A 44383-nucleotide genomic window follows, 5' to 3' on the forward strand; every position below is an offset into this window, starting at 1 on the left:
CCCAGATGGGTTTTGCTAAGCGAACTTAGACAGAATATAAACACTTAATGAAGTGTGGACTCAAAAAGCAAATCAGCTTTTCAAATTATTATTAACGTGGTCCAGAGATGGACACGGTAATAAACAGAATTTGCTTGGTGACAATAGCCTTGTGGAACCACCTGATCCCATCCCGAACTCAGAAGTGAAACGCAAACGCGCCGATGGTAGTGTGGGGTCTCCCCATGTGAGAGTAGGTCATCGCCAAGCGCCTAATTATCTCATTGAGATGTAACGAAGCCAGCTGAATAAGCTGGCTTTTTTGCATCTGCAATTTGTAGAAATTAGTCCATTTTTCTTTCAACTTGCATGTTTCTCCGCTATTTTTACTCACCAACTCACTTGTCGCTCTTAGGCTTCCTCATTTCGTTCTTGCCCTAGTCCTATTGCTTAATCCTGCGCATAACTAAGAGGCTAAGGTTTTCTGAGGTAATACTGTTACGTATCTCTCAAGGTAACTGTTCGAGACACAGATCGTATTGTCGGGCACTTCTCGGCGTTGATACCAAGGCGGATACTTAAGTTGTCAAAATGGATGATTTAATTTGTCTAGATTGAACCCATTCCTCTTCTTCAATCAATGCCTTCAGAACGACATTCCTTTTTATCTTCTCTCAGAATCAAATAGCAGTGACTTGGATTGTTAAATTTGCATATTTTTTCACTTGGTTTATTCCTATGCTCGTTGTTTTCAATTTAGGAATCATTTTTAGCCTAAGACATCACTTCAGCTTAAATCCAACATTATGTTTTTTTCATTATGGAATATTGAATTAATCGCTCGATTTATGAGGATTAATAACTTGTCGCCTGTAGATTTACTTAATATTGGTAAGACCAATTTACACTGATATGGTTTTTTTGTTATCAATTGGTTATGTTCGTAGCAGGTTGAGTTCAGCTGGTTTTCTTGTTGTGTGATTAGTTAGCTTTAAAATGTGATTTTTTATTCGATTTTTTCTGATTGGTGATTGCTATGTGTCTGTTTACGGAAGAACCATAGTTTGTGAGCAGTTCATTTGATGAATTTTGAACTTGTAATGCGATAGCGATGATTTTGGGGCAATCGCGCTGTTGATAGGGATCTAGAGCGTAAGGGGGAGGGGAGCTATGGAGGATGTAACGCAATCTTTATTGGATGCCGTTGGCATTATGTTTTTGGGGATGGGCTTAGTTTATTTATTTTTAAGTGTACTAATCCTTGGGATTCATTTGGTTGCGCGTTGGTGTGCAGTCGATGCTGCATCTGCACGTTTTGCTAAAAATCATGCTAAGAGTCAGCAGAGGGTAGCGCAATCTGATGCTAAACCTTTAGAGCCAAGTTTGGTCGCTGCGATTTCACTAGCGGTAAAGCAGTATCGTTCACAGATTAAGTAATGGGGAGCAGTATGACTTTTGTATCTAATTCTACGACAGCAGTGGCTAAGCCATTATTTTTAACTGATGTCGTATTGCGGGACGCACATCAATCCATTTTAGCGACGCGCTTACGCATTGATGACATGTTACCTATAGCGCCGTTACTCGATAAGATTGGTTTCTGGTCGTTGGAATCTTGGGGTGGGGCGACTTTTGATGCCTGTATTCGTTATCTTGGTGAAGATCCCTGGGACAGAATTCGTGAGTTGAAAAAGGCGATGCCGAATACGCCGCAGCAAATGTTGCTGCGTGGCCAAAACTTATTAGGCTATCGCCATTATGCCGATGATTTAGTCACGCGTTTTGTTGAGCGTGCTCATACTAATGGCGTCGATGTATTTCGTATTTTTGATGCAATGAATGATGCTCGTAATCTCGAAACTGCGGTGAAAGCGGTGCGCCAAGTTGGCGGCCATGCGCAGGGTACTATCTCATACACGACTAGCCCTGTGCATACCATAGAGACTTGGGTTGATATGGCAAAACGTCTCGAAGATATGGGATGTGATTCTTTGTGTATCAAAGATATGGCGGGCTTACTTAAGCCTATGGAAGCGTTTGAGCTTATCAGTCGACTAAAATCCCAAACGCAACTCGTGTTATCTATGCATTGTCATGCGACGACAGGATTAAGTACCGCCACTTATCAGAAAGCCATTGAAGCGGGTATCGATGTGCTCGATACGGCAATTTCGTCGATGAGTCAAACCTATGGACATACTGCAACTGAAACCGTTATCGCTATGGTGGAAGATACTGAGCGTGCAACGGGTTACGATATGGTGTTGCTTGAGGAGATTGCCGCTTATTTCCGTGAGGTGCGCAAGAAGTACGCTAAGTTTGAAGGCGCGCTGAAAGGCATCGATTCGCGGATCTTACGTGCACAAGTGCCTGGTGGCATGCTGACCAATATGGAGAGCCAACTAAAGGAACAAGGCGCGGCCGATAAGATGGACTTGGTCTTGGAAGAAATTCCCCGCGTGCGTGCTGACTTAGGTTTTTTGCCCTTAGTGACACCTACATCGCAGATTGTCGGCTCGCAGGCGGTCATTAATGTGTTGATGGGTGAGCGTTATAAGTCACTGACTAAAGAGACTGAAGGCGTGCTTAAGGGCGAATATGGCACGACACCTGCGCCAGTTAATGCCGCATTGCAAGCGAGAGTCTTACAAGGAGCCGAAGCCATTACATGTCGCCCTGCTGATTTATTAACGCCAGAGCTGGCTAAATTACGGCTTGAGTTAGCTGATAAAGCACAGGAACAAGGCATTCGCCTATCTTCAGAGCATGACGATGATGTGCTGACATATGCACTCTTCCCACAGATAGGATTGCAGTTCTTAAAGAATCGTGACGATCCGAGCGCCTTTGAGCCTAAACCTGAATTGACTTCGTTGGCGGAGGCAGCTAAGCCCGTAGCTGATCGTGGCCCTGAAACCTACACGGTAACTGTCGAAGGGCAAGAGTACGTAGTTGAAGTCGCCGCAGGCGGTGAGATCTCGCAAATCCAGCCACAGGGACAAAGTGTTCATGCTGTGCAAGCTGTGACTGAGAGTACAACGCCATCAACAAGCCATGGTGAAATCAGGCTTGAAATGAGCGCGCCTTTGTCGGGCAACATCTTCAAAGTGCATGTTTCTCCTGGCGATAGAGTGTGTGAAGGCGATGTCGTGATCATCCTTGAGGCGATGAAGATGGAAACCGAAATTCGTGCTCAGGGCGATGGTATTATCGCTAAGATCTGGGTGAAAGAAGGTGACTCAGTGTCTGTGGGTTCTCAATTACTGGCTTTGGCGTAGGAGTCATTATGGAAGGTTTAATGGCTTTTGGGGCCGAGACAGGTATCGCTCACTTTACTGGCGGGCAAGTGTTGATGATGGCAGTGGGCGCTTTGCTCTTGTATCTCGCCATCGTGCGTGGATTTGAGCCTTTGCTATTGTTGCCCATTGGTTTTGGTGCAGTGCTGGCGAACATTCCCCATGCGGGATTTACCGAAGAAGGTGGCATGCTGTATTACGCCTATCATGTGGGGATTGAGACTGGGGTGTTTCCGCTATTGATCTTTATGGGTGTTGGTGCGCTGACCGACTTTAGCGCCTTGATTGCGAATCCTAAAACTCTGTTATTAGGGGCTGCTGCGCAGTTTGGGATTTTTGCGACACTGATTGGTGCAATCGCGCTGAACTTAGTGCCGGGATTTGAGTTCACCATGAAGGATGCGGCGGCCATTGCGATTATTGGCGGTGCCGATGGACCAACGGCGATTTTCCTTGCCTCAAAACTGGCGCCTGAGTTATTGGGGGCCATTGCGGTAGCGGCCTATTCCTACATGGCGTTAGTTCCGATTATTCAACCGCCGATCATGCGGTTACTGACAACTCAAGCCGAGCGCGAAATTAAAATGGAGCAGTTGCGCGAAGTCAGTAAGAAGGAAAAGATCATTTTCCCTTTGATGGTACTGGGATTAACGATTCTCTTCCTACCTGCAGCCACGCCGTTAGTGGGCATGTTTTGTCTTGGTAACTTGATGCGCGAATCGGGCGTAGTGGATAGATTATCGAAAACGGCGCAGAACGAGCTTATCAATATCGTTACAATTTTCTTAGGTCTAGCTGTCGGTTCTAAGTTATCCGCCGATCAATTCCTGCGGCTTGAAACCTTAGGAATTTTGGTATTGGGAGCTTTAGCATTTGGCATTGGTACTGCTGCAGGTGTATTGATGGCAAAACTGATGTGTAAGTTGTCGGGTGGTAAGATTAATCCGTTGATTGGTGCCGCAGGGGTGTCGGCTGTACCTATGGCGGCACGAGTCGTGAACAAAGTTGGATTAGAGGCCAACCAACACAACTTCTTGTTAATGCACGCCATGGGTCCCAATGTGGCGGGAGTGCTAGGTTCTGCTGTGGCTGCGGGGATTTTACTTGCCGTGCTGGGTTGATGACAGAGTGGGTTAACTGATTGGGCTTGACTGAGTGGGTAAATTTAGCGGGTTTATCTTCGAATTTATTCTAGTCGTTAACGCTGTTTTATCACTAAGGCCAACTCAGTATTGAGTTGGCTTTTTGTTAAGTCACTAATTTAGAAAATGAATCCTTGGTATTAACCTAAGCCGTTAACCAGAGTAATGCCATAAGGATTAAAATCAGCCCGCCACCTATACCGATAATGTAGATAAAACCTCGCCGGCCTTGTTTTAGCGTGAGTTTGTTGGCTTTTAAAAATAACGCCCAAAACAAACATAGGATCAGCGGGATAAGGAAGAGTCTCGTCATTGTCTGTTCTGCTAAAGTGTGAGTTAGAGTGGTTTTAGAGTCTAACAGCTTGATCTTATTTGAGTAACCTATTTTGCAGTTAATAGAGACTGTCGAAGTCGATTGTGGTCTCTAAAGCCAATAGATTAAAGACTGTTTGCAGGATAATAAAAGAGACCGCCGAAGCGGTCTCTTACTGTGGTCAATGGTACTGATGATTTAGCTTAATACTTTTTATACAGTATTGTTATTGCTACGAACTTACTGGTGTAACGTCTTGATTGTCGTTCGAATAGAACTGTACTTCATCGAGTTCATTTTCGGATTTACCAATCACAACAGCAGTCATCATATCGCCCGTCACGTTAGTTGCTGTGCGGATCATATCGATAATACGGTCAATCGCGGCGATAAAGGCAATGCCTTCTAGTGGCAGACCAATCACACCTAAGGTGACAGTTAACATCACCATCGCACTTCCTGGTACGCCAGCGGTACCAACAGAAGCCACTGTCGCAGTCACGGCGATCATCACATAGTCCAGTGTGTCGAGCGGAATATTGTAAATTTGAGCGATGAAGATAGCGGCTATCGCAGGGTAAATACCCCCACAGCCGTCCATGTTCATGGTCGCACCTAATGGCATCACAAAGGCACTATAACGCTTTGATACGCCCATGGTTTCGACTGCGCGAGTACTCGCAGGTAAAGTACCAAAACTTGAGGAAGTACTAAATGCGACTAACTGTGCTGGCATAGCTTTACGGAAAAATTGCAGTGGGCTTAAACCACCGACAAATTTCACTAAGCCACCGTAAACAAAGATGATGTGGATAAAGGCGGCAATGTAGATAGCCCCGATAAACTTACCTAAAGGCAGTAGAGTCGATAAACCGTATTCACCGACAACCCAAGCCATTAAACCAAACACACCGATAGGGGTTAGTTTTAAGACCATGCGAGTCAGTTGGAACATGACTTCTGCGCCCGCTTCTATGGTGCGTTTTAGCGGATCAGCCTTCTCGCCAACTTTATTGATAGCGATACCCACTAACGCGGCAAACACGATAATTTGCAGTACATTGCCTTCAGCGAGTGAAGCAAAAGGATTGACAGGGATCATGTCGAGCAACACTTGTGCGAAACCGGGAATATTACGCTCGCGCACTTCAGTCGTTGTGAGTTGCATTGTGCCACCCATATCGATCATTGAGCCCACAGCTAAGCCGATCAGAGAGGCGATTGTGCCTGTCAGCATGAACATACCCAAAGTTTTCAAGCTCAGGCGTTTCAGACTGGTTTGCGAGTTGAGCGATGTGATACTCACGACAATGGCACAAAATACCAAAGGCGCGACCAACATCTTAATGGCCCCAATGAACAGATCACCTAATGGTTTTAGCACTGTGGCGCTTTCACCTAAAATAACGCCAACGAGCGCACCTAAGATAAAGCCTGCTAAGACTTTTTGCCAAAACGGAATGCGGCTAATGGTTTGAAGGATCATGCATATTCCAGAAAAATAAATTAAGAGTGAGCCAATAGGCCTGCGATGATAGGATTCGTATTTAACGAGTTGAGCGTGATGTTAACGCGCTCTCAGTCATGCGCACGGTTATTGCCTGCCATAGTTAACCATTGTATCGACAGAGCTAGGGTTATAACAAACCGTTTTTCTTATAACTTATTGTGATAAGTGAGTTTGTTGTAAAAAGATTAAGTGAAACATTCAATTAACCCATGGCAAACCTTATCGCATTGAATACAAAAAGAGAGATTTATCATTGAGTAAGCCATTATGACTGAGTTAGGCATTATGTTCTCCGGCGCTTTTTTAGCGGCGACTTTGTTACCGGGGGGATCTGAAGTCTTACTCGTGGCGTTATTAAACAAAACTCCAGAGGCTTGGGTTGCGCTGGTCGTGGTGGCTAGCATTGGCAACACGTTGGGCGCGATGACCAGTTTCTATTTAGGCCGCTTAGGCCGTCTAGCAAAATCACCAGAAGCGTTAGCGAAAGGTAAACACGCAAAGGGGCTCGCCTTGATTGAACGCTACGGCGTATGGGCGTTGTTACTCTCATGGGCACCAGTTGTCGGCGATATTCTCTGTTTATTGGCGGGTTGGTTGAGGCTACCGCTAATACCCTCTTTGGTGATGATTTTAATTGGTAAAACAATTCGTTACTTAATTATTGCCGCTGCCGTGCTGCAATGGATGGCATGATGGCGCTAGGATGCATTTAATGGTCAAGGGCGGGGAGTGTTTTTCCGTTTAGACTGAATTTACTGTATAGACTGTATAGACTGTATAGATAGGAACTTAGTGTTAATTTTGCGAGTCATAAATCCCAATGCTTAATCATTTAAGCGCACTATGACTAAACGCAGCACTATGATTATGAAGCTGTATTTTTGGCCCATTGATGTATGAGGGGAATGTTTTGAAGAAATGGATATTAGCGGTCGCAATTTCTGCCGCACTTGCGGGTTGTGCATCTGAAACGACTACGGCGAACTTGCCCGCAGGCGTTAAACTTATCGAAAATGTGCAATTGGCCGATTCGCAAGTAGGGATCCCCTACAAAAAGTACCAATTAGCCAATGGGTTAACGGTTATTTTACATCAAGATGATTCCGATCCCTTAGTGCATGTTGACGTCACTTATCATGTGGGCTCTGCTCGCGAATTAGCTGGGCGTTCGGGATTTGCGCATTTATTTGAACACATGATGTTCCAAGGCTCGCAGCATGTTGCCGATGAACAGCATTTTGAAGTGGTTACCGAAGCCGGTGGTACCCTAAATGGCACGACCAATACCGACAGAACCAATTACTTTGAGACAGTACCCAACAATCAATTAGAAAAAATGTTGTGGCTTGAGTCGGACCGTATGGGCTTTTTGTTGCCCGCACTCACTAGTGAAAAATTCGAAGTGCAGCGCGAAACCGTCAAAAACGAGCGTGCACAACGTATCGATAATCAGCCCTATGGCCGCATGAGTGAGCGTTTTAGCCAAGCTATGTACCCTGTCGGTCATCCTTATTCTTGGCCTGTAATTGGCTGGCCGGACGATCTTAATCGCGCCACGGTTGACGATGTTAAACACTTTTTCCAACGTTGGTATGGCCCTAACAATGCGACCTTGACCATAGGTGGCGATTTCGATGAAATGCAAACCTTAGCCTGGGTAAATAAATATTTTGGTGAAATCCCCCGCGGCCCTGAAGTCTCGTTAGAGCAAAAGGTGCTGGTTAACTTAGATAAGACGCGTTACCTCTCCATGGAAGATCAAGTGCACTTGCCTTTGATCCGTATTGGTTTTCCAACTGTATACGCTAGACATTCAGATGAGGCCGCGCTCGATCTGTTAGCCAATATTTTAGGTGGTGGTAAAACATCCTTATTATATAAAAACTTGGTGAAGGACGGTTATGCGGTGCAGGCTAATGTGAGTCATCCTTGTCAAGAGCTTGCGTGTCAGATGTCGATTTATGCTTTAGCCAATCCTGAAAAGGGCGGCAAACTGGCGGATCTGGAGCAACGTATCCTCGACTCGATTAAGGAGTTTGAGCAACGTGGCGTTACTGATGACGATCTGCAAAAAGTCAAAGTGCAGTTTGAGGCTGATACCATTTATAGCCTGCAGAGTGTTTCTGGCAAAGTGTCGACCTTAGCGATGAACCAAACGCTGTCGGGCAATCCGAACATGATTGCCTCAGATCTGAATCGTTATGCCAATGTGACCAAAGACGATGTGATGCGCGTGTTTAAGCAATACATTAAAGATAAGCCTATGGTGGTTATGAGTGTGGTGCCGCAGGGAATGACGTCACTTATTGCCCATGTGGATAACTTCACACCTGCAACGTTGCCGATTGCACAAACTGCGGTAGAGGGGGATTTGCCCAAGCCTGAACTTGTTTCAAGTTTTGATCGGACTAAGATGCCTGCATCTGGCGTTGCACCTATGCTTAAAGTACCTAAAATTTGGACAAAAACCTTAGCCAATGGCATCGAAGTCATGGGCACTCAAAGTACTGAAACACCAACAGTTGAGTTAATTGTTTATCTCAATGGTGGCCACAGACTCATACCCGTCGAAAAAGCAGGCTTAGCAACGCTGACTGCTGAAATGCTTAATGAATCGAGTCAGAAACGCAGCAGTGAAGCACTATCACAAGCCTTAGAAATGCTAGGTAGTAGTGTCGATTTTAGTGCGTCTGAATATCAAAGTTCGATCAAAGTATCGGCTCTGACAGCACATTTAGATGAGACGCTGGCGATTATGGAAGAAAAGCTGTTTCAGCCAGCGTTTAGCGAAGCTGACTTTGCGCGAGTGAAACAGCAGCAATTACAACAGATCCAGCATATGCAGTCCGATCCTAGCTATCTGGCTGATACGGCGTTGTCGTCTTTGTTATACGGTAAAGACAATGCGTTAGGTGTGAATGATCTCGGCACGCTCGATTCTGTCGCGGCGCTTACGTTAGCCGATGTAAAAGCGTTTTATGCCCAGCAGTATCAAGGCGGCAACGCTAAAATTGTCACTGTTGCTAATTTATCTGAATCTGCATTGCTGCCTAAATTAGCGGGATTAAACCAGTGGAAAGGAGAAGCAGCTGTGGTACCGCCACTTAAGCCACTCCCTGCATTAAAAGGCGGCACAATTTATGTGATTGATAAACCTGGTGCGGCGCAATCGGTAATCAATATTGCCAAGCGCGCATTACCCTACGATGCCACAGGCGATTATTTTAAATCTTATCTGATGAATTATCCGTTAGGCGGCGCATTCAATAGCCGTATCAACCTAAATTTACGTGAGGATAAAGGTTATACCTATGGTGCTCGCACCCGTTTTACTGGCGGTGCTGAAGTGGGCGATTTTGTCGCATCAAGTAACGTTCGCAGTGACGTGACGGCGAAAGCACTCATTGAGTTTGTAAAAGAAATCAGTGCTTATCAGCAGCAGGGCATGACGGATACTGAACTTGCCTTTATGCGTAATTCAGTCTCTCAAGGGCAAGCTCTTGATTATGAAACACCGTATCAAAAAGCGGGCTTTATGCGGATGATCCAACGTTACCAATTGAGTCAAGATTTTACGACTCAACAGGACAAGATCATTAATACTGTAACAAAAGATGAACTCAATGCCCTCGCGGCTTCCGAGCTAGATATCAATAAAATGGTGATTCTGGTGGTGGGAGATAAAGCGACAATTGAAGCGGATTTAGCGGTATTGGGCTATCCAATTGAAACTTTAGTATTGTAAATTAGTATTTCGCCCTTATATAGGTAGATAGATGGGTGCATTAGTTAACGACTATTTGCCCTATATTTACCGGATTTACATCGAAAGACGGTGACAGCATTAGCTGTCACCGTCTGCTTTTAATCATACAAGGTGTGAATTTGGCTTGCCCCACAGACAGGTTTAGATTTATTTTGAGGCATATTTTGCAAGATAAGCCTCAAAATAAAGGTCTGACTGTTAACCTTGTCGCGATAGCGAATCACCAATTAGAGAAGCGCAAATTGAAGTCATTCAATGAATTAGTACAACATCTCTCGGACGCCAATGGGCGCACCGCACTCTTGGGTATGTTACGTGGCATAGAACGTGAGGCGTTGCGGATTGATGAGTTTGGTTATCTCGCTACAGACTCGCATCCCGAAGCCTTAGGCTCGGCGTTAATGCATTCGCGTATTACGACGGATTACAGTGAAGCCTTGCTCGAGTTTATTACGCCAGTAAATCACAATGTTGAGCAACTTCTCACTGGGTTAACGGAGACTCATGCTTTCAGCGTGCGCCACTTAAATGGTCAGCGTTTGTGGCCCGTGAGCATGCCTTGCTATGTGAAAGATGAGCAACAGATCCCCGTTGCCCGCTATGGCTCATCGAATACTGGCATGATGAAAACCTTGTATCGTAAGGGGTTAACCTATCGTTATGGCGCCCTGATGCAGATCATCTCTGGGGTGCACTTTAACTTTTCGGTATCGCAAGAATTATGGCAAAGCCTGTATGAGTTAAGTGATAAAGAGTTAACTTACGATGATTTTATTTCAGAATCCTATTTCGGCTTGATCCGTAACTATCGCCGTTTAGTGTGGGTACTACCTTATTTATTTGGTGCCTCGCCAGCGTTATGTAGCTCCTTTATTAAAGATCAAAAAACCGACCTCAAGTTTGAAAAAACGGGCCACGGAACTCTGTATCTGCCCTATGCCACTTCGTTGCGTATGAGTGATTTAGGCTACACCAACAAAGAGCAAGAAGATCTAAATATCAGCTATAACTCTTTGCCTGAGTATCTGGCTGGCGTGAATGCTGCCACTAAAATGCCTTCAGCAAACTTTGCTAATATCGGCGTTAAAGTCGATGGTGAGTATCGTCAACTTAATGCCAATGTATTGCAGATTGAAAACGAGTTCTACTCGCCAATCCGTGCGAAACGGGTCACACGTAGTGGCGAGAAACCGTCTGAAGCTCTGGCCCGTGCTGGGGTGGAATACATTGAAGTGAGAGCGCTGGATGTTAATCCATTTAGCCCAGTTGGCATTGAGGCGACACAAGTGCGTTTCCTTGATTTATTCCTACTCTATTGTTTATTAACGCAGTCGCCTAAGTCTGAGGCGAGCGAAGAGGCGAGATTAAGCGCAAATCTTAAAGCTGTGGTGCTTGAAGGCCGTAAACCTGGGCTTGAGTTATTAACCGCAGACGGTTCACGTTCGCTTAAATCTTGGTTAGAAGAGTTGTTTGATGCCTTGCAACCTTTGGCAGTATTGCTTGATGGTGAGGGGACGGATTATCAAATGGCTTTGGCCCATTGGCGCAAAGCGGCTGAAGATCCGAATTTAACCCTGTCGGGACAAGTACTTCAAAACGTGATCAACAAGGGCCAAGATCATGGTCAGTGGGTAATGACGTTAGCGCAGCAATACTACCAATACTTTATCGATTATCCCTTGTCGAGCGAGACCATAGCGCAGTATCAAGCTGAAGCATCCAGTTCGCTTAACAAGCAAGCTGAACTAGAGGCGGCACAGAGTGCAGTTTCATTCGATGATTATCTGGAAGATTACTTTGGAGTGAAGCCGTGAAAGAGGGGTTATTCTCTTTCACTGGCCTACGTGCCCGCGCAGCCTTGATTGTGTTCAGTGCCTTGTTATCTGGCTGCGCCGCGTCACCTGAAGACCCACTGGGCTGTGGTACTGTGTCGGGTTATTTGCAGCCCGATGCCAGTACTCACTGGTATCGAGTTGTGGTGACCCATTTAAACGGGCAGGCAGTCGTTTCTAAGCCTAATTATCAGTTAGCGCCTGGCGAATATGAATTTACCGTTGCGGAGCTGATCGATGATCCAAGTTTGTCAGTCACGCTTGCCGCGCGGACACCCAAAGTATTCAAGCTCAATGTTGAAAGTCATCAGCGTTATCATATCGGTGCGTTATTTCACACCGATAAGCGCTATATGGGTAAAGACACTGCGTATTGGGAACCCGGCGTGTGGCAGCAAGAAGATCATGAGTGTCAGTTTGAGCTGAGTCCCGAAACGAAATAGCCAAAGTGTTAAGCCAGCTACATTCGATTTAAGTCATATTGATTTAGCCTCTAGCGCTGAGATCTTCTAAGCGCAAAAAAGGCTTTTTATGCTTGCCTCAGCCTGAGTCTATGACATCATGGCGCGAGCTAACTCTCCAAAGAACATGATATTAATGAATAAGTCCTCCGCTATCTTACTCTGCGCAAGTCTCGGCATCTTGTCAGGTTGCGCGACATCTCCGCCTAAGTCTCCCGAAAATTTGTGTGAGATATTTCAAGAACACCGAGATTGGTACGATGCCGCTAAAGATGTCCGTGATAAATGGGGTGTGCCAGTGCATGTGCCGTTAGCTATGATGTATCAAGAGAGCTCATTCAAGCACAATGCCGCGCCACCGATGGAATACTTTTTAGGTTTTATCCCTATTGGCCGTGCCAGTGATGCCTATGGGTATGCGCAGGCTAAGACCATGACGTGGGATGATTATGTGCGTGAGACGGGAAACAGTTGGTCGAGCCGCAGTGATTTCGATGATGCCTTGGATTTTATGGGCTGGTTTATCAGCAAAACCCATAAGATAAATGGCGTATCTAAATGGGATGCGCGGGCGCAGTATCTTAATTATCACGAAGGCTGGGGCGGTTATCGCCGTGGCAGTTATAAATCTAAGGCGTGGTTAGTGAAAGTGGCGAATAAGGTGGATGAAAGGTCGAAACGCTACGCGGCTCAATATAAAACCTGCCAAGAAGATTTAGATTCATCTTGGCTGTGGCGTTTATTTTTTGGTTAGGATTACGTTTTTATATCATTGTTAGCCACTTAAGTGAGAATGGCTGACTGTCGGTGTTCAATTTAGATATTTAATCGAGATAGCTAATTGAGATAGCTAATCGAGATAGCTAATCGAGATAGTAAACTCAAATCTTAAACTCAGATATTCAACTCCGACGCTTACTGATTGTTGATATTAGCCTTTTGACATCGGCTGCAGCACCATACTTCAATTGATTTATTGCGCTTTCACTGCGAAGGTTTCTAATGCCTGAATGGCTTTTTTCTTCGCACGCTTTTGCTCATACATAGCATGATCTGCAGTCTTAAAGGATTGATACCAATCGGTTTCAAACGGCGCAATACCAAAACTAAAACCTAGGCTAAGCTCTGAACCTTGATTCAAGGTTTTGCGCATATCATCTAAGTCCTGTTCAATTTGAGCTAACGGCCCATGGCATAAAGCGACAAACTCATCTCCACCAAAACGGGAAATAATGCCTTTATTTTGCCAATAGGTGAGCATGGCGGTGGCTGTTCGCTTGATGGCAACATCACCCATCTGGTGCCCATAGGCATCATTAATGGACTTGAGATTGTCCATATCGATAATAATTAAAAAACTGCCTAAGTGAGGTTTGTGCTGCCAGTGGTGCAGTTCATCTTCAAAATTCTTTCGATTATAAAGCCCTGTTAATGGATCAAAATTGGCAAGTTTAGTGATCTGCAGTGACTTCTGATAGAGCGCAATGGCATTGCTAGCTTCGTGAGTTAGGATAGAGACAAGATTGCGGTCGTAATCGCTAAAGGCGCCAATGCTACTGCTATCGAGATTGAGCATGGCATACAGTTTGCCATCAATACGAATAGGGCTAGACAGGGTTGAGCGTATCGGCTGCTTCGACACTGAGAGTAACACTTTTTGATCATCTTCCGTTAAAGTGCTAGCCGCATTGATATTCTTCATATCATTGATGACCACCACTTGATCGCATCTCCCTTCAGTGAGTCGATATTCAAAAGTTTGCTCTAAGGTAAAATCCAGTTGTCTGAGCTTTGCTAAATCGAGCCCCACGACAGATTCAAAATACAGTTTATTATTCACCTCGTTGATTTTAATGATGCTGCCCATTTCGGCACCATTAATCACGTACACGGCTTTATTGAGTAAGGCGTCCAGAAAGGCATGCTCATTTTTATAATGACTCGAGAGATGGGCGAGTTCATAGATGGCATCGTTGATGGTGACGACTTGCTCTAAATGCTGCCATAGTCGAGTTAAACGACCCTGATGCAAATAGTAAATTAGGCTGTAGGCAAAAATATAAATGATGCAAACAAACAGTAAGGGCAGGATAGTCCAATTTTCTGTGGATGCATTAAAGATAAACAGCAGGATGAATAGACATATCGGCACTATAAGCAGTAGCAGATGATAGCGATAATCTAAGCGATCTATGGTCTTACGTTTGAAATTATCCCTTAATTTCACTCGACTATTCCTTTATCTGTGTCATTGCTAGTAATCATTGAATGCTATACATCACTAACGTATTCACACTGAGTTCAGTTAAGTATATAACGAAAATTGAAATATAAACTGATATGAAACTGTGAACAATTTCATATCAGTGATTTTGGTACTAAATACTGAATTAACGCGAATTTTCTGCGTATTCGGCCAATATCCAAGCTAATGGTGCTTGGTATTGGATTGGCATCCAAGTTTGCAGTGCGGCTATGCTCTGGTTGAGCACAGTTTGATTTGGCACTGATAGGTTTAAATGTCCGACTTTACGACCCGGGCGAACTTCTTTGTTGTACCAGTACAACTCAGCATTGGGCAAACTTAACCAGCGAGGGTCATTATCGATACCGATAAGGTTGACCATAACACACTGAAAATTCACTTGTGGCTGTGGGATCGCAATTCCGCAAAGTGCTCTAAGATGCAGCTGGAATTGATCCATATGGGTTCCGGCTTGAGTCCAATGGCCAGAGTTGTGCACTCGCGGCGCCAGCTCATTCACCAGTAACTCATCGCCAACACGGAAGCATTCCATTGCCATTACGCCAACGTATTCAAGCTCGTGCATAATAACGCTGAGCATAGTTTCGGCTTGGGCTTGCAAGGGGGTTAAGCGTGCTAGTGGCGAAATCGACGCCATTAAAATGCCGTCCTGATGTAAGTTCAGCGTCAGCGGATAAAACACACATTCGCCTTTGCGAGTACGCACGCCAACCAATGATACTTCTTCATCAAAATTAATCGCTTGCTCAGCAATCGCAAGGTTACGCCAATCGTTTGGAATATCACCCGCTTCGGCTTCTTTTAGCCAATGTTGACCTTTACCGTCATAACCCCCAGTACGGCGTTTCATCAAGACTCTAGGACCATAGTGCTGATACAGGGTATCGACTTGGGTGTTATCGTCAACTAAGGTCCAAGGCGCTGTGGGAACACTGAGCTGGTCGAGTAGACTTTTTTGGCTAAAACGGTCGGCTAAACGGCTAAATACCGGACCATTAACAAAATGGGGGTGTGAGCTGAGTTGTAAACTCAGGGCGGACTCTGGCCACTGTTCGCGCTCGGCGGTAATAATGTCGTGGGGCGCGAGTGGTAGAATGTCATCCGTAGGCGTCATGATATCGACGGCGTTAACTTCAATCGCTAATGGCTCACCAGCGTGGGTCAACATGGCGCCCAGCTGACCATTACCTAATACCCAAACCTTAGGTTTAGTGTTTGTCTGGGTCATTAGACTTCCCTCGGGTCTGGATTGTCCAGTACCGCACGGGTCTGTTCTTCTCTGAAAGCGTCAACACGAGCCGCTAATTCTGTATCGTTATTCGCAAGGATTTGGCAGGCCAATAATCCCGCATTGAATGCGCCCGCTGTACCTATGGCTAAGGTGCCGACGGCGATGCCTTTTGGCATTTGAACGATAGACAATAAGCTATCCATACCTGACAGGGCTTTACTTTGGACTGGTACACCTAATACGGGTAAGCGAGTTTTAGAGGCAATCATACCGGGTAAGTGCGCTGCACCACCGGCGCCACCAATGATGATTTTAAAACCACGTTCGGCGGCAGAGGCTGCAAACTCCATGAGTTTATCTGGCGTTCTATGGGCGGAAACCACTTCAACATGATAAGGCACTTGCAGTTTATCCATTATCTCAGCGGCGGCTTCCATCGTGGGCCAATCACTTTTAGAACCCATAACAACAGCAACAAGGGCTTGCATGATAACTCCTTAACTCACTAATTTTAATTATATTTTGACCTTGTTTCAGGTCTAGGTACAGTTGATGCTTGTCTAGCCGTCATCGGTAGCTAGCATCATGGCGCTGAATAATACCATGATCCTAGCGATTTCTGCCCGTTTTTGCGTGTGAAAAAACGTCTTTCGCGGCGATGAATAGGTGAGGTGATGGAGCTATAAAAAAGACCAACACTGAGGTTGGCCTTTGAGATAAGTCAGCAACATTAAGCCCTGAGATCGTGCTACTGGTTTACTGTGTCTGCTTATCCGCAGTGATTTCAGTTTGCTGAGTGATAACTGGCGCTTCTGTCATGGCTTCACGTAGGGTCGAGTAAAACTTCAACACACCTTCAATTGGCTGGATCTTCGCTCTCGCCAGCGTTCGGATGGGCTGGAACTGCAGATCGGCGATAATGAGCTTAGTCTTATTCGCTTTGCATTTTTCAATCAGCTTCGTCAGTGCGGCTAATCCTCCCGCATCCAGAATAGATACTCCATCGAGATAAAGCACTATCACTTGTTTATCTTCAGTGAGACTCGCGATTTCGGAGAAAATGCGGTCAGCAGCAGCGAAGAATAGCGGCCCGTTAATTTTAAGGACAGCCCAATCGGCAGGTAGCTCTTGATCCACATAACGCTTGTTGGTGCTGATATCGTAAAGCTTTGTCATCTCGGCAATTTCTTTCATAAACAGCAAGGCAGCAAGGATAATTCCAACACTGATGGCGATCACCATGTCGAAAATAACCGTTAATGAAAAACAACTGACAAAAACCATGATATCGCTGGTGGGCGCAGTTTTAATTAAATGTAGTGCCTTGTGGGCTTCACTCATGTTCCAAGCCACAACAAGTAGCAGGGCTGCCATGGCTGACATGGGCAAATAAGCTAATACGCCCGCTAAGGCGACTAAACCAATTAAGACTACTATGGCGTGGATCATGGCCGCTATCGGGCTCTGAGCTCCCGCTTTGACGTTTGCCGCGCTACGGGCAATTGCTGCAGTGGCCGGTATACCGCCAAAAAACGGTGTGATGATATTACCTATACCTTGCCCTAGTAATTCACTGTTGGCACTGTGACGTTTACCTGTCATGCCATCGAGCACCACTGCACACAGTAGCGATTCAATTGCGCCTAACATGGCAATGGCAAAGGCGGCTGGTAATAAAGCTTGAAAGGTCGCGAGATTAAACTGAAAGGCTTGGCCATTCGCGCCAGCTTGCAGCCAAGGCCATTCGAAACTGGGTAATACGGCAGGAATTCCCATGCCTGTGGTGCCATCACTCAGTTGATAGTGAAAACGGGTTCCTATGGTTTCTATATCTGCACCCATGGCATTGAGAACCAAGGCGAACATAGTGCCGAGTATAATAGCTGGAAGGTGCGCTGGCACGGGTGTTTTGAGTTTTGGCCAAAGTAGCATAGTCGCTAAGGTCGCGGATGCTACCAGTAGGCTAGGTAAATGCACCGAGGGTAGGGCTTGAGCTAATGTCATCAACTTAGCCAGATATTGCTCTGGCATCTGGGCTATATCGAGTCCGAAAAAATCTTTGAGCTGCAAGGTAGCGATGACGACACCTATCCCCGCGGTAAAGCCTAAGGTGACGGATTCAGGGATATACAAAATTAATCGGCCAAGTCGCAGCATTGCCATGCCGACGAGTATCATTCCGGACATCACAGTCGCGATTAATAATCCTGCTAAACCAAATTGTTGGGCTATTGGATAGAGCAATACTACGAATGCCGCTGTCGGGCCTGACACGCTATAACGTGAGCCGCCAGATATGGCGATAATAAAACCGCCGACAATCGCAGTGTATAAACCGTATTGAGGTGCAACTCCACTGGCAATGGCTAATGCCATTGCTAACGGAATGGCAATAATGCCGACAGTGAGACCTGCAAGAAGATCTTGCCCAAAACGTTTAAACGAATACTTATCCTTCACGCAAGCTTCTGTGAGTGCGTGGGCGATTCTTAGGGAAAACAAATGAGCTGAGTGTGACACGAGTGGGTCCCATAGCGAGGCGAGTAACAAGCTTCTATTTTAGTGACCTGATACAAGACGCAGTGTGAGCTTGATTGCAAAAACGATTGAAAATACTTTGTTTTGTATAAAAAGTGTGCTTGGAGGCTGTTTGATTCTCATTTAAGAGTGGTTTGTAAAATATTTTGATACTTTAACCCTTTTAGTCATTTGCGCCGTTTACAGCCTTAGGTCAACATCAAAGGCATTCAACATGAAAACAATATACTCCCAGAAAACCATTACACATTCCTTATTATCTTGGGGAAGCGTCAGCATATCGGCGAGCAATAGCGCAGCTTTATTCTTAGTCATGCTGAGTTTAACGGCCTGTGGCGGTAAAGGCTCTGAGGCTCAACAACGACAAGCGGAGCTGCAAGCCGAGCAGAGTCATAAAGAAGTGTCACTGCGCCGTGCTGAAATGCTTGATGCTACTAAGATGGCCAGAGTCGCGGTGCCGATGCAAATGTCTACCCATGGTGCAGTGATGGGAATGAACATAGCCCCAATGCCGTCAGACTATGCCGCGATTCCGTTAGCACAAAATAAATTCGAGCCGCTGGTGCAAAATGGCATCATGGTGGCAGGAGAAATCCCAGTATCGACTTTTTCCATCGATGTTGATACTGGCAGTTATGCCACCTTAAGGCGGATGCTGAGGGAAGGGCGCTTGCCCGAGAAAGGTACAGTCAGAGTCGAAGAAATGCTTAATTATTTTGCCTACGATTATCCCTTACCTGCTAAAAATACCGCGCCGTTTAGCGTTACGACAGAGCTTGCGCCATCCCCTTATAACGATGACATGATGCTGTTACGGATTGGTCTTAAAGGGTATGACTTACCTAAATCTCAGTTAGGCGCCAGTAACTTAGTCTTTTTGCTCGATGTGTCAGGTTCTATGGCATCTGCAGATAAATTGCCTTTACTGCAAACAGCACTCAAGTTGCTGACGGCGCAATTAAGCGCGCAGGATAAAGTCTCTATTGTGGTTTATGCAGGGGCTGCTGGTGTAGTGCTCGATGGCGCGTCGGGTAATGACACTCAAACTTTAACCTATGCGTTAGAGCAATTGAGCGCAGGTGGTTCAACCAATGGTGGGCAAGGAATCACACAAGCTTATCAATTGGCGAAAAAGCATTTCATCCCCCATGGTATTAATCGAGTCATCCTCGCGACGGATGGTGATTTCAACGTTGGTATGACAGATTTTGATGATTTGATTGCCTTGATTGAGAAGGAAAAAGATCATGGTATTGGCCTGACAACCTTAGGGTTTGGTTTGGGGAATTACAACGATCAACTCATGGAGCAATTAGCGGATAAGGGCAATGGCAACTATGCCTATATCGATACCCTGAATGAAGCGCGAAAAGTGCTGGTGGACGAGTTAAGTTCAAGCTTGTTCACTATTGCTAAAGACGTCAAAGTGCAAGTGGAGTTTAATCCGGCCTTAGTGTCCGAGTATCGTCTAATCGGTTATGAGAATCGTGCTTTAGCACGGGAGGATTTCAACAACGATAAGGTGGATGCGGGTGAAATTGGCGCGGGTCATACAGTGACTGCCTTATATGAATTAAGATATGTTGAAGCAGGGCAGATGGCGAATGATAAACTCAGATATGGCGTTGATGCTCAAACGGGGCAAGAAAAATACAGCCGTGAAGAAATCGCTTTCCTTAAACTGAGATACAAGCTGCCAGAGCAAACACAGAGTCAGTTACTGAGCTATCCCATCAGGTTAGACCAAAATGTTAAGCTGTTAGAACAAGCGAGTGATGATTTTAGATTTGCAGCAGCGGTTGCAGGATTAGGGCAATTACTGAATGGCAGCCATTATCTACATCAATTTGATTATACTAAGTTAAGCCAGTTAGCACGTTCGGCATTAGGGGACGATCCTTTTGGATATCGCCATGAGTTTGTGCAATTAATGGAAACCGCCGCGGCCATAGAGCAATCTAGTCATGTGCCGATTAAGAAGGTATTCGATGGTACGGATAAACCTTTTCCTCCCCAAGATAAGCTTCATGGCGAGCCAGTGAGAGACAAGAGCAATACGCGCAATGAGAGATTACAATAGTAAAAGTAAATTCGTGGGGCTAACCCCAATGATGAGGAATTTCCCGTGGCATTAGCAATAGCGCAATTATCAAACCATGAGCACTCAGATGAGCAATTGATGTTGTGCTATGCCAAGGGCGATTCAAAAGCATTTGAACAGTTATACCTGAAGCACAAAGGTGCACTCTATCGCTATTTTGTACGCCAGTTAGGTGATAAGCAGTTAGCTGAAGATTTGTATCAAGAAACCTGGGGGCGGGTGATCCGCGCTGCGGCTAACTATGAAGCCAGTGCTAAGTTTACTACCTGGTTGTATCGTATCGCTCATAACTTATTGATTGATCATGTTCGGGCGGTTAAGCCCGTGGATTTAGTCGCTACTGATGAAGATGATGCAGGACTCGATACTTTTGTGGCGGGTGAGCAAGATAAGCCCGATGTGCAGTGGCAAGAAGCGCAAAAGAGCTTATTGCTAAAGACCTGTATCGCACTGTTACCCCAAGTTCAGAAAGAGGCATTTATCCTGAATATTGAAATGGGTTTTACGGCTGCCATCATTAGCGACATTGCGGGCGTGACCTTAGAAGCGACTAAAAGCCGTATTCGTTATGCTTACCAAAGCCTAAAAGATTGTGTCAGCGCGAAATGGCAGGAGGCGGGTCATGAGTAATTCTTCAAGTGCTGATGAGCGCGCATTACAACAGGAAGTGCTGGCTTGGTATCGCCAGCAGGCCTTAGAGGTTCCACCGCAGCAACTCGATCAAGATATCTTACAGCTGGCGCAAACTCACTTAGCTGAAATGCATCAAAGCAAAATAACCGCCGTTGAAGCGCCAAGTTCTGTCTGGCGACGCCATCCTTGGGTGTTATCGAGCGCGGCATCGTTAGTGCTTGTTGTTGGTCTGCTGGTGCTGAATCGACCTCAAGTCGAAGATACACTTGTTCCAAGTCCTATGGTGATGAGTGCCCCCGCGCCACAAATGATGGCAAGAATGGCTGATACTGAAGCGATGCAATCTTTAAAAATGCAAACAGAAGCCGTGGCTGAACATAAAAGACAGACGGAAATGCAGCAAGCTAAAGCCGCATTGGGAGCAACTGAGCAGCAGGATGCAATTAGCCCCGCTATCGCTGCAAGGTCTATGAATGCACCAAAATTATCTGAGTCTGCTGAAATCAATCAAGTGTCATTGACTGAGTATTTACATCGGTTACAAGTCCTTATCGAAGCGAAGGAGACTGAGCAAGCATTCGTGCTGGAACAAAAACTGCTCAAGGATTACCCGTATCTTGCAGTTAAGGATGTCGATGAAGCGCAGCTAATCGAATCGCAGCAAGTATTAAGACTTGAGTTTAAAAAGCTACAACAGCAATTACATCAGCTTGCCAAATGACTATGTGGTTGTGGTATTTACGAATAAAAAAGTGATTAGAAATCGCAAAGTGGTGAGATAAACAGCTAAATTTCCCTGAAATATGCCGAGACGTGCTAATGTTTGTGGTCTGTTTACTGTTTGGTATGTGATTTACTTGATCAACATCATAAAGTGAACAGGTTTTAGCCTGTTATATTGGTGTTAGTTCACGACTTGGCTAGTATCAATAGTCAGACCCATATTCAGGAGGCATTATGCTTAAAAGACTCATGCATGATCATAAACATATAGCTGTATTGCTAAATGTTTTAAAAAACAAGCAGATGAAACTATCCGAAGGTGAGTCAATCAACTTCAGCGTCGTGCGCGATATTGTTGAATATATGCAAGGATATGCTGAACGTTGCCATCATCCCATTGAAGACATTATTTATGCCTACTACCTAGCCCATAAAACGAACGATACTATCGATAAATTGAGTGCCGAACATGAGTCGGTGATCCAATCCTCGGCCACCTTGATGGCGACTTTAAACTTGATCCTCAGTGATATTGTGGTTGCACGCGAGAAACTGATTGTTGATTTTGCAGAGTATGTCGCATTGCAAGAGCGACATATGCAGATGGAGGAACGGGAAATATTTCCTTTGTTAGCCAAAAGTTTAACTGAGCAAGATTGGCAAGTTATTGAGTTAGAGTGTCAGAAATCGCTGATCGATGATCCTTTGTTTCTTGATCGAGAGCAGAAAGAATTTGAAGATTTACGGGTTTATCTCACAGCGTCTGACTAATACTCTTTAGTTTATTGGGCCCATGTTGTGGGCTTAAGCTGGTGTTTTTATACAGCTAAGGAGCACATCTTTTATTCAGACAGCTATGTCTCGTGAGCCAAAGTTGGTTGGGATTTGTAAAGTATTATCGGTGTCGATGACGTTCGGTGCCATCGTAAGCTACTGTTGTTGATTTATTTTTTAAAATTCCTGCTCGTAAGACCATACCCCGCTTATATTCTGTTTGCTCCAATAGTTGTAAATAAAAAAAGCGCCGAAGGGCGCTTTTCTATTCATGTTTGAAATGATAACTAGCTCATATAAACATGTAATTACAACTGGATAGCATCAATGTCGTAGTTAAAGTTATTATCGATTTCTTGGAGTTCTTTGAGCAAACGATGCTTATCTTTTAACGCTTCGATCTCACGCCATTTACGTTTTTTATTGGAGCCTCGCGAACGATCGGGTCTTTCAACGACTTCATCTAGCGCACAACCATAATCTAAACGATCCATGGCAACCTCCTGTTGTTGTATGTTTTGTCAGCGATTAAATAACATATTTTTAAAACAGGGTGCAAGAATTATGTTTCATTTGTGTTAAGTTGAAATGAACTTTGAGTTATATGTCATTGATGTTATATGCAGAAGTAGAGCGGAGTTAAGCAGGAAAATTTAATAAAAAGAACGGGGTAGAATTAAAAAGCCAGCAATTGCTGGCTTTTTGTTCGATTAGATTTTGCCTTGTCGATAAAGGTTAATCAATGCGTTGCTTGAGGCATCTAAAGCATCGGAATCTTGCTCTGCGCCAATGCGTGCTAACACATCGTTACCGAGATTCTTACCGAGTTCTACACCCCATTGATCGAAGGAATTGATATCCCAAATAGCACCTTGAACGAAGGTTCTATGTTCATATAAGGCAATTAAAGCGCCTAGGGTACATGGAGTGAGCTTATCCATAAGCAAGGTGTTGCTCGGCTTGTTACCAGGCATGACTTTATGTTGAGCGATCAGCTGCTTCTCTGTGGTGGATAATGCGCTATTAGCAAGTTCGGCTAAAGCTTCATCAAAAGTACGACCTTGCATTAAGGCCTGGGTTTGACCGAAGCAGTTTGACGCTAATTGGTCATGGTGCTCACCGATAGGATTATGGCTTTGCAGCGGCATAATGAAATCGGCAGGGATCAGTGCGGTACCTTGATGTAATAACTGGTGGTAGGCATGTTGGCCATTAGTGCCTTCGCCCCCCCAAATGACGGGACCTGTGCTGTAGTCAACATCAGTACCATTTAAGGTGACTGACTTACCGTTACTTTCCATATCGAGCTGCTGGAAGTAAGCGGGTAGGCCTCGCAGATAATGATCGTAGGTTAATACGACATGGGACTGAGCATTAAAGAAGTTTCCGTACCATAGGGAGAGTAATCCCATGATAACCGGCATATTCTCAGTCAGTGGCGCTGTGGCGAAGTGCTCATCCATCTGATGCGCACCCGTGAGTAGAGCCCTGAAGTTATCCATACCGATCAAAAGTGCAATCGGCAAGCCAATCGCTGACCAGAGAGAGTAACGGCCACCAACCCAATCCCACATAGGAAAAATATTGTTTGCATCGATACCAAAATCTGTCGCTTTTGCTACGTTTGAAGTGACTGCGACAAAGTGTTTTGCCACATCAGACTGCAAACCGCCTTTCGCCAGGAACCAGTCTCTTGCGGTGAGGGTATTAGTTAAGGTTTCCTGTGTCCCGAAAGATTTGGATGACATGATGAACAAGGTCGTTTCAGGATCCAGTAACTTCAGCTTTTCACTAATAGAAGTCCCGTCGACGTTTGCCACAAAGTGACAATTTAATTCGGGGTTCCAATAAGGGCGCAACGCTTGAGAGACGATTTTGGGGCCTAGGAAAGAGCCGCCAATACCAATACTCACAATATCGGTTATCGCTTTACCTGTGTAACCTTTCCATTGACCTGACGTCACTGAGTTCACAAACCCTTGCATCTTATCTAGAGTTTGTTGAACTTCAGGAACTATGTCTTGACCCTCGGCAATAATCGATTGTTCTGCAGTACTGCGAAGCGCTGTGTGCAGTACGGCGCGCTTCTCTGTGGTGTTAATGATTTCACCTGCAAACATCGCTTTGATTTTTGCTTCAAGTTGGCTATTGCTTGCCAACGCAAATAACAGATCCAGCGTTTCCGCTGTTGCTCTGTTTTTAGAGTAATCCAGTAATAAACCACAGGCTGATAGCGACATTTTATTGAAACGTGCCGCGTCAGTTGCAAACAATTCCCGCATATGCGGAACATTTTTACTGTGTGCTGATAAAGCTTGCCATGTTGAGCTTTGGGTCAAGAGTGTCATTTCACCGTCTCCAGAGTGCTTAGTTCGCGAGCTTAGCCGTGAGCATGACTTCGAGCTTACCTTGGTCTATCGCAAAGTTTCGAATGCCTTCGGCAAGCTTATCAACCGCCATTGGATCTTGGTTAAAGTCCCAACGGAATTGTGCTTCAGTCAATGGGGGTTCTGCAGCGACAGTGGTCGTTGCTGCAACCAGTTTAGGTGTGATGTCAACTTGCGAATTAGCCAGTTCTTCTAATAGAGAAGGGCCAATGGTCAGACGATCGCAACCTGCTAGCTCAATAATTTCACCGATATTACGGAAACTTGCACCCATAACAACAGTGTCAAAACCGTGTTGTTTGTAGTAGTTATAAATTTCAGTCACTGAAATGACACCAGGGTCATTTACGGCATTGTAATCTTTACCTGTATCTTTTTTGTACCAATCAAGTATGCGGCCTACAAAAGGAGAAATGAGATAAGCACCCGCTTCGGCACACGCACGCGCTTGAGCAAAGCTAAATAGTAGGGTTAAGTTGCAGTTGATGCCTTCTTGCTCTAGCTCTTTAGCGGCACAAATGCCTTCCCAAGTTGAAGCAAGTTTGATCAGAATGCGTGATTTATCTACACCCGCTTCTTTATATAGGCGAACCAATTTATGGGCTTTAGCGATTGATTTTTCTTTATCGAATGATAAACGGGCATCAACTTCAGTTGAAATACGGCCAGGAACGAGTTTCAGTATTTCTACGCCGATATTGACCGCTAGTTTGTCGCTGGCATCATCAAGTTGCTGCACGAGATCGGTACTTTGTGATTTTGCCCAGTCGATAGCGTTATCTATAAGGGATTCATATTCAGGAATTTGAGCCGCTTTCAAGATGAGTGATGGATTAGTGGTCGCATCTTCAGGTTGGTAGCGTTTAATCGCTTCGATGTCGCCTGTGTCAGCGACGATAGTGGTATATAACTTGAGTTGCTCTAATGTATTGGCCATGAAAAACATCCTTCTCAGGTAGCAGTTTTAACTCGGAATTCACTGATGACTATTAGAAGCGATTTTGCCAACTTTTCCAACCTTGAATGTAAAAAAATTACAAAAATGACAATTTTATGTCTATTAAGGTATGGCTCGAGCTACGGGCTATCATCTTGGCTGCAGTAGAGGGCGTCGCTTGTCCTAGTGTATACCCCACAAAAACAAAAAGTCGCTGCAAGCAGCGACTTTTTTACTTCAGTAAGTACTATTACTTCAGAACAGGTTGTTTTGTTGTGGTAGTCACGATAGCTTCGATGCGACGGTTCGCAGCGTGAGCTTCTTTTGAATCACCAGCAACCAATGGCTGAGTAACACCGTAACCGTTAGAAGTTACGCGGCTTCCGCTGATACCATATTTCTCTACAAGAATCTTGGCAACGGCGTCAGCACGTTTGTCAGACAATTCCATGTTGTATTCTGGTTTACCTACATTTGAGGCGTGACCTGCGATTTCAACAGTGAAAGCTGGGTTTTTGTTCAAATAGTTAGCTAATCTTTCGATGTCTTTGTAGTAAACATTTTTAACTACAGCAGAATCGTTAGCAAACTGGATTGAACCTACGTCTTCTTTGTTCTTCACGTTTTCATAGATAGTACAGCCAACAGAGTCAACTTTGTGAGTTGCTGGTGTTGCTGGACATTGATCTTTGTCGTCGTAAACGCCATCGTTGTCAGAATCAACAGGTGCTGCTGCAACGACTGCTGCGGCAACTGGAGCTGCTGCAACTGGAGTTCCGAAACGGTAGCTCAGTTCTAGACCCCAGTAGTTGCTATCAGCTTCAACAATATTGTAATCATCATTTAAGTTTTCATAACGACGATATTTAGCTTGTAATTTTAAGTTGTCAGTGAAGTTATAACCAACACCAGCACCTAAATATGGAGCAAAATCATTTGTACTGTATTTGCTCGAAGTTACACCATTGTTTTGGCTGTTTTCGAGTGAATAGTACATTGCACCAGCTTCAGCAGATAGGCTCCAGCGGTTAGCTAGTGGCCAAATACCAACTAGACCAAGTGTAGAACCTTTTACGCTTGCATCATTGCTGATACCCGCTGCGTTCCAATCTGTATTACCTAAATCACGGAAGCCGATTTCAGCACCGAAGTAATCGTTGAACATGTAGCCTGCGAAAACATCCCAAGCGTATGGACTGTCTTCACCGTTCTGAGTGGCAACGTGCTCATAGTTATTAACGCCTAAACCGGCACCAACATACCAAGGTGTAAGTTCCTGAGATGCGCTGGCTGCGAGTGGAAGCAGAGATGTCAGTAATACTACTTTTAATGTGTTCTTCATCATTTTATTTACGTCCATTGATTATGATTCTCCACCAATATGCTTTGCTGGTTTTGTGCAAAACATTGCTAGCACTTAGTGTGGGGATCCTTTGATATTTTAGCCAGCGGTTAATTATCACTTGGTTTGTTAACTTTTTCCAGTATTAAGATCAACCTTTTAATGGTTGTCATTCTGTAACTGGTATTTTTAATGCAAAAAAGGCACTCCGAAGAATGCCTTTAAATTACAATCTAATGTTAATTAGATGTTTCTATTAGCGTGTCCATACCCAATTTTCGATTTCCACTGGGTCTACACCATTCGCTTTAATATAGTTGCGGTGGTCAACTAATCTTTGCAGCATATCAGTGGTGATAGAGACGTGCATAGTTTCATCAATAACGCCCTGTTGGAACAGCTTGTAAGCCATATCAATTACAAGGTGATAGCGTGATGTACCGTTACGAACACCCATATCAAATGGCGTTGTTGTTGAACCTTCTTCTTCGTAGCCTTTAATTCTGAAGCGACGGCTGCCTTTGTAATCAAAAATTAACTTTTTGATTGTATTTGGGTAACCATGGTAGTTGAATACCACGCCTTTATCTTGAGTAAATATTTCGTCCATTAACCAAGGTTTTTCTTTAAATTTACGGCTACCTAAGCCATCACTGCTTAATTCAGTGACACTAACGAAGCGGATTTTCACTCTTGGAAGGAGTTCTCTGATTAATACTAGAGAAGCCATACATTCTTGAGTGACATAATCTCCACAACCTGCCAGCACAATATCGGGATTCTCATCTGAGGCAAAATCCCACACCATTACGCCGTCTTTTGTTTGTTTACGCGCTTCTTCCAAGCTTAGCCATTGTGGTAACTCTTTTTTACCTGCAACCAGAATATTGAGTTTGTCACGGTCTGCGAAGGCTCGCTCTGTATAAACCAATGTGCTGTTGGCATCTGCGGGTAAGTAAGCCGAGATTATTTTTGGATGTTTCTCCAGCATAGCCCCAAGGAAAGATGGGTTTTGATGTGAATAGCCATTATGATCTTGGCGCTCAAGTAATGAAGATAATACGACATTACAGGCTGGCAGTGGCTTACGGAAATGTACGCCTTGGCTGGCGTAGACATATTTACAGTACTGATCGGCCATCGATGAGATAACTTGTGAGAATGCTTCGTAGGTGGGTAGCATGCCGTGGCGGCCTGTTACTGTGTAACCATGTAGCATGCCAAAAAGTAAGTTTTCAGAAAGCAGTTCAATGACTCGACCTTCACGGGACATATCTTCATCCCAACTCTCAATTGGCCACTGCCATGCACGATCGGTTTCTTCAAATACAGCTTGTAGTTGATTTGAATAGGTTTCGTCAGGGCTAAAAATACGTAGATTACGTTGGTCGCGGTTTAACTTGAATGCATCGCGCATCCATTCGCCCATTTTTAGCATTGAATAGCCACGTTGACCACGTGGTACTTCTGGGCCATAGCTGAGTTTTTCAAGATCTGGATTGGTTAATGCTCTAACAACTTCTCCGCCATAGGTTAAATGTTGACGGCCACAGGCAAGTTGTTTGGGTGGGATTAATGAACAAATGTCGGCATCAAAAATCAGTTCGCCTTTTTCATTCATTTGGTAGAGTTCTTGGAAGTCGTAACTGGCAAGCCAATTATCCAGCGCATCTAAATGACCCTTATCAGTGGCACATTTATTGACGATTACTTGATGCGATTCGCAGTTACCTTCTAATTTCTTGCCTTTATATTCACTGACACCAGTCCAACCTTTGGCTGTACGCATTAAAATGACGGGCCATTTTGGTTTAACTACGTCTTCGCCACTGCGTGCTCGACGTTGAATGTCATTGATCATGGTATAAGCGGTATCCATGGCATTTGTCATCTGCACATAGATATCTTCTTCTAATTCGTTATCAACTATGATGGGGAAATAGCCAAGACCACGGAATTCAAGATCCAGTTCTTCATGGCTCATACGTCCCATGCGGGTAGGACCGGAAATCTTATAGCCGTTAATATGCACAATTGGCAATACTGCACCGCTGGTCGCTGGTGAAACTAAGCGGTTTGCATACCAAGATGCGGCTAATGGTCCCGTTTCTGCTTCGCCGTCACCAATTAAGACGGTTGCGATCAGATCTGGATTATCTAATACTGCCCCCCAGCCTACTGAGAGTGAGTAGCCTAATTCGCCACCTTCAAGAATTTGTCCAGGTGCTTCAGGGTTTGCATGTGAAGGATAACCATAAGCGGCAGAAAACTTCTTACAAATATCTTCGATGCCAGTTTCATTGTAGGGAATAGTTTCTGGGTAGAAATGACTTAAAGAGCCTTCAATGAATAAGTTTGCTTGTACAGCGGGAAAACCATGGCCTGGACCGACTAAATAGATAAAAGAGCGGTTATGCTTCACTATCAAGCGGTTAATGTTGGCATAGACAAAGTTAATACCTGGGCAGGTACCCCAATGGCCAAGTAAACGTGGCTTGATATCAGTATGGGCAAGTGGACGTTTATGTAAGACGTTTTGTTTGAGGTAAATTTGCGAGGTCGCAAGAAAGTTTGTCGCTCTGACATACTTTTTCAGAGCATTGATTTCATGTATTTGTGTCATGTTAAGCCTCACTAAAACAAACAAGAGATGATTGAAGTTTCTATGGGGTTACTATATTTGTAGTTTTATTACAAAAATGTGCCCTACATCCAAATTTTAAAAGTTGTTTTTGCTGTTAAAAATAATAGCTCAACTTAGACCTTTTGTTAATCTAGCTTTAACAGTAGCTTAGCTAGTGTTGTAAGACGTGATGTCAATGACGTTTAACTGTGCAAACGCGAGCTTGATCACATGAGCAATTTCGAATACTGTGCTATTTTGCTGCGTTGAATTCGGTAGCCGTGATGTTGTAAATTCACGGAAGGATAATTTGAAAAAATAAATCTACCGAAATTCTTACCTTTAACTTGGAAGGATTCATTCACCACAGATGTTGTACCTTTAATTGCAATTAGAGGAGCATTTGCTACGGGAAGAAGTAAAATAATATGTTAGAAACCATAGTTAATTTTTTGAATGCGCTACTTTGGGGTAAGTTGTTAGTATATGGACTAGTAGGAGCTGGTCTCTATTTCACCATTAGACTTGCCTTTATTCAGTTAACCCACTTTAAACATTCCATCAAAGTTATGACCATGAGTCGGCAAGGTTGCGATAGCGGTCTTTCTTCATTTCAAGTCTTTTGTACGAGTATGGCAGCCCGTGTCGGTGCTGGTAATATGGCCGGTGTTGCTGTTGCTATTGGTGCAGCGGGTCCAGGTGCAGTATTTTGGATGTGGCTTATCGCTATTTTAGGTATGGCGACAGCTATGGTTGAATCAACCTTAGCACAGGTTTATAAAGTCCGAGATCATAATGGCCAGTTCCGCGGCGGTCCTTCCTACTACATGGAAAAAGGATTGGGTCAGAAATGGATGGGCATTTTATTTGCTGTCTTTTTGATCATTGCTTTTGGTTTAGTATTCAATGCAGTACAAGCTAACACTATTACCGGTGCCATGGAGCGAGTATTTGGTTTTAATCCAACCTATGTAGGGATTGGGCTAGTGATTGCCAGTGGATTTGTGATTGTCGGTGGTCTACGTAAAGTCGCGCGAGTATCTGAATTTCTTGTCCCCATTATGGCCTTAGCCTACATTCTTGTAGCCTTCATTATCGTTATTTTCAACCTAGAACAATTACCTGCGATTATTAGCTTAATTGTGAAAAGTGCTTTTGGTTGGCAAGAGGCTGCCGCTGGCGGCGTGGCTTATACTGTCGCGCAGGCAATGCAAGCGGGTATTGCTCGCGGACTTTTCTCGAACGAAGCGGGTATGGGCAGTGCGGCGAATGTCGCGGCAAGTGCATCGCCTAACCCTAATCATCCAGCATCCCAAGGTTTTGTGCAGATGATGGGTGTGTTTGCGGATACTATCGTTATCTGTACTGCAACGGCTGCGATAATCCTGCTATCAGGGGATATTGGCTCGAGTGATGATGGGATTCGATTAACCATTAATGCCATGTCTGCACATGTTGGCGACTGGGGTGGCGCATTTATTGCGTTGGCTATTTTCTTATTCTGCTTTACATCCATCATAGCCAATTACTCATACGCTGAAACAAATGTGATGTACTTAATGGGAAATAGTACCAAAGCACTGCCTTTATTCCGTTTGTGCGTGCTTGGCATGGTCATGTTTGGTGCCGTCGCTAAGATAAGTTTAGTGTGGAACTTGGCTGACGTTTCGATGGGGTTGATGGCGACGGTAAACATTGTTGCTCTATTACTATTATCGGGTCTGGCAATTCGCGTTATTAATGATTATCGCGAACAGATCAACGCGGGTAAGACTCCAGAATTTGATCGTAGTAAATTTCCTGAGTTGATGGATCAGCTTGATGATGATATTTGGCAAGATACCAGTCTTGTGCCGGCTAAAAAGCTTTAATTAGCCTAGCGTATCGACAATAGGCATTACTGATTGTTGTAATCGAAAAGACCACGCTGTTAAAGCGTGGTTTTTTTATGTTCGTTCAGTATCATAGGCATATATTTTTGTTTCTGTTGGGAGTTTTTGATGTTGATATTGGTTTCGCCGGCGAAGACTTTAGATTTTGAACAGCCGCCACTGACGCAGGTGTATTCACAACCTGATTTTTTAACCTATAGTCAGGAGTTGATCCAAGTGTGTCGGCAATTGACCCCTACAGACATCGCCACTTTAATGAAAGTGAGCGATAAAATTGCGGGTTTAAATGCGGCACGTTTTGGGGAGTGGCGGCCAGATTTTAGTTTAGATAATGCAAAACAGGCCATTTTTGCTTTTAGAGGCGATGTGTATACTGGCTTTGATGCTGATACATTGTCTGAAGATGAAATTGCTCGAACTCAGTCACAACTACGTATTTTATCTGGACTTTACGGTTTGCTCAGACCGCTGGATTTAATTATGCCTTATCGTTTAGAAATGGGCACGGCACTTTCTAATCCTAAAGGTAAAAACCTATATGAGTTTTGGGGAGAGACGTTAACTCAAGCGGTAAATGAAACGCTTGCTGAAACGAGTAGTGATATTATTGTCAATCTTGCATCTAATGAATATTTCAAAGCAATAAAGCCTAAAAAACTTCAAGGGCAATTAATTTCACCCATATTTAAAGATTGTAAAAATGGTCAATATAAAGTGATCAGTTTTTTTGCTAAGCGTGCTAGAGGCATGATGGCGAGATATCTCATTACGCATAAAATTAACACTTTAGATGAATTAAAAGCATTTAATGTTGCTGGTTATTATTATAGTGAAGAGCAGAGTTCCCCAACAAATCCAACATTTTTACGTGAAGAGCAATAGCGAAATATCGATAAGATGTTAATTGATAGAGAACAGCTAATGCTGTTCTCTATATTATTGATGGCCTATTTTTCAGATTGAGTGACTAAAGGCGTTAATGTCACCGTTGAATTTGCCATGATATAAGCAAATTGTGCGTAGGCGGCGACGTTTTGAGCCAATGCGGCAGGGTCGATTTTATCTAAGGTATCATTCGGTGTGTGATGGTAATCGAAATAATCGTGGCCATCTTGCCTCAAGGATGCAACTGGAACACCTAAGGCAGGGAGCATAGACACGTCTGGCCCGCCAGAAGCTTGGTTATTGCCCAGTGCAACGCCATTGAATGACATAGGGCTGAGCGCTTGCTGTACTTCGGTGAATATGTTCTCATTCACTTTAGTATCGATTTGATAAATTCTACCGGCCCCAAAATCAGACTCTGCAGCTATGTAGTGCAGCGGTAATTCAGCTTTATGAGCCTCTGCATACGCTTTACCGCCAACGAGCCCAACTTCTTCAGCGGCATATAGCACGACTCTAACAGTGCGAGCGGGTTTTATGGGGAGATCTTGAATATGCTTGGCTGCAGCCGTCACAATGGCGACACCAGCGCCATCATCAATCGCGCCAGTACCCTCATCCCAGGAATCTAAATGAGCACCAATGAGCACTATTTCATTGGGCTTACTACTGCCCTTTACTTCGGCAATGACATTGTAGGAAGTATTAAAACCTAAGTTTTTTGGCGACATATGCAATTCGAGCAGGGCATTAGGATCGCGTTTTAGCAATGCACCAACCAAATCAGCATCGGGATTTGACATGGCAGCCGCAGGGATCTTAGGCACGCCATCTTGGTAGCGCATGATGCCAGTATGGGCCATGCGGTCATGATCTGTGCCAATAGAGCGGATCACAATAGCAACACCCCCTTTTTGTGCTGCAGCGACAGCCCCTTTTGAGCGGCCACCAACGCTTTTACCATAACCTTCACCAGTGATATGGCGCTCTGTTTTTTGGTCAATAAAAACAATCTTACCTTGCACCTCTTCAGGCTTGGCTTGTTGTAATGCCTCTAGGCTATCAAAGCGCGCGATTTTAGCTTGTATACCTCCAGCAGGAGTCGCAATACTGCCACCAAGCGCAGTAATGACCAACGGCTGTTCTACAGGGACGGTGATTTTGGCTTTGGCTTCACCGCGCTCCCAAATTGGCACTTGTACGGCTTCTTTATAAACACGGTCAAAACCAAGGCTGGTCAGTTTATTTATCGCCCAGTTAACGGCGAGGATATCTTTTGGGCTTCCAGCAAGTCTTGGACCCACTTCAACCGTGAGTGACTCGACTAAGTCATAGCTTAATTGCGAAGATAATGCTGCCTGTTGTAATTGAATGACTTCACTAGGGGCAGTTTCTACTTGAGTTTGGCACGCACTTAAACTCCCGATTAAAAGACTCGAGAGAAGTGTAGTTTGATAGGGCTTCATTAGATTTCCTTTATTTTTATTAAGCATGTCCCATTTTTAAAAACAATCTAGCAAAAAGTGTGCTTTATGTCCCGACTATATCCGTAAGGCGACGCTATATTAGCGCAGGGGTTAGTTTTAGGAGAGAAAGTGCGTAATGAATATTGAATTAATGCAGGAGCGAGCCGATCATGCCGTAGTGCTATTAAAGGCACTCGCGAACGAACGCCGTTTATTTATTCTTTGTTATTTATTGAATGAAGGAGAAATGTGCGTTGGCGAAATGAATAAAAAATTAGGCTTAAGTCAATCGGCACTATCACAACATCTTGCTTGGTTACGCAAAGATAATTTAGTAACCACACGCAAAGAAGCGCAAACGGTATTTTATTCACTCAAGAGTGATGAAGTACGGGAGATGATTCACTTATTGAACAACATTTATTGCCATTAATAGTGTTTTTCAGATATAAAAAAACCGGCAATTGCCGGTTTTTTTCATTTGCTATGTTATAGATTAAGCAGCGATTGCTTTGATCTTAGCGTTCAAACGTGCCTTTTGACGAGCGGCTTTATTCTTGTGAATAAGACCTTTAGTCGCCATACGGTCAACGATTGGTTGTGCAACAGCAAAAGCTTCTGTTGCTGTTTTGTGATCGCCTGCTTTAATTGCAGCGATTACTTTTTTAACGTATGTACGTAACATTGAGCGACGGCTGGCGTTATGCTGACGACGCTTTTCAGATTGAAGCGCGCGCTTCTTTGCAGACTTGCTATTAGCCAAGGTGCAACTCCTAAAAACTGGATTTGATACTTTTAAAGGCCGAGGAATATGCCTGCATTTAGTCACTTTGTCAATGACTATGATTGAATATTCATCATAAAGATAAATTAATCCAACCTGCCTTGGCTATCTTCGACCCAACTCGTGTAATATGTGGCGCAATTCTAGCAGCTATTACCGCAGTGTGACAGAGCCTGAATCGATTTTTTGAGATGTATCACCTAATCAATTCGATATGGGTCTGGGGGACGTTTGAGTAGAAAATTATTAAAATCTGGCCTGATTGTTAGTGCTATGACATTGATATCCCGAGTTTTAGGTCTAGTTAGGGATGTGGTTGTTGCTAATTTGATGGGCGCAGGGACAAGTGCTGATGTGTTTTTCTTTGCAAATAAAATTCCTAATTTTTTACGCCGTTTGTTTGCTGAAGGGGCTTTTGCACAGGCGTTTGTACCTGTTTTAACTGAGTACCAAGAGAAACATACCGCAGAAGAGACTCGTGATTTATTGAGTAAAGTTGCGGGCACATTAGGTTTACTAGTGACAATAGTGACCCTTTTGGGGGTGGTTGCATCACCTGTGTTGTCAGCTTTATTCGGTGGTGGTTGGTTCATCGCTTGGCTTAACAACGAGCCAGATGGTGCTAAATTTGAACTCGCTACCGTTGTGCTTAAAATTACTTTTCCTTATCTGTGGTTTATCACATTTACGGCATTAGCGGGCTCAATTTTAAATACCCGAGGCCGTTTTGCGGTATCGGCTTTTACACCCGTTTTTCTCAATGTGGCAATTATTGTGGCGGCTATTTTCTATGCGCCTACATCGACCCAGCCTGAGATTACCTTGGCTTGGGGCGTTTTTTGTGGTGGTTTGATTCAGTTCCTATTTCAAATTCCCTTTTTATTGCGTGAAAATGCGCTCGTCAAGCCTTCTTGGGGCTGGCATCACCCAGGCGTGGTGAAAATCAGAACTTTGATGATCCCAGCATTGTTTGGCGTGTCTGTCTCACAGATTAACCTGCTATTTGATACATTTATCGCCAGTTTTTTGATGACGGGTTCAATAAGTTGGCTCTATTATGCCGACCGTTTACTCGAATTCCCCTTAGGATTGTTTGGGATCGCGATTGCTACTGTAATTTTACCTGCGTTGTCACGAAACCATGTGAATGACGAAGGTGCAGGCTTTGGCAAGACGATGGATTGGGGGATTAAAGCGATTCTACTGCTAGGTCTACCGGCTATGATGGGGTTGATCGTGCTCGCAAAGCCCATGCTGATGGTATTATTTATGCGCGGCGCTTTTTCATTGCATGATGTTGAAATGGCTTCCTATAGTTTGATGGCTTATGGCAGTGGTTTGCTTAGCTTTATGTTGATTAAGGTGCTTGCTCCTGGCTATTACTCTCGTCAAGATACCAAAACACCTGTGCGTTATGGCATTATTGCCATGATCACAAACATGGGCTTTAACTTGCTGTTTGCTATTCCTTTTGGGTATGTTGGACTGGCGATTGCGACTTCGATGTCAGCATTGCTTAACGCCACATTACTATACCGAGGCTTGCATTTAGCTGGCGTTTATCGTGTTTCTAGGCCGACTATGGTGTTTTTTGCTAAAGCCGTGGTCTCTACAGCCTTGATGGTGGTAGTCTTGTATTACTTTTTGCCTTCACAACAAATTTGGTTAGATTGGCATTTGTTCGATCGTGCGAAAGCCTTGATAGGCTTAATTTTAGTTGGGGCAGTCAGTTATTTATTGTGTCTGCTTTTGCTCGGAATTCGTCCTTGGTCAATTAAACGAGGAGCTTGATTGCTGATTCTCATCGCTAGCTGTTATATAATCAGCCGATTTGCGCTTGGCAGTTGTCTAACGTTATGGAATTAATCCGCGGTATACATAACATTTTGTCATCCCACCACGGGTGTGTATTGACTATAGGTAATTTTGACGGCGTCCATCGTGGTCATGCACAAGTGATTGCGAATTTAGTGCAGAAGGCGAAGCAGTTATCGCTGCCATCGACATTAATGACGTTTGAGCCTCAGCCGCAAGAATTGTTTAGCGGCGACAACGCGCCGGCTCGTTTAAGTTTATTACGTGATAAAGTCATTTTACTCGATGAACTCGGGGTTGAGCGGTTAGTGTGTGTTAACTTTAATCGCACTTTTGCTAATCAACCTGCAGAGCATTTTATTGAAGAATTGTTGGTCCGCAAACTGGGGGTCAAATACCTCGTCGTCGGTGATGATTTTTGTTTTGGCCAAGGCCGTAAAGGCAATTTTGAGATGCTAGTGCAGGCGGGTATCCAATATGGCTTTACTGTGGTCAGCACTCAAAGTTTTATGCTGGGCTCGCAAAGAGTGAGCTCGACTGCTGTGCGTGAACAATTGGCGAAGGGCAATCTTGAACAGGCGAGACGCCTATTAGGACACCCTTTTACCTTGAGTGGTCGTGTAGCGCATGGGCAAAAAATTGGCCGCACAATTGGTTTTCCCACCGCGAATATCGCCTTAAAGCGCAATGTTGTGCCGGTACGCGGTGTGTTTGCGGTTAAATGTTATTGGGATAACAGCGATATTTATGAGGGCGTAGCCAATATTGGGTTTCGCCCGACAGTGAACGGTCAAGTGTGTCAGCTTGAGGTGCATCTTTTTGATTTTGAAGGTGACATTTACGGCAAACATGTTGAAGTCGAGTTGGTGGCTAAACTCCGAGATGAGCAACCTTTTGACTCATTGGATGCGCTAAAAAAACAGATTTTAAATGATGCAAATGAAGCCAGAGCTTTATTTGGTAATGATGCAGGCTGAAATTTATCAGTTTAATTAACGGTATAGGATCAATGAGCGACTATAAATTTACTTTGAATTTGCCGGAAACAGAGTTTCCGATGCGTGGTAATTTGGCAAATCGCGAGCCAGAGATGTTAGAGCGCTGGACAAAAGACGGTTTGTATCAACAGATCCGTGATAGCCGAATTGGCCGTACTCCCTTCATTTTGCATGACGGCCCACCGTATGCGAATGGCAGTATTCATATTGGTCACTCAGTTAATAAAATCCTCAAGGATATTATTGTTAAGTCAAAAACCATGTCTGGTTTTGACGCACCTTATGTACCAGGTTGGGATTGTCATGGTTTGCCTATTGAGCTGAAAGTTGAGCAAAAAGTGGGTAAACCAGGTCAAAAAATCTCTGCGGCAGAATTCCGTGAAGAATGCCGTAAATACGCTGCAGAGCAAGTTAACGGTCAACGTGAAGACTTTATCCGTTTAGGTGTGCTGGGTGATTGGCAAAATCCGTACTTAACGATGGATTTTTCAACGGAAGCTAATATCGTTCGTTCTTTATCGAAAGTGATTGAGAGTGGTCACTTGCATAAAGGCGTCAAACCAGTGCATTGGTGTACTGATTGCGGTTCTGCCTTAGCTGAAGCTGAAGTGGAATACGAAGACAAAACATCACCTGCTATCGATGTGGCGTTTGTGGCTGCCGATAGCAAAGCTGTTGCGGTTAAGTTTGGGGTAAGCGATTACTCACATCCTGTCTCTATGGTAATTTGGACGACCACGCCATGGACGCTACCAGCGAACCGCGCCTTGTCTTTGAGTCCTGAACTGGATTACAGCTTAGTCGAATTCGAAAAAGACGGTGTGACGCAAGCGCTTATTTTAGCTGAAGTCTTGGTTGAATCTTGCCTGACTCGCTATAACATCGAAAGCCATACAGTGCTTGGTACAACCAAAGGCGCTGCGCTTGAGCTTGTCCGCTTTAATCACCCGTTCTTGGATTTTGATGTGCCTGCAATTTTAGGCGATCATGTTACTACTGATGCGGGTACTGGTATCGTTCATACTGCCCCTGGTCACGGTCAAGACGACTTTGTTGTTGGGCAAAAGTACGGCTTAGAAGTCGCAAACCCTGTTGGCGACAACGGTGTATACAAGCCTGATACTGAGTATTTTGCTGGGCAACATGTTTTTAAAGCTAACGATAACGTCGTAGCTTTACTGAGAGAAAAAGGTGCCTTGCTGAATCACGTGGCTTACCGTCACAGCTACCCACATTGCTGGCGCCACAAAACACCAATTATATTCCGCGCGACACCGCAGTGGTTCATCTCTATGGATAACCACGGCCTACGTACGCAAGCATTGAAAGAAATCGAACAAACCCAATGGATCCCTGATTGGGGCCAAAGTCGTATCGAAAAAATGGTTGAAAACCGCCCTGACTGGTGTATCTCACGCCAACGTACTTGGGGTGTGCCTATCACGCTGTTTGTGAACCGAGAAACCGAAGAGTTGCACCCTGATAGCGTGTCGTTAATGGAACGCGTGGCGAATCGTATCGAACAGCAGGGTATTCAAGCTTGGTGGGATCTTGATGCCGCAGAATTGCTGGGTGATGAAGCGGAACAATACCGTAAAGTCACTGATACTTTGGACGTTTGGTATGACTCTGGTTCAACCTTCTCATCAGTGGTAGCCGCACGTCCTGAATTCCACGGACACGGGGTTGACTTGTATCTTGAAGGTAGCGATCAACATCGCGGTTGGTTTATGTCATCTTTGATGATTTCAACCGCAATGAATGGCAAAGCACCGTATAAGCAAGTGCTTACCCACGGTTTTACCGTCGATGGTAAAGGCCGTAAGATGTCAAAATCTATTGGTAACGTCATTGCACCACAAACGGTAACCAACAAATTAGGCGCCGATATTCTGCGTTTATGGGTTGCGGCAACTGATTACAGCGGTGAGATGACGGTTTCAGACGAAATCTTAAATCGCAGTGCCGATGCCTATCGTCGTATTCGCAACACTGCGCGTTTCTTATTAGCCAACTTAAACGGTTTCGAGCCCGCTAAGGATTTAGTGGCCGTTGAAGATATGGTGGCGTTAGATCGTTGGGTTGTTCGCCGTGCCGCTGCGCTACAACAGGAAATCATCGAAGCCTATGATCAATATAACTTCCATATAGTGACTCAAAAACTGATGCAGTTCTGCTCGGTTGAGTTAGGCAGTTTCTATCTGGATATCATTAAAGACCGCCAATATACGGCTAAGCAAGAAGGCCACGCGCGCCGTAGTTGTCAATCGGCGCTGTATCTGATCTCTGAGGCCATGGTGCGTTGGATTGCGCCAATTCTAAGCTTCACTGCTGACGAAGTATGGCAATTACTGCCTGGCGAGCGTGATGCTTATGTCTTTACCCAAGAATGGTATCAAGGCTTGAAATCAGTCACCTTAGCGACTGATTTGAGCGATGACTATTGGCAGCAGTTGCTAACCGTGCGTAATGAAGTCAACAAAGTGATTGAACAAGCTCGCCGCGACAAACGTATCGGTGGCTCATTAGAAGCTGAAGTGACCTTGTTTGCGGATGCTACCTTGACTGAGCAATTAACCCATATCGGTGACGAGCTGAGATTTGTGTTGTTGACCTCTGAAGCCAAAGTATTGCCTTTAGCTGATGCTACATTGGAAGCGGTTGAGACTGAGTTGGCATCACTGAAATTAGTGGTTGCTTCAAGCACTGCCGAGAAGTGTGAGCGTTGTTGGCACCACAGAGAAGAGGTTGGCACTATTGAGGCTCACCCAACACTTTGTACTCGCTGCGTAACCAATATTGAAGGTGACGGCGAAGTTCGTCAGTTTGCGTAAAGGATCTGTATGCCATTAACTTGGAAAGACAGTGGCTTACGTTGGTATTGGGTAGCTGTATTGGTGTTTTTAGCCGATCAGCTATCTAAGCAATGGGTCTTAGCCAATTTTGATTTGTATGAATCAGTGAAATTATTGCCTTTCTTTAATTTCACTTATGTACGTAACTATGGTGCAGCTTTTAGTTTTTTAAGTGAAGCTGGAGGTTGGCAGCGCTGGCTGTTTACGATTGTTGCGATTGGATTCAGTACGTTATTAACTGTGTGGTTGCGTAAGCAATCGTCTTCTTTGTGGAAACTGAATCTAGCTTACACCTTAGTGATTGGTGGTGCTTTAGGTAATTTAGTCGATCGATTGATGCATGGTTTCGTGGTTGATTTTATCGATTTCTTCTGGAATAAGAGCCATTATCCAGCATTCAATATTGCCGACGCTGCTATTTTTGTCGGTGCAGTGCTGATTATTTGGGATGCATTTGTAAGCGATAAGTCTGAAGCTGATAGCGCTGAAGGGGTTAAAAAGTGACTGTGACACGTTCATTATTATGCCACATGAACATTGTGCTTGCTGATGGCTCAACTGCCGATAGCACTAAAGCCTCGGGTAAACCGGCTCGATTAAATGTGGGTGATGGTACTTTAAGTCCTGCATTTGAGGCGCAGCTGGTGACGCTTGCTGAAGGTGATAAGCACAGTTTCACGCTTGAAGCGATTGATGCCTTTGGCGAATCCAATCCTGATGCTATCCATTATCTAGATCGAAGCCGTTTTCCGGCTGACATGAGTTTAGAGGCTGGCGTGATTGTGAGTTTTGCTGGCCCTGGTGGTAGTGAGATCCCAGGTATTGTCCGTGATGTTGCGGGTGATTCCATCACAGTCGATCTTAATCATCCTCTGGCAGGACACAAGATCACTTTTGAACTGGACGTAGTAAAGGTATTTTAAGATGAAACTCGATCCTACTAGCCCAAGTTTAAATATTATGCTCGCTAACCCGCGCGGTTTTTGTGCGGGTGTTGATCGTGCTATCAGTATTGTTGAACGGGCGTTGGAATTATTTTCGCCTCCTATCTATGTTCGCCATGAAGTCGTGCATAACCGCTATGTCGTGCAGAATCTGAAGGATCGCGGTGCGGTTTTTGTCGAAGAGTTAGATCAAGTGCCGGATAACAACATTGTTATCTTCAGTGCCCATGGTGTATCTCAAGCGGTGAGACAAGAGGCTAAGGCGCGAGGGCTGAGAGTCTTTGATGCGACGTGTCCTTTAGTGACTAAAGTACATCTTCAGGTGACGCGTGCCAGCCGCAAAGGTATTGAGTGCATCCTGATTGGCCATGAAGGGCACCCTGAAGTCGAGGGTACTATGGGACAATACGATAATCCTAATGGTGGAGTTTATCTGATTGAATCGCCTGCGGATGTTGAAGCTTTGGAAGTGCGCGATCCCAATAATCTCTGCTTCGTGACACAAACTACTTTGTCTGTAGATGATACTTTGGACATTATTGTTGCGTTACAGAAAAGGTTTCCCTCTATAGAAGGTCCGCGAAAAGACGATATTTGTTATGCAACGCAGAATCGTCAAGATGCGGTACGCAATTTATCTGCAGACGTTGATTTGTTGATTGTTGTTGGCTCAAAGAACAGCTCTAACTCTAATCGTTTACGCGAGCTAGCATTGAAAACAGGAACCCAGTCTTATCTAGTGGATACTGCAGATGATGTTGAGTCTAGTTGGTTTGATAATGTTACACGTGTAGCCGTCACTGCAGGAGCTTCAGCCCCCGAGGTCTTAGTCCAACAAGTTGTTCAAGCAATCGCTAAACTTGCCCCTAGTGTTGTGACTGAAGTTGAAGGGCGTAAAGAAGACACTGTTTTTGCTGTGCCAGCCGAATTACGTTAAATCTGTGTACTGTTTAATCGACAATAAAAAAGAGGCTATAAGCCTCTTTTTTATTGTCTCAAATTCATTCAAAGCATAATGATGTCAATGCTTATGTGCTAATGTTACTGGCTACTTACATTTTACTCATCTATTATTAACTGTTGGTGATTTTTATCGTAATACTAAGATTTTAAAAGGTAAATAGCTGAAAAGCTTGTCAAAAATATGGCTAAAATCGAAAGGTTGACACAAAGGGGATTTCAACGGGGCTTCTCATTAATTGAAGTGCTTGTTGCGTTAGTGATCTTAGTCATTGGCTTAATTGGTATTTTTAATCTGCATATTGTTGCAAAGCGTGGCAGCTTTGAATCCTTTCAGCAAACTCAAGCCTCCTATTATGCAAATGATATTATCAATCGGATGAAGCTTAATAGAACACAACTGGTCAATTACGATGGTGAGTATACAGGCTCTCTGGGTAAACCCGGTAATGTTTGTGACGTTGCTGTTGGCGCAGTGAGTATATGTACTCCAGAAGAGACTGAAGCTTGGGATCTTTACCAGTGGGAACAGAGTTTTATGGGGGCAGCCGAAGTTATGGATAGCCAGAATGTTGGTGGGTTAGACTCTCCAACAGCTTGCATTAATGTAGATGGTTCAACTGTAACGGTCGCAATTGCGTGGAGAGGGATCCGAGAGGGCGCGGGTACAAGTTATTCTGGGAGTGAATGTGGAGAAGATATTGGTACGCGTAGGCGGCTTTTTATTCTTTCGACAATGATTATTTAGGTTAACTATGTATGGATAATTTAAAAAACTGTGAGAAAGGGATGTCGCTGGTTGAGCTAATGGTCTCTATGGTCATTGGCTTATTTCTCACTCTTGGGCTTTTTGGCATGTTTAGTATGTCTTCTTCCAATGTGATCACAACGAGCCAGTTTAACCAATTGCAAGAAAATGGACGAATTGCTTTGTCACTCATGGAAAGAGACATTAGTCAGTTAGGTTTTATGGGGGACATAACGGGAACAGATTTTGTACTTGGAACCAATATGACCTTGAGGGATGGTGTTGCAAATGATTGTATTGGTGCAGGCGTAAATAACGGTACTTTACCTAATGCTGAACCTGCACACTTTAGGCGTCTATGGGGATATGAAGAGGGCGAGAGTGGGGATACATTAAGTTGCTTATCAGGTGTGAATCAGAATACGGATGTCATTCAAATTAAAAGATTAGTTGGCCCACCAGTGACTAATCCCAATGGCGAGCGTTTTTATATGGCTGCAACTTCGAGTGAAGCTGTGATGTTTAAAGGCGGTAATCCTCCCAATCCAGTACTCGAAAATGCTCGTTTTTGGGAATATCAGCATCATATTTATTTTATTAAAAATGATGGTTCTGTACCTGTTCTACGCCGAAAAACATTAACCAAGAATAATGGCATGAATAACGAAGAGCAGTTAGTTGAAGGCATTGAGAATATGCGTATTCTTTATGGTTTTGATAGTAATGGAGATGATACCGCCGATAGTTTTATGCCAGCAGAAAATGTAACCACATTAATGTGGGACAACGAATTATTTCAAAGACTTGTTGCCTTAAGGGTTTTCTTGTTGGTTCGCGCTATTGATGAAGATAAAAGTTATACCAATGAAACTACTTACACTCTGGGCGATAAGGAAATTAAAAATTTGAATGATCATTATCGACGCAAGATAGTCGGTGTTTTTCAAGGTAGTTGTCACTCTTTGCTTAAATATTAAGCTGCATTTATTACATTGTTTGCGGGTGCCTTATCTGGGTTTAACGTGACTGGACCCACAGCATCACAATTTCTGACTTCCTTGGACCAACGCTCGGGCATTCTTGCCTTTGCCGCTTCGAGCACTTCTTTTCGCTTGGCTAAGATATCACCATCTTGCCCCGCATGACGTTGCCCTGGTGACACAAAGTTCAGCTGGCTGTGCT

The 44383-nt window shown here is 44.3% G+C and carries 36 protein-coding genes, 1 rRNA gene and 1 pseudogene; 24 read left to right on the top strand and 14 right to left on the bottom strand.

All coding sequences use genetic code 11. From position 1 onward, the window contains the following. Positions 1-133 precede the first annotated feature (133 nt). The 4 genes from rrf (at position 134) to L5M51_RS21760 (ending at position 4396) form a co-directional block, all read left to right on the top strand. Positions 134-249: ribosomal RNA gene (gene rrf, locus L5M51_RS21745) — 5S ribosomal RNA — on the top strand. A gap of 900 nt (positions 250-1149) precedes the next feature. After that, positions 1150-1416, top strand: a complete 267-nt coding sequence (locus L5M51_RS21750; protein ID WP_113941635.1) for an OadG family transporter subunit — start codon at positions 1150-1152, stop codon at positions 1414-1416. Positions 1417-1427: 11 nt separating this feature from the next. Continuing rightward, entirely contained in the window at positions 1428-3257 is a 1830-nt protein-coding gene (gene oadA / locus L5M51_RS21755) for a sodium-extruding oxaloacetate decarboxylase subunit alpha (RefSeq protein WP_263174621.1), read from the top strand. 8 nt (positions 3258-3265) lie between these two features. Then, the gene (locus L5M51_RS21760; protein WP_263174623.1) at positions 3266-4396 is read left to right on the top strand and encodes a sodium ion-translocating decarboxylase subunit beta; all 1131 of its coding nucleotides are present in this window, start codon (positions 3266-3268) and stop codon (positions 4394-4396) included. Positions 4397-4562: 166 nt separating this feature from the next. Here the strand turns inward: L5M51_RS21760 and L5M51_RS21765 are convergent, their stop codons facing one another. Together L5M51_RS21765 and L5M51_RS21770 are read right to left on the bottom strand one after the other, a co-directional pair. Beyond that, positions 4563-4730, bottom strand: a complete 168-nt coding sequence (locus L5M51_RS21765; RefSeq protein WP_168823570.1) for a hypothetical protein — start codon at positions 4728-4730, stop codon at positions 4563-4565. 232 nt (positions 4731-4962) lie between these two features. Continuing rightward, a complete protein-coding gene (locus L5M51_RS21770; RefSeq protein WP_263174625.1) occupies positions 4963-6216 on the bottom strand; it encodes a dicarboxylate/amino acid:cation symporter in 1254 nt (417 codons plus the stop codon). Between the two features lie 291 nt (positions 6217-6507). Between L5M51_RS21770 and L5M51_RS21775 the strand changes: the two genes are divergently transcribed. From L5M51_RS21775 to L5M51_RS21795, 5 genes are all read left to right on the top strand, one after another. Next, positions 6508-6933, top strand: coding sequence for a YqaA family protein (locus L5M51_RS21775; RefSeq protein ID WP_263174626.1), 426 nt, complete (start codon positions 6508-6510; stop codon positions 6931-6933). Between the two features lie 199 nt (positions 6934-7132). Beyond that, positions 7133-9985, top strand: coding sequence for a M16 family metallopeptidase (locus L5M51_RS21780; RefSeq protein WP_263174629.1), 2853 nt, complete (start codon positions 7133-7135; stop codon positions 9983-9985). A 185-nt stretch (positions 9986-10170) separates the two neighbouring features. Next, positions 10171-11820 carry a glutamate--cysteine ligase gene (gshA, locus tag L5M51_RS21785; protein WP_263174631.1) on the top strand — a complete coding sequence of 550 codons (1650 nt, stop codon included), beginning with the start codon at positions 10171-10173 and terminating at the stop codon, positions 11818-11820. Further along, positions 11817-12281 carry a hypothetical protein gene (locus L5M51_RS21790; protein WP_168823560.1) on the top strand — a complete coding sequence of 155 codons (465 nt, stop codon included), beginning with the start codon at positions 11817-11819 and terminating at the stop codon, positions 12279-12281. The genes gshA and L5M51_RS21790 overlap by 4 nt, the downstream gene beginning before the upstream one ends. 154 nt (positions 12282-12435) lie before the next feature. Next, on the top strand, positions 12436-13053 hold the full coding sequence (locus tag L5M51_RS21795) for a hypothetical protein (RefSeq protein ID WP_302479695.1): 618 nt from the start codon (positions 12436-12438) through the stop codon (positions 13051-13053). Between the two features lie 219 nt (positions 13054-13272). On the opposite strand, the gene L5M51_RS21800 is transcribed toward L5M51_RS21795, so the two are convergent. The 4 genes from L5M51_RS21800 to dauA all read right to left on the bottom strand — a co-directional run bounded on the left by L5M51_RS21800 (position 13273) and on the right by dauA (position 18316). Continuing rightward, positions 13273-14526: a sensor domain-containing diguanylate cyclase gene (locus L5M51_RS21800; RefSeq protein WP_263148967.1), complete on the bottom strand. Its 1254-nt coding sequence runs from the start codon at positions 14524-14526 to the stop codon at positions 13273-13275. Between the two features lie 163 nt (positions 14527-14689). Then, positions 14690-15793 carry a 5-(carboxyamino)imidazole ribonucleotide synthase gene (gene purK / locus L5M51_RS21805; protein WP_263148968.1) on the bottom strand — a complete coding sequence of 368 codons (1104 nt, stop codon included), beginning with the start codon at positions 15791-15793 and terminating at the stop codon, positions 14690-14692. Then, entirely contained in the window at positions 15793-16284 is a 492-nt protein-coding gene (purE, locus tag L5M51_RS21810; protein ID WP_168823554.1) for a 5-(carboxyamino)imidazole ribonucleotide mutase, read from the bottom strand. The genes purK and purE overlap by 1 nt, the downstream gene beginning before the upstream one ends. 268 nt (positions 16285-16552) lie before the next feature. Next, entirely contained in the window at positions 16553-18316 is a 1764-nt protein-coding gene (gene dauA / locus L5M51_RS21815) for a C4-dicarboxylic acid transporter DauA (RefSeq protein ID WP_219252014.1), read from the bottom strand. A gap of 232 nt (positions 18317-18548) precedes the next feature. Here dauA and L5M51_RS21820 point away from each other — a divergent pair, with 232 nt between their 5' ends. The 4 genes from L5M51_RS21820 (at position 18549) to L5M51_RS21835 (ending at position 22562) form a co-directional block, all read left to right on the top strand. After that, entirely contained in the window at positions 18549-20414 is a 1866-nt protein-coding gene (locus L5M51_RS21820) for a vWA domain-containing protein (protein WP_263174633.1), read from the top strand. 45 nt (positions 20415-20459) lie between these two features. Continuing rightward, positions 20460-21065: a sigma-70 family RNA polymerase sigma factor gene (locus L5M51_RS21825; protein ID WP_105249949.1), complete on the top strand. Its 606-nt coding sequence runs from the start codon at positions 20460-20462 to the stop codon at positions 21063-21065. Next, positions 21058-21789 carry a hypothetical protein gene (locus tag L5M51_RS21830; protein WP_263174636.1) on the top strand — a complete coding sequence of 244 codons (732 nt, stop codon included), beginning with the start codon at positions 21058-21060 and terminating at the stop codon, positions 21787-21789. The genes L5M51_RS21825 and L5M51_RS21830 overlap by 8 nt, the downstream gene beginning before the upstream one ends. 236 nt (positions 21790-22025) lie before the next feature. Further along, a complete protein-coding gene (locus L5M51_RS21835) occupies positions 22026-22562 on the top strand; it encodes a hemerythrin domain-containing protein (protein WP_105249947.1) in 537 nt (178 codons plus the stop codon). Between the two features lie 311 nt (positions 22563-22873). Here the strand turns inward: L5M51_RS21835 and L5M51_RS21840 are convergent, their stop codons facing one another. The 5 genes from L5M51_RS21840 to L5M51_RS21860 form a co-directional block, all read right to left on the bottom strand. Beyond that, on the bottom strand, positions 22874-23059 hold the full coding sequence (locus L5M51_RS21840) for a DUF3545 family protein (protein ID WP_006080618.1): 186 nt from the start codon (positions 23057-23059) through the stop codon (positions 22874-22876). Positions 23060-23275: 216 nt separating this feature from the next. Then, positions 23276-24913 carry a glucose-6-phosphate isomerase gene (gene pgi / locus L5M51_RS21845; protein WP_263148972.1) on the bottom strand — a complete coding sequence of 546 codons (1638 nt, stop codon included), beginning with the start codon at positions 24911-24913 and terminating at the stop codon, positions 23276-23278. A gap of 19 nt (positions 24914-24932) precedes the next feature. Then, entirely contained in the window at positions 24933-25889 is a 957-nt protein-coding gene (tal, locus tag L5M51_RS21850; protein ID WP_028760931.1) for a transaldolase, read from the bottom strand. A gap of 250 nt (positions 25890-26139) precedes the next feature. Further along, positions 26140-27249, bottom strand: a complete 1110-nt coding sequence (locus L5M51_RS21855) for an OmpA family protein (protein WP_219252935.1) — start codon at positions 27247-27249, stop codon at positions 26140-26142. Positions 27250-27487: 238 nt separating this feature from the next. Beyond that, the gene (locus L5M51_RS21860) at positions 27488-29854 is read right to left on the bottom strand and encodes a phosphoketolase family protein (RefSeq protein ID WP_105249944.1); all 2367 of its coding nucleotides are present in this window, start codon (positions 29852-29854) and stop codon (positions 27488-27490) included. A 428-nt stretch (positions 29855-30282) separates the two neighbouring features. On the opposite strand from L5M51_RS21860, the gene L5M51_RS21865 reads away from it, so the two are divergent. Beyond that, positions 30283-31725, top strand: a complete 1443-nt coding sequence (locus tag L5M51_RS21865) for an alanine/glycine:cation symporter family protein (protein WP_263174638.1) — start codon at positions 30283-30285, stop codon at positions 31723-31725. A gap of 129 nt (positions 31726-31854) precedes the next feature. Further along, a complete protein-coding gene (gene yaaA / locus L5M51_RS21870) occupies positions 31855-32628 on the top strand; it encodes a peroxide stress protein YaaA (RefSeq protein ID WP_263174641.1) in 774 nt (257 codons plus the stop codon). A 65-nt stretch (positions 32629-32693) separates the two neighbouring features. Here the strand turns inward: yaaA and L5M51_RS21875 are convergent, their stop codons facing one another. Then, on the bottom strand, positions 32694-34097 hold the full coding sequence (locus L5M51_RS21875) for a M28 family metallopeptidase (protein ID WP_263174643.1): 1404 nt from the start codon (positions 34095-34097) through the stop codon (positions 32694-32696). A gap of 136 nt (positions 34098-34233) precedes the next feature. On the opposite strand from L5M51_RS21875, the gene L5M51_RS21880 reads away from it, so the two are divergent. Then, complete coding sequence (locus tag L5M51_RS21880; RefSeq protein ID WP_006084975.1) at positions 34234-34530, top strand: ArsR/SmtB family transcription factor; 297 nt, start codon at positions 34234-34236, stop codon at positions 34528-34530. Positions 34531-34593: 63 nt separating this feature from the next. Here the strand turns inward: L5M51_RS21880 and rpsT are convergent, their stop codons facing one another. Next, positions 34594-34860, bottom strand: coding sequence for a 30S ribosomal protein S20 (gene rpsT / locus L5M51_RS21885; protein WP_011790375.1), 267 nt, complete (start codon positions 34858-34860; stop codon positions 34594-34596). Between the two features lie 252 nt (positions 34861-35112). Between rpsT and murJ the strand changes: the two genes are divergently transcribed. The 8 genes from murJ to L5M51_RS21925 all read left to right on the top strand — a co-directional run bounded on the left by murJ (position 35113) and on the right by L5M51_RS21925 (position 44178). Beyond that, positions 35113-36672 (top strand): murein biosynthesis integral membrane protein MurJ, encoded by a 1560-nt coding sequence (gene murJ, locus L5M51_RS21890; protein WP_263174646.1) that lies wholly within the window; start codon positions 35113-35115, stop codon positions 36670-36672. A 65-nt stretch (positions 36673-36737) separates the two neighbouring features. Beyond that, positions 36738-37673, top strand: a complete 936-nt coding sequence (gene ribF / locus L5M51_RS21895) for a bifunctional riboflavin kinase/FAD synthetase (protein WP_105249940.1) — start codon at positions 36738-36740, stop codon at positions 37671-37673. 32 nt (positions 37674-37705) lie between these two features. Next, the gene (gene ileS, locus L5M51_RS21900; protein WP_263148974.1) at positions 37706-40528 is read left to right on the top strand and encodes an isoleucine--tRNA ligase; all 2823 of its coding nucleotides are present in this window, start codon (positions 37706-37708) and stop codon (positions 40526-40528) included. Between the two features lie 9 nt (positions 40529-40537). Further along, positions 40538-41053 carry a signal peptidase II gene (lspA, locus tag L5M51_RS21905; RefSeq protein ID WP_173496297.1) on the top strand — a complete coding sequence of 172 codons (516 nt, stop codon included), beginning with the start codon at positions 40538-40540 and terminating at the stop codon, positions 41051-41053. Beyond that, positions 41050-41472, top strand: a complete 423-nt coding sequence (gene fkpB / locus L5M51_RS21910) for an FKBP-type peptidyl-prolyl cis-trans isomerase (protein WP_028760921.1) — start codon at positions 41050-41052, stop codon at positions 41470-41472. The genes lspA and fkpB overlap by 4 nt, the downstream gene beginning before the upstream one ends. 1 nt (position 41473) lies before the next feature. Further along, entirely contained in the window at positions 41474-42430 is a 957-nt protein-coding gene (gene ispH, locus L5M51_RS21915; protein ID WP_028760920.1) for a 4-hydroxy-3-methylbut-2-enyl diphosphate reductase, read from the top strand. A 183-nt stretch (positions 42431-42613) separates the two neighbouring features. Further along, the gene (gene pilV, locus L5M51_RS21920) at positions 42614-43201 is read left to right on the top strand and encodes a type IV pilus modification protein PilV (RefSeq protein ID WP_212601294.1); all 588 of its coding nucleotides are present in this window, start codon (positions 42614-42616) and stop codon (positions 43199-43201) included. 11 nt (positions 43202-43212) lie between these two features. Beyond that, a complete protein-coding gene (locus L5M51_RS21925; protein ID WP_263174648.1) occupies positions 43213-44178 on the top strand; it encodes a PilW family protein in 966 nt (321 codons plus the stop codon). On the opposite strand, the pseudogene L5M51_RS21930 reads toward L5M51_RS21925, so the two are convergent. Continuing rightward, positions 44175-44383, bottom strand: a pseudogene (locus L5M51_RS21930) (IS3 family transposase); the annotation flags it as partial. The gene L5M51_RS21925 and the pseudogene L5M51_RS21930 sit on opposite strands and share 4 nt — an antisense overlap.

Source organism: Shewanella sp. SM73 (assembly GCF_025653795.1).
In the GTDB taxonomy this organism is placed as follows: Bacteria; Pseudomonadota; Gammaproteobacteria; order Enterobacterales; family Shewanellaceae; genus Shewanella; species Shewanella oncorhynchi.

Coding starts and splice junctions, on each gene's coding strand:
- L5M51_RS21750 (WP_113941635.1), top strand. CDS start 1,150: ATGGAGGATGTAACGCAATCTTTATTGGATGCCGTTGGCATTATGTTT.
- oadA (WP_263174621.1), top strand. CDS start 1,428: ATGACTTTTGTATCTAATTCTACGACAGCAGTGGCTAAGCCATTATTT.
- L5M51_RS21760 (WP_263174623.1), top strand. CDS start 3,266: ATGGAAGGTTTAATGGCTTTTGGGGCCGAGACAGGTATCGCTCACTTT.
- L5M51_RS21765 (WP_168823570.1), bottom strand. CDS start 4,730: ATGACGAGACTCTTCCTTATCCCGCTGATCCTATGTTTGTTTTGGGCG.
- L5M51_RS21770 (WP_263174625.1), bottom strand. CDS start 6,216: ATGATCCTTCAAACCATTAGCCGCATTCCGTTTTGGCAAAAAGTCTTA.
- L5M51_RS21775 (WP_263174626.1), top strand. CDS start 6,508: ATGACTGAGTTAGGCATTATGTTCTCCGGCGCTTTTTTAGCGGCGACT.
- L5M51_RS21780 (WP_263174629.1), top strand. CDS start 7,133: ATGTATGAGGGGAATGTTTTGAAGAAATGGATATTAGCGGTCGCAATT.
- L5M51_RS21795 (WP_302479695.1), top strand. CDS start 12,436: ATGAATAAGTCCTCCGCTATCTTACTCTGCGCAAGTCTCGGCATCTTG.
- purK (WP_263148968.1), bottom strand. CDS start 15,793: ATGACCCAGACAAACACTAAACCTAAGGTTTGGGTATTAGGTAATGGT.
- purE (WP_168823554.1), bottom strand. CDS start 16,284: ATGCAAGCCCTTGTTGCTGTTGTTATGGGTTCTAAAAGTGATTGGCCC.
- L5M51_RS21820 (WP_263174633.1), top strand. CDS start 18,549: ATGAAAACAATATACTCCCAGAAAACCATTACACATTCCTTATTATCT.
- L5M51_RS21830 (WP_263174636.1), top strand. CDS start 21,058: ATGAGTAATTCTTCAAGTGCTGATGAGCGCGCATTACAACAGGAAGTG.
- L5M51_RS21835 (WP_105249947.1), top strand. CDS start 22,026: ATGCTTAAAAGACTCATGCATGATCATAAACATATAGCTGTATTGCTA.
- L5M51_RS21840 (WP_006080618.1), bottom strand. CDS start 23,059: ATGGATCGTTTAGATTATGGTTGTGCGCTAGATGAAGTCGTTGAAAGA.
- pgi (WP_263148972.1), bottom strand. CDS start 24,913: ATGACACTCTTGACCCAAAGCTCAACATGGCAAGCTTTATCAGCACAC.
- tal (WP_028760931.1), bottom strand. CDS start 25,889: ATGGCCAATACATTAGAGCAACTCAAGTTATATACCACTATCGTCGCT.
- L5M51_RS21855 (WP_219252935.1), bottom strand. CDS start 27,249: ATGGACGTAAATAAAATGATGAAGAACACATTAAAAGTAGTATTACTG.
- L5M51_RS21860 (WP_105249944.1), bottom strand. CDS start 29,854: ATGACACAAATACATGAAATCAATGCTCTGAAAAAGTATGTCAGAGCG.
- L5M51_RS21865 (WP_263174638.1), top strand. CDS start 30,283: ATGTTAGAAACCATAGTTAATTTTTTGAATGCGCTACTTTGGGGTAAG.
- yaaA (WP_263174641.1), top strand. CDS start 31,855: ATGTTGATATTGGTTTCGCCGGCGAAGACTTTAGATTTTGAACAGCCG.
- L5M51_RS21875 (WP_263174643.1), bottom strand. CDS start 34,097: ATGAAGCCCTATCAAACTACACTTCTCTCGAGTCTTTTAATCGGGAGT.
- L5M51_RS21880 (WP_006084975.1), top strand. CDS start 34,234: ATGAATATTGAATTAATGCAGGAGCGAGCCGATCATGCCGTAGTGCTA.
- ribF (WP_105249940.1), top strand. CDS start 36,738: ATGGAATTAATCCGCGGTATACATAACATTTTGTCATCCCACCACGGG.
- ileS (WP_263148974.1), top strand. CDS start 37,706: ATGAGCGACTATAAATTTACTTTGAATTTGCCGGAAACAGAGTTTCCG.
- lspA (WP_173496297.1), top strand. CDS start 40,538: ATGCCATTAACTTGGAAAGACAGTGGCTTACGTTGGTATTGGGTAGCT.
- ispH (WP_028760920.1), top strand. CDS start 41,474: ATGAAACTCGATCCTACTAGCCCAAGTTTAAATATTATGCTCGCTAAC.
- L5M51_RS21925 (WP_263174648.1), top strand. CDS start 43,213: ATGGATAATTTAAAAAACTGTGAGAAAGGGATGTCGCTGGTTGAGCTA.